The following is a 57671-nucleotide window of genomic DNA, read 5'->3' on the forward strand; positions in this document are numbered from 1 at the left end:
AAATAACAAAAGAGGTGTTATATCTTTAACATATATCTTTGGTATAGGAAAAAGTAGAGCTAAAGAAATTTTAGAAACAGCTCAAGTAGACGAAAGTAAAAAAGTATCAGATTGGAATGACGACGAAACAGGTCGTATCCGTGATGCTGTAGGTGCTTTCACAATCGAAGGTGAATTACGTTCAGAAGTTCAGTTAAACATTAAACGTTTAATGGATATCGGATGTCAAAGAGGTATTCGTCATAGAGCAGGCTTACCATTACGTGGTCAGCGTACTAAGAATAACTCAAGAACTAGAAAAGGTAAAAGAAAAACTGTTGCTAACAAGAAAAAAGCAACTAAATAATAAGTAGTTAACAATGGCAAAGTCGAATAAAACTGCAAAAACTTCTAAAAAGCGTAAAGTTATAGTAGAATCAGTTGGTGAGGCACACATTTCTGCTACTTTTAATAACATCATCATCTCTTTAACTAATAAAAAGGGTGATGTTATTTCTTGGTCATCAGCTGGTAAAATGGGCTTCAGAGGTTCTAAGAAGAACACTCCTTATGCTGCTCAGGTAGCTGCTGAAGATGCTGCTAAAGTTGCAAATGAAGCTGGTTTACGTAAAGTAAAAGTTTTTGTTAAGGGACCTGGAAATGGTAGAGAATCTGCAATCAGATCTTTACACAATACAGGAATTGAAGTAACAGAAATTATTGACGTTACTCCATTACCACACAACGGATGTCGTCCTCCTAAAAGACGTAGAGTTTAATAAATTATTGTAACCTTTAAGGGCGCTGATACGATTATCGAAGGATAGCCTTAATTCATAATCGCCCTTAATAAATTTTATAAAATGGCAAGATATACTGGTCCAAAAACTAAAATTGCTCGTAAGTTTGGTGAAGCAATTTTTGGAGAAGATAAATCTTTTGAAAAAAGAAATTATCCTCCAGGTCAACACGGTAACAACCGTAGAAGAGGTAAAAAATCTGAATACGCAATCCAGTTAATGGAGAAGCAGAAAGCTAAGTATACTTACGGTATCTTAGAGCGTCAGTTCAGAAACCTTTTCGAAAAAGCTAACCGTAGCAAAGGTGTTACTGGTGAAGTTTTACTTCAATTATGTGAATCTCGTTTAGATAATGTAGTTTACAGAATGGGTGTTGCTCCTTCAAGAAGAGGTGCACGTCAATTAGTTTCTCACCGTCACATTACTGTAAACGGAGAGATCGTAAACATTCCTTCATATTCTTTAAAAGCTGGAGATGTTGTTGGAGTAAGAGAAAAATCTAAATCTTTAGAGGTAATAGAGAATGCATTAGCTGCAAATAGTACTGTTTACGAATGGATTACATGGAATACGGAGAAGAAAGAAGGTACTTATGTAGCAGTTCCTGAAAGACTTCAGATTCCTGAAAACATTAAAGAACAGTTAATCGTCGAGTTATACTCTAAATAATAAATAAAAGACAGCAGTCAAACTATGGCATTATTTAATTTTCAAAAGCCCGATAAAGTTATAATGATCGATTCATCTGAGTTCGAAGGCAAATTTGAGTTTCGCCCTCTAGAACCAGGCTATGGATTGACCATTGGTAACGCTTTACGAAGAGTTCTATTATCTTCGCTTGAAGGGTTTGCTATCAGTTCGGTAAGAATTGATAAAGTAGAGCATGAGTTCTCTACCATTCCCGGAGTTGTAGAAGATGTTACAGAAATCATTCTTAACTTAAAACAAGTACGTTTTAAAAGACAGATTGAAGATATTGATAATGAAACAGTATCTATTTCTGTAGGAGGTACAGAACAATTAACTGCTGGCGATTTCCAAAAGTTTATTTCCGGATTCCAGGTGTTAAATCCTGATTTAGTTATTTGTAATATGGAATCTGATATTACAATAAACATGGAAATCACTATTGAGAAGGGTAGAGGGTATGTACCTGCAGATGAGAATAAGAAACCTAATTCTCCGCTAGGTGTTATTGCTACAGACTCTATCTATACTCCTGTGAAAAATGTTAAGTATAGTATAGAAAACTATCGTGTAGAGCAAAAAACTGACTATGAAAAGTTAGTTTTCGAAATTATTACAGATGGTTCTATTCATCCTAAAGATGCTTTAACTGAAGCTGCAAAAACATTGATTCATCACTTCATGTTATTCTCAGATGAGCGTATTACTTTAGAGGCTGATGAAATTGCACAAACAGAAACTTATGACGAAGAGTCATTACATATGCGCCAGTTACTTAAAACTAAGTTGGTAGATATGGATCTTTCTGTGAGAGCATTAAATTGTTTAAAAGCTGCTGAAGTAGATACCTTAGGGGATTTAGTATCTTTTAATAAGAATGACTTGATGAAATTCCGAAACTTTGGTAAAAAATCTTTAACAGAGTTAGAAGAGCTTGTACATAACAAGAACTTACACTTCGGAATGGATTTATCAAAATATAAATTAGATAAAGATTAGCTGTTGGCTAAAGTGTAATACATAGGAAAATGAGACACGGAAATAAAATTAATAATTTAGGAAGAAAAACTGCTCATAGAAAAGCTATGCTAGCTAATATGGCATGTTCTTTAATAGAGCATAAGCGTATTAATACTACAGTTGCCAAAGCTAAAGCGCTTAAGCAGTTTGTTGAGCCTCTAATTACTAAAGCAAAATCTGAAAATAATCAAGAGATTGCTGGTAGTACTCACAACAGAAGAGTTGTATTTAGTCAGTTAAGAAGCAAAGAAGCAGTTACTGAATTATTTAGTACTGTTGCTGATAAAGTAGGAGAAAGACCAGGTGGATATACAAGAATTATTAAGCTTGGAAATCGTTTAGGTGATAACGCTGAAATGGCTTTAATTGAATTAGTAGATTTTAACGAGCTATATAACGCTGGTAAACCTGCCAAGAAGAAAACTACTCGTAGAAGTAGATCTGCAAAGAAAGCTGAAGAAACTACTGTAGAAAATACTTCTGCAGACGTTACTAACGAAGAAGCTACTGACAAAACAAATGAATAAATTTGTTTTTACATATTATTAAATTTTAAAAGGATAAACTTTTTAGTTTATCCTTTTTTTTGTGTTATTTTGTATAATATTTCAAACATTACTTTTAGAACTATTTAGATGAAATATAAAGCGAGAAAAAAGGCAGTTCTTTTATTAGCAGATGGTACTGTTTTTTACGGAAAGGCTGTAGGTGGAGAAGGCACCGCATTTGGAGAGGTTTGTTTTAATACCGGTATGACTGGTTATCAAGAAATTTTTACTGATCCTTCTTATTTTGGGCAAATTATGGTTACTACAAATGCCCATATTGGAAATTACGGAACTAATAATGATGAAGTAGAGTCTGGCTCTGTTAAAATTGCTGGTTTAGTTTGTAAAAACTTTAGTTACGACTATTCACGTGTAGCAGCAGACCAATCATTGGAAGACTTTCTAAACAAAAACAATTTATTTGCGATATCAGATGTAGATACTCGTGCGTTAGTGGCATATATTAGAGATAATGGTGCCCAAAATGCACTTATCTCTACTAATGTTGATCAATTAGAAGCATTGAAAGAGCAACTTGCTCAGGTACCAGACATGAATGGTTTAGAGTTGGCTTCTAAAGTATCAACTAAAGAGCCTTATTTCTACGGCGATGAAAATGCAACTTATAAAGTAGCTGCTTTAGATTTAGGTATTAAAACCAATATCTTAAGAAATTTAGCAAAAAGAGATTGCTACATCAAAGTTTTCCCTTTTGATACTGCGTTTGAAGAAATGGCAGCTTGGGAACCTGATGGATATTTCTTATCTAACGGTCCTGGAGATCCTGAGCCATTAAAAGGTGCTATTAATGTAGCAAAAGAAATTTTGGCTAAAGAATTACCTTTATTTGGTATTTGTTTAGGGCACCAAGTTATTGCTTTGGCAAATGGTATTTCTACTTACAAAATGCACAACGGACACAGAGGTATTAACCACCCTGTGAAAAACCTAGTAACTGGTAAAGGTGAAATTACTTCTCAAAACCATGGTTTTGCTGTGAACAGAGAAGAAACCGAAAACAATCCTAATGTAGAGATTACTCATGTTCACTTGAACGATGATACCATTGCAGGATTAAAAGTGAAAGATAAAAATGCATTTTCTGTACAGTACCACCCAGAAGCAGGTCCTGGACCAAATGATGCTACTTATTTATTTGATCAATTTATAGAGAATATAAAACTAACTAAAATAACAACAATATGAGTATTATAGTAAATGTGCACGCTCGTCAAATTTTAGATTCAAGAGGTAACCCTACTGTAGAAGTAGATGTAGTTACTGAAAACGGAATTTTAGGAAGAGCTGCAGTTCCGTCGGGAGCTTCAACAGGAGAACATGAAGCTGTAGAATTACGTGACGGTGGTAGTAATTATATGGGTAAAGGTGTTTTAAATGCCGTTAAAAATGTAAATGAAATCATTGCAGAAGAGATTGTTGGAATGTCAGTATTTGAACAAAATCTTATTGACGAAACAATGTGTTCTGTAGATGGTACTCCAAACAAAGGTAAGTTAGGAGCTAATGCAATTTTAGGGGTTTCTTTAGCAGTAGCAAAAGCTGCAGCTAATGAGTTAGGTATGCCTTTATACCGTTATGTAGGTGGTGTTAGTGCTAATACACTTCCAGTACCTATGATGAATATTATCAATGGTGGTTCTCACTCAGATGCTCCTATCGCATTTCAAGAGTTTATGATTATGCCTGTAAAAGCTGAAACTTTTACACATGCAATGCAAATGGGTTCTGAAATTTTCCATAACCTTAAAAAAGTATTACACGACAGAGGTTTAAGTACTGCTGTAGGTGATGAAGGAGGATTTGCTCCTACTTTTGAAGGAACTGAAGATGCTATTGAGACAATAGCTAAAGCGGTTGCTAATGCAGGTTATAAGTTTGGAGACGATATTAAAATTGCTTTAGACTGTGCATCATCAGAATTCTATGTAGATGGTAAGTATGACTATACTAAATTTGAAGGAGAAACTGGAGTAGTAAGAACTTCTCAAGAGCAAGCTGATTACTTAGCTGAGCTTTGTGAAAAATACCCAATTATCTCTATCGAAGATGGTATGGATGAGAACGACTGGGAAGGTTGGAAATATTTAACTGAAAAAATTGGACACAATGTTCAATTAGTAGGAGACGATTTATTTGTAACTAACGTAGAAAGATTAGAAAGAGGTATTACTGAAGGTATTGGTAACTCTATTTTAATTAAAGTTAACCAAATTGGTTCTTTAACTGAAACTATTGCAGCTGTAAACATGGCTAAAAATGCTGGATTTACTTCTGTAATGTCTCACAGATCTGGTGAAACAGAAGATAACACTATTGCAGATTTAGCAGTAGCACTTAACTGTGGACAAATTAAAACTGGTTCAGCTTCAAGATCTGACCGTATGGCTAAGTATAACCAATTACTTAGAATTGAGGAAGAATTAGGTAAAGTAGCTTACTATCCTCAAGCAAAAGCGTTTAAAGTGCAACAATAATTTATTGTTCTTTTAGATATTTAAAAGCCCCTTTTTGGGGCTTTTTTTATTTGCAAACGTTAAAGTTTTGCATTTAATATTTTTTTAATACAAAATGGGTTTTTTATTTAATTTATAATCAATACTTTAACGTAGTAGTTAGTCATGATTCAAAAACCCGTTTTAGTTTGCAACGAAATTTTCTATTTGTTTCCGCCGAAAATGACGCCATACCTGCCTGTAAAGCAGGAGGAATGGGCGATGTAGTTAGAGATATACCCAGACATATTGCAGAGTCTGGAGATAGTGTGCATGTGCTTACACCTGCTTATGGAAGATTGCATAAGAAAGGTGCATTTTTACAAGAACTTCATTTTATTTACCGTGGGCAACCTACTACCGCTTTTTTATACGAGGTGCAAGGTAAAAGACCAGTGGCAAACATTAAGCATTATGTGATTGATCATCCTGATATAAAATCTGGAAACATAGCAGATATTTATATGAATGATTTTACACAACCCTTCTTTACAGATGCCTGTACATTCTCTTTGTTTTGTGTTGCAGCAGCAGAAGCAATTAAGGAAGATGCGTTTAAAAAACTTGATATAGTACACTTGCACGATTGGCATACAAGTTTAATGTTGTTTTTAAGAAGGTACCATTACGATTATAAGGATCCTTTAGAAAAAATTAGATTTGTTTATTCTATTCATAACTTAGCTATTCAAGGGATACGCCCTTTTGATGGTAATTACTCTTCTTTAAAAGCGTTCTTTCCTTATGTAGATTATAATGAGGAAGAATTGAAAGACCCAAGATACCCAGATTGTATTAATTTAATGGCATTGGGTATTCGTTTTGCCGATACTGTACATACCGTTTCAGACTCCTATAAAGAGAATATACAACAGCCTAGTAACTTTCCGCACTTTATTGGAGGCGAAGGATTAGAAGAAGACTTAAAGAATGCACAGGAAGAAGATAGATTGTTTGGAATTTTAAATGGTTGCAATTATAAAAACTACACTACGGTTAGAAGAGGTAAGTTGTATCCGCACGCGCTAAGAGCGCTGCTAGCAGGTATGGAAGATCAGGAAAAAGCTTATAAGCACGAGTTTTTAAGACATACTTCCGAAAAGGTTATAGCGTTGGTAGAAAAAAAGCCAGCATTTATCTGTAGTAGCGTAGCTAGACTTACTGAGCAGAAGTTTTACTTTTTTAAAGAAGATCCTGCCCTTTTAGAAAGTATGCTTAGAAGATTGAAAAAAGATAATGGAGTATATATATTATTAGGTACTGGCGCACCAGATTATGAAGAACTTTTTAGAAGTTTTAGTTATGCGCATGAAAATTTCATTTTTATCAATATTCAATCTGAAGAAGTTATTGACTCTCTATATCTAGAGTCTAATGTATACTTAATGCCAAGTTTGTTTGAGCCATGTGGTATTAGTCAAATGCTAGCCATGCGTAATGGGCAACCCTGTATGGTGCACAACACAGGTGGATTAAAGGATACTGTAATACATAACAAAACCGGCTTTGTATTTGGAGGCGAAACTTTTGAAGAGAAGAAGATTAATTTTATGCAGGTGTTTGATGCCTTATTGATACTTTTCTTTGAAAATAAAGACAAATGGAGAGCTATTTCTAGAGAAGCAAAGAAGCAAAAATTCACTTGGCAGAGTTCTGTTAAGTTATATTATTCGTTGTTGTATAAAATAACTTACAACGTTCCGCAAACAGAAAAGTCTAAAGCTAGAAGAACCAAAAAAAACACTGATGAGAATGTTATGAAATAATTAACATATTATATTGTAATTTAGCAAAGAACGATTCAAATACACAATTCAATTCAGTTTATTTTTGTAAATTCGCAATAATTAAAAATCTTTTATAAAATACTTCACTAAAACTATTAAATAATAAAATGTCAGATAAAGCAACGTTAGAATTCAATGGCGAGAAATATGAGTTTCCAGTTATCAAAGGAACCGAAAACGAATTAGCTATTGATATTAAAACACTACGTGCTGGTTCAGGTATAATTACAATTGACCCCGGATACAAAAACACAGGAGCTTGTGAGAGTGCAATTACGTATTTGGACGGTGAAAAAGGTATTTTGAGATATAGAGGTTACTCTATTGAAGACCTTGCTGAGAAAGCTACCTTTTTAGAAGTGATATACCTTCTTATTTTTGGAGAATTACCAACAGCGGACCAGCTGAAGAAATTTAAGTCAGATATAGATGATGAGGCTATTGTTGATCAAGATATGAAAAAGATCATTGATGGTTTCCCTAAGTATGCCCACCCAATGGGAGTACTTTCATCTTTAACTAGTGCATTAATTGCATTTAATCCTTCATCGGTTAATGTAGCTTCTGAGGAAGAAATGTATAAAGCTATTGTAAAGCTTTTAGCTAAATTCCCAATATTAGTTGCATGGACTTACCATAAAAGAACCGGATTACCTTTAGATTATGGTGATGCGCGCTTAGGATATGTAGAGAACTTCGCTAAAATGATGTTCCAGAAGCCTAACCGTGTGTACGAACAAGATCAGGTGGTAATTGATGCTTTACAAAAGCTTTTAATATTACACGCAGACCATGAGCAAAACTGTTCTACTTCTACCGTTAGAATCGTAGGATCTTCTCATGCAGGTCTATTCGCTTCTATCTCTGCTGGTATTTCTGCGCTTTGGGGACCATTACATGGTGGTGCTAACCAGGCGGTATTAGAAATGCTGGAAGCTATTAAAGCAGATGGTGGTGATACTAAAAAGTACATGGCGAAAGCTAAGGATAAAGATGATCCGTTCCGTTTAATGGGATTCGGACACAGAGTTTATAAAAACTTTGATCCTCGTGCTAGAATCATCAAAAAAGCAGCAGACGAAGTGTTAGAAAGCTTAGGAGTTAACGATCCTATTTTAGATATAGCTAAAGGTTTAGAAAAAGAAGCTTTAGAAGATCCGTACTTCGTAGATAGAAAATTATACCCGAATGTAGATTTCTATTCAGGTATTATTTACAGAGCTTTAGGTATACCTGTTGAAATGTTTACTGTTATGTTTGCATTAGGTAGACTACCTGGATGGATTTCTCAGTGGAGAGAGATGCGCTTAAGAGGGGAACCAATAGGACGCCCACGCCAAGTGTACATTGGAGAAAATGCCAGAGATTATAAAGATTTAGCTGATAGATAGTATTTGAAGCTAACGATATAAAAAAAGCCTTGCTAACATTAGCAAGGCTTTTTTTATATTTGCCCTATTGCAAAAGAAGATTATGCTAGATTTACATATACAAAACGAAACATCCCGATTAAAAGCTGTAGTTCTTGGTACAGCAGAGAGTATTGGTCCGGAACCTACACTAGAAGAAGCGTACGACCCAAAATCTAAAGAACATATACTTGCAGGTACGTATCCTGTAGAGGCGGATATGGTAAAAGAAATGGATGCTTTTAATAAAGTATTCGAAAAATATAACGTAGAAGTTTACAGACCTAAACTTATTACTGATTATAATCAGATTTTTGCACGTGATATCGCTTTTGTAATTGAAGACTTATTTATAAAAGCTAACATATTACCTGAAAGAGAACAAGAGTTAGATGCTTTACAGTATTTAATAGACCAGATAGACCCATCTAAAGTGATTACACCACCAGAGGAAGTACACATTGAAGGGGGAGATGTAATGCCTTGGAACGACCATATTTTTATTGGTACCTATAAAGGTAGTGATTACAAAAACTACATTACTGCCAGAACAAACCAATATGGAGTAGATTTTATTAAGGAACTTTTTCCAAATAAAATAGTAAAGGAGTTTGATTTAGTAAAGTCTAAAATTGAACCTAGAGATAATGCCTTGCATTTAGATTGTTGTTTTCAGCCTATTGGGAAAGATAAAGGAATCATACACAAAAGCGGATTTAGAGAAGAAGGAGATTATATGTACTTGGTTGATTTGTTTGGTAAAGAAAACCTATTTCATATAGATAGAGAAGAAATGTACCATATGTATAGCAATGTGTTTTCTATAGATACCGATGTGGTAGTTTCTGAACGTAATTTTACAAGATTGAATAATTGGTTGAGAGATCATGGAATGACCGTTGAGGAAATTCCGTATGCTGAAATTTCTAAGCAAGAAGGATTGTTAAGATGTTCTACCATGCCATTAATTAGAGAATAAAAATGTCACAAATAACAAATACAGTACTAATGGTTCGTCCTGCAAAGTTTAGGATGAATGAGCAAACCGCAGTAAACAACTATTTTCAGGAAAACCTGGAAGCAAAGCAAGAAGAGGTTGCAAAAAATGCTATAGAGGAGTTTGATACTTTTGTACAAAAGTTAAAAATGGTAGGGGTAGAAGTAATTGTTGTAGACGATACCGAAACACCAGATACACCTGATGCTGTTTTTCCAAATAACTGGATTTCTTTTCATGAGAATGGAGATATAGGGGTATACCCAATGTTTGCAGAAAACAGAAGGTTAGAGCGTAGAGAAGATGTGTTTAGTATGGTAGAAGCACGTGGTTACCATATCAACCAAATTATAGATTATACAGAGGCTGAAGAAGAAGAAATTTATTTAGAAGGAACAGGGAGCATTATTTTAGACCGTGTACATAAAATTGCTTATTGTGCTTTATCGGCTAGAGCAGATGAAGATTTGTTTATAGAGTTTTGTGAAGATTTTGAATATGCACCTGTGATTTTTAATGCTTACCAAACGGTAGATGGAAAGCGTATGCCAATTTATCATACCAATGTGATGATGGCTATAGCAGAAACTTTTGCGGTTATTTGTCTTGATACCATAGATGATAAAAAGGAAAAGAAAGCGGTAGTTAAGCAGCTTAAAGAAAGTGGTAAAGAGGTAATTGCAATTACCGAAGCTCAAATGCACCAATTTGCAGGTAATATGTTGCAGGTAATGGGAAACGATAACAGACCGTTTTTAGTAATGAGTAGTACTGCCTATAATAGTTTAACCAAAGCCCAAATTGGTGCTATTGAAAAGCATTGTGCTATTTTACATACCGATTTAAATACGATTGAAACCTGTGGAGGTGGAAGCGCACGCTGTATGTTGGCAGAGGTGTTTTTACCAAAGGAGGTATAATTAATTAGATAGGGGTAAAAAAATAAAATAGGTATCTTTACAGTATGCTTTCTAAAAAAACAAAATACGGCTTAAAGGCACTGGCAAATTTGGCTAAAAAAGGAAAAGGGACACCAGTTCTAATTTCTCAGATAGCACAAGAAGAAAATATTTCCAAAAAGTTTTTAGAATCTATTTTATTACAACTAAAAAACAATGGTTTTTTAGGCTCTAAGATGGGTAAAGGAGGAGGCTATTATTTACTAAAAGAGCCGGCAGAAATAAAGTTAGCCTCCATGTACCGTATTCTAGAAGGGCCTATTGCATTGCTTCCGTGTGTTAGTTTAAATTACTACGAAAAATGTGATGACTGCAAAAGTGAAGAAACCTGTATGCTTAATAAAGTTATGATAGAGGTTAGAGATAATACACTTTGCGTTCTAGAAAATAAAACCTTAGCCGATCTTATTTAGTGGTTATATTTTTTATCATACCACCAAAAATAAAATAATGAAAGGGTAGTAGGCTGTACCAATACAGTCTACCCCAAAGTCCTCGGGGTCTAAAGGTGGCTGTTTGAGATAGTACGTTGTTTTTGTCTATTTTAAATTCAAGCCAAGCTTCTCCGGGTAATCGCATTTCGGCAAGTAGTAACAATCTTTTTTCTTCTCTATCAGCTAATAGTACCCTCCAGAAATCTAAAGAGTCCCCAGCAAAAATTTTATCGGTATGGGTTCTTCCTCTTCTAAGGCCTACACCACCACTTAGTTTATCTAAAAATCCTCTTATTTGCCACATCCAATTGCCATAATACCAACCTGTTTGCCCGCCAATTTTCCAGATGTTATTTAGTACTTTCTCAGGGTTTTCTATTTTAAGTTCTTTTTTATCGGTTAATACACCATGCTTGGGTACTTGTATGTATTTGTTTAAACTCTTTTTAACCCTTCCGCTAGACATGGAGTCTTTCCAGCTACTAATTACTTCGTTTTGCTCTATTTTTGTAAAGGCAGCTTTAATAGCTTCATCATAGCCCAAAGGAGTATGGTTAAAATGTTCTTGTAAACTATTGTCTTTGGCTACAACTTCCATTTTCATGCTATCTACTAAATTAACAGCTAATTTATAAGAGGTAGAGGTAACAAAGTAAAGCCAATAACTAGATAATTTTGGGGTCATTACAGGAACGGTTATCATGCGTAAATTTAAACCTCTTATTTTGCTGTAATGTAATAACATATCTTTGTAGGTAAGTACATTGGCTCCGCCTACATCAAACCCTTTATTAAAACAAAATGGGTCATTTAATACATGAATTAGGTAGAATAAAATATCTCTTATGGCAATGGGGTGCGTTTTGGTAAGTACCCATTTAGGGGTAACCATAATGGGCAATTTTTCACACAAATCTCGTATAATCTCGAAAGAAGAACTTCCTGAACCTACTATAATGCCGGCTCTTATTACCGTTAAATTAAAGTCGCCTTTTTGTAAAATAGATTCCACATTTTTACGAGAGGAAAGATGCTTAGATAATTTTTTTTCGTTTACAATACCGCTTAAGTATACTACCTGTTTAATATTAGTTGTAGCAACCATGGTATTAAAGTTATCTGCTGCCGTGGCTTCTTTTTCACTAAAATCAGTGGTAGAGGAAGTCATACTATGTATCAGATAGTAAGCAGCATCAATATCCTTGGGAATGGCATCAGATGCTTCTGGTTGTAAAAAATCAATTTCAATAACCTCAATTTCTTCTCTAAGTTCAGGATCTACAGAGAGTCTGTTAGCATCTCTTACTGCACATACAACCGTATGTCCATTTTCTACAAGATGAGGTAATAACCGCATGCCAATATAGCCATTGGCTCCGGTAAGTAATATTTTCATGTAGCTTTTCTTTCTAAGATACTAATTATTTATCTAATAGAAGAAAGTAAGTTAATTACAGAACTGCTTATGTATTCAATACCTATAGCAATTACTATAAACCCAATAATGCGTGAGATAGCGTTGATACCAGAAGCACCCAAATATTTTACTATGGGGTGCGCAAATTTAAGCATCACATATACGGCTAGGCACACTACTAAAATAGCACAAACCGTAACCAGTATATCTACAATATTGGTATAAGTTTGGTTAAGTGATATTAGCAATGATATAGAACCTGGACCAGCAAGCATAGGTATGGCTAATGGGGTTAAGGCAATGTCATTTCGGTCTTTAATATCTTCTTTAACCCTTGGCTTTTCCATTCCCTTGTGTTTAGAGAATGTGCCGGTAAGTAAAGCAAACCCCGATGTAACAATAATTAGTCCTCCTGCAATTCTTAAAGAATCTATGGTAATACCAAAAAAGCTCAAGATGTATTTGCCAGAGAAAAAGGCAATCACCAAAATGATAAAAGTATTAATAGCCGTCCATAATGATATGCGAGCTTGTTCTTTACTGGAATCGTTTTGAGTAAGAGCCACAAATACGGGTATGGTACCTAACGGATTTATGACAGAGAATAGAGCAGCAAACGTGTATACAAATAGTTCCATTTTTTTGGCGCAAAAATGAACAGAATGCTTAGAATGTGCTTTATCCAAGCGTTAAGAAATGGTTGTTAAAACCAACTTATAAATCTTTCGGTTTTTCCGGAATGTTAGCAGCCCTGTGTGTTAATACTTTTTCCATAAAGTCATGCCCAATACCAGAAACCAATACTTTTATGTAGGTGCCACCCATGTGAATGCTATACTCGCCAGCAGCACTTTTAATAATAGATAACTGGTAATAAGGTATTACCATGGCATACAAATCTTTTTGGGCGTTGAAATTAACTATGAGTCCTTTGGGTCTAATTTCTAGGGTGCACGTACAAATGTCCTTATTAAAAATCAGTAGGTTATGAATATTAACACTACACTTAGAAATTAATAGCGGAGGTGAGGTTGCCCCTCCAATAAGCTTTCTTTTAGCTAGCGTTAAAGGTTGTCCTACAGTCTTATTAATAGTTTTAATAAGCTTAGAGGTTTTGTATGAGGTATTAAAAAGCATTTTTATTTTAAAGATACTACATATCTCGCTTTCTTTATATTCTATTAACGAACCATTTAGATTTACTAAAGTAAAATGTATCTTTGCAGCTTGTAAAAAGAAATAAAAACATGAATATTCAGGAATTGTTAACCCAAAAGGTACAAGAAGCCGTTAAGGTAGTTTTTGATGTAGCACTTGAGACAGTAGAATTTCAGGCAACACGTAAAGAGTTTGCAGGAGATATTACTGTAGTAGTTTTTCCTATGTTACGCTTTGTAAAAGGAAATCCGCAAGTAATTGGGGAGCAAATAGGAACGTATCTTAAAGAACATGTTACCGAGGTAAACGATTTTAACGTAGTAAAAGGATTTTTGAATCTTGTGATAGATGATTCTTTTTACATCAATTTCTTTAATGATATTAAAGATAGTACTCAGTTTGGTTTAGTAACTGCCGATGCAGATGCTAAGGCGGTAATGGTAGAATATTCTTCACCAAATACGAATAAGCCGTTGCACTTAGGGCATATACGTAATAATTTATTAGGTTATTCTGTGGCAGAAATATTAGGTGCTGCTGGGAACAAAGTCTATAAAACCCAAATTATTAACGACCGTGGTATTCATATTTGTAAAAGTATGTTGGCATGGCAAAAATTTGGTGCAGGTGAAACACCAGCGTCTACTGGGTTAAAAGGTGATAAGTTAGTAGGTAACTACTATGTGAAGTTTGATGTTGAGTACAAAAAAGAAATTGCAGCTTTAGTAGCAGAAGGAAAAAGTAAGGAAGAAGCAGAAAAGCAAGCTCCGCTTTTATTAGAAGCACAAGAAATGTTACGTAAATGGGAAGCCGGTGATGCAGAAGTTGTAGCTCTTTGGAAAACCATGAACGAATGGGTGTATGACGGATTTGCTGTAACTTACAAGAACTTAGGAGTTGATTTTGACTCTTACTATTACGAAAGTAACACCTATTTGTTAGGGAAAGAGTTTGTAGCAGAAGGTTTAGAAAAAGGCGTTTTTTATAAAAAGGAAGATGGTTCTGTTTGGTGCGATTTAACTGATGAAGGTTTAGACGAGAAGATTGTATTACGTGCAGATGGTACTGCTGTGTATATGACGCAAGATATTGGTACAGCTATTCAACGTGTAAAAGATCATCCCGATGTTGGTGGTATGGTTTATACCGTAGGTAATGAGCAAGATTACCACTTTAAAGTATTGTTTTTAATACTTAAAAAACTTGGATTTGACTGGGCAGAAAAACTATATCATTTAAGTTATGGTATGGTAGATTTACCTAGTGGTAAAATGAAAAGTAGAGAAGGTACTGTTGTAGATGCCGATGATTTGGTAGAAGAAATGGCTACGACAGCAGAAGAGATATCTAAAGACTTAGGAAAACTAGACGGATTTAGCGAGGAAGAGAAGAAAGAGCTTTACAAAACCATTGGTTTAGGAGCGCTAAAATATTACATATTAAAAGTAGACCCTAAGAAGCGTATTTTATTTGATCCTAAAGAGTCTATAGACTTTCAGGGTAACACAGGACCTTTTATTCAGTACACACATGCAAGAATTCAGTCTATTTTAAGAAAGGCCGATTTTAATTTGGATGCTGATATAACGGGGGTTGCATTGCATGAGAAAGAAAAAGAATTATTAAAGCAGTTACAGTTATTCCCAGAGGTAATACAAAATGCTGCTGATAATTATAGCCCTGCACTTATTGCTAATTATATTTATGATTTAGTAAAAGAGTTTAACTCTTTTTACCAGAATGTATCTATTTTAGGCGAGGAAGATGAACAATTAAAAGTGTTTAGAGTGTTGCTTGCTAAATTGGTAGGGTTAACTATTAAAAATGGTTTTGCCTTATTAGGTATACAAGTGCCAGATAGAATGTAACCATATATATTTAGAACATATATATATAGAAAGGGAAATATCAATAGGTATTTCCCTTTTTTGTTTCTTTAAGTAGTTTTAATTTTACTGGATAATTGAGATAAAATGCTTCAGGGAATTGCCTTGAAGTAATTTGTATACAAGTACTGTAAAATATGTATATAGAAGACCAAACCTTTAAAGGTATAGATGTTGAAACATTACGTAAGGCAGAGTATGAATACTGCACGTTCATAAATTGCGATTTTGGAAATTATAATTTATCTGGTTTTAAGTTTATAGAATGTGATTTTGATGGGTGTAATTTTAGCAATGCTAACTTGGTAGATACCGCCTTTAAGCAAGTTACGTTTACCGAGTGTAAAATGTTAGGATTACTGTTTGATAAATGTGATTTGTTTAACCTGGAAATGAAGTTTGAAAACACAATGCTGTCGCATAGTAGCTTTTATAAACTGAACTTAAAAAGAACCGTATTTAATACCTGTAACCTAACAGCGGTAGATTTTTCTGAGGCAAATTTATCAGATGCTTATTTTGATGGTAGTGATTTGTCTGGTGCTGTTTTTCAAAATAGTAATTTACAAGGCGCTGACTTTAGAGGAGCAGAAAATTTTACCATACACCCAGAGGAGAATACTATTAAGGGGGCTAAGTTTTTAAAAAGTAACTTAGAAGGTTTGCTAAGGCATTATAAAATAAAATTGAGCTAAAATAAAAAAGCCATTACTAGAGTAATGGCTTTTAAATACTTCAAACAAAAATTAAACGTAGACAAACTTTTACTCGATTACCGAGTTAAGTATCTTTAGGGATATTACTTTACAAAACTATCTATAATAGCGTCGGTTTCTTTTTTAGAAGCATCTTCAGGTAAGCTGAATAAATGCTTGTAAAGAGGTTTTCCATCAACTGTTTTTTCTAATACAAGGTCTTTGTCTTTACTAAATACTTTTTCCCATTTAGTTCTTACATTAGCCCAAAGCTTTTCGTTTTTAGCCCACCAATCTTGCGCAGCTTTGCATTTAGAGTCGTCTACTTTAGTGTACACGTCGTAACCTTTTTCTTCTGCCAACAAAAAATCAGGAGCTCCATCTGCTCTAACAATTTTGTCGTTATCTTGTTCATGAATCCATCCAAAGTCTGTGATAGCATGAATGTTTCTTCTGTTTAAAACATTATAATCATGTCGCTTGGTATATTCTCTACGTGGTAGTGGAGCATCTGTTGTATTTACCCAGTAGTGTTTACCATCTACATGAACCCAAGTAGCAGTACCTTCATAACGAGGGCTGTCATCTACTTGATATACTTTTTGTGTCCACTGTCCTTTAACATCACCTTTGGCTAAAGTTTCATACTTCCAGGTAGTTTCTTTATCAAACTGATAGAACTCTGTGTTTTCAAAAAGCCAATCTTGTCTCCAGTGCTTAATAATCATATTTTCACCAACAATTAAAAGGTGTTGCATAGATACTTTGTTGTCTTTATCTTCTACTAATTGTACCCATTCTAAACCTTTATCGTGTTTAGTTTTAGATGGTAAATACAAAGAGTCTTGAGAATAATTAAAAGTCTCAGTAAAATTAAATTCTACTTCATAACACCCACACATGCTTTTAATGGCGTTTACATCTTCCTGTTTTTTGTCTTGTGCAAATAAGGCAACAGAAGCAGTGAATAATGCAGCAATAGTGCTTAAAAAAGTTGGTTTCATAGTTTATAAATTAAATTCTTTAGTCAAACATTCGGGACAAAAATAGTAATTTTATTTAGATTGGATAAAAATAATAAATATATTTGCGCTGTTATTAAAAATGAATCTAAATAAAAATAACATAAATGAGCAGTCGAATACTACAGTCTATAATCATATTAATGTGTTTTTCATTTGTAGAAAATACTATAGCACAGGTGAATGATACATTACAAAAGAAAGAAAAGGTAAACGATTTAGAGGAGGTTGTAGTTAGTGGCCAATATAATCAGCAATCGGTAGATCAATCGGTGTTTGAGGTGAAAGTAATTACACAAGAACAGATAGCCAGGCAAGGAGGTAATAACCTTGCAGATATATTAAACCAAACACTAAACATAACTATTATTCCAAATGCATCTACCGGTAAGTCGGGAGTACAATTATTTGGGTTAGACGCACAATACTTTAAAATATTAGTAGACAATATTCCTTTAATCAATGATGAGGGTATGGGGAATAATACCGATTTAACCCAGATTAATCTAGACGATATTGAACGTATAGAAATAGTAGAAGGCGCAATGGGGGTGCAATATGGTGCCAATGCCGTTTCTGGTGTTATTAATATTATTACTAAAAAGTCAACTTCAAAAAAATGGGAAGTAGTGCCTTATATACAAGAGGAAACTGTAGGTAGTGAATACAACTGGGTAGATAAAGGTAGGCATATACAATCTGTTAAGATGGGGCATAATTTTAATGATAAACTATATGCTAATGGAATTTTTACCAGAAATAATTTTAATGGTTTTTGGGGAGATAAAGAAGGAGAGCATCACCTATACGACGATGGGAAAAGAGGGTATGAATGGTTGCCAAAGGATCAGTATACAGTAAAGTCACTGTGGAACTATAAAACAGATAACTTTAGAGCGTTTTACAAGTTTGAATACTTTGATGAAACCACAAATAGGTATGCAGAGGAGGTGCGAGAAAATCATGATCCTGCTACAGATTTAACCTATCCGGTAGCATCTGATGAAGAATTCTCTTCTGAGCGAATATTTAACCACTTAAACATTAACGGGAAGTTTTTTAAACATGTGTTGTATGATGTGTCTTTGTCTTACCAGCAACAAAAGCGTAATGTAGAAACCTATAACTACCGTATACGAACAGGAGAAAAATTTGATGTAGCATCTTTTGTTTATGAAAGTAGAAAAGCATGGTATTCTAAGGGTAACTTCAGTAATTTTTTACCCAACAAGAAATCTGATTTTCAGTTAGGGTATGAAGTCACTAGCATTAATGGTTTTGCTTCAGCAATTTCAGGTATGTATTCCTCTGAGAATATAGCGCGCACCTTAGACTCTTATGATGTGTTTGCATCGTCTGAATTGGTATTTTCAGACAAGTTTTCCTTACGTCCGGGAGCTAGAGCACTGTTTTCTTCCAATTTTAATACACAGGTAGCCCTGTCGGTAAGTGCAAAGTATATTTTAGATAATGGCGTTGAAGTACGTGGTATTTTGGGTACTTCGCCAAGGTTGCCAAGTTATGAAGAATTATATACCTATTTGGTAGATGTAAACCATGATGTAAGAGGTAACGTAACTCTTAACCCTGAACAAGGTACTTCTGCATTTCTTCATTTAAAGAAAAAATATAAGGTACAAGATTGGTATATGAGTAGCAAGCTATCTGGCTGGTATATGAACGTAAAAGACAGAATTGAACTTGCTATTATAAATCAGTCGCCACTACAATACCAATATACCAATATAGATAAGTATAATGCTTGGGGGCTTACATTCACGCATGCTGCCATGCTTCATAATTTTAGAGTAAATGCAGGGGCAACTTTTTCTGGAGTTTCTCAAGTAATGGAAACGGAAGAAGATTATAATGATGATTATTTATATGCACTGCAATTAAATACCAATGTGTCTTATACGGTACCTAAATGGAATACTACGTTTTCGGCATATTTAAAATACACCGGACCTCAATATCAATATGTTCAACAAACAAATGATGCAGGAGAAACCGTTTTGTTTAGAGGTAAACAACTAGACTTTTCATGGTTAGATGCTACTGTTAAGAAATCATTTTTTGATAACAAATTACAAGCAACCCTTGGTGCAAGAAATATATTAGACATTACATCTGTTAATACCACAGCGGTATCAGGTGGAGCACATACAGATGCAGCCTCTTCTTTAATGTTAGGCTACGGGAGGTCGTATTTTATAAAACTACTTTACAATTTTAATTTCTAAAACACATGAAAAAGTATTACCTACTACTTTTAGTAACTATTATAAGCTTGGTATCGTGCAATGAAAATGATGATATACCTGCACAACCTTTTGTAGCTGCCTTTGATAAATTATCGGTTAACTTTTCTACCATTACTTCTACAGAATCGGTTACTATCATATTTTCTGAAGCTGCGGCCTATAGTGGAGAAGTGGTGTTGCAAATGACAGCAGAAAATACAGTATATGGTCAAGATTTTACAACCAACCCAATAGCAACTGATAACCAAATTACTGTACCGTTTTCGGAAGGAGATGTAGCGGTGTCTTTTGTTTTTGAATCATTAATCTATCCGTATGAAGCAGAAGAGGATAATGATAAATCGGTGACTTTTGATATTGTAGCTATTAATTATAATGGATATTCTAACATACAAGGCTACACCAGTACAGTGGTATCCTTTGAAACCTCTTTAGGGGCAACAGTTACTGCAGAGATGGGAGGCCCTAATGAGGGGAATCAGGTGTTTGTAGATTTAAGTACAGAGGTAGTTACTTGGGCACAAAGAGATTCTTGGGATTTAGGTTTTTATGGAGGAGACGATTTTAGAGTAGCTATAAACGGATCTATTTACATGGCTGCTGCTGCCTTAGAGAGTACCGATATAGATGCTATTACAGCCTCAGATGTTACTGCATTACAAAGTCAGGTTGCTGTGGGTACTTTTGACCCTACCAATGAAGATTATATAGACGAACCCTCTGGTGTTATTACAGGTACTGCAATAGATGAAATTACGGTTAGTGAGGCTAGCAATAAAGTGTATTTAGTAAATATGGGGTATTACATAGGTACTACACAACCATTAACAGGTAGTGTGGCTATTGCGGGAGACCATAGAGGATGGAAAAAAATTCGTGTGCTAAGAGATGGGGCAGATTATATACTTCAGTATGCCGATTTAGATGCTACTACGCACCAAGAGATAACCATTACTAAAGATGCTGCTTACAACTTTACTTTTTTCAGTTTAGAAGATGAAACTACCGTAATGTTAGAACCAGAAAAGGAATTATGGGACATTAGTTTTACGGTATTTACCAATATTATTAGTGGCGCAGGATCTTATGGATACTCAGATTTTGTAATTAATAATTTAAAGGCAGGTGTAAAAGCCTACGAGGTTTCTACAACAGAAGTTACTTACCAAGCATTTAGTCTTACTGATATTGATGAGAGTGCTTTTCTAGATGATCAACGAGTGATTGGTGCAGACTGGAGAGATGTATTCTCAGGCGGTGTTTACACCGATAGGTTCTATGTGTTAAAAGACCTAGAAGGCAATTACTATAAAATTAGAATGCTTGATTTGCTTAATGAAAGTGGAGAAAGAGGGTATCCAAGATTTACGTATGATTTAATCAATTAACTATATATAATCCAAATAAATTAAAATTATGAAAAGAATATTACAATTCGTATTGGTATTAGTTGCCGGATTGTCTGCTAATGCGCAACAGGTTCAAGGATCTGTAAGTATGGGCGCTGGGTATGCAAATATGGCCTATTATAAGTTAGCTACAAGTACTGAAGTAAATGCAGTAGCTAGCTCTTGGGATATCGCTTTTTTAAGAACTAGTAGTTTTAGTTTTGGGGCTAGAATTAACGACCAAAAAGGAATTAGTGTTTTTGAAGCTTCTATAAATCCAGCTGATTGGAGTACCATAGATTTAAATAATATAGCTAACTGGCCACAGTTGTATAATAGTGAAACTGCATGGGAAACAGGTGCTTTTGATAATGCTTCGTATAATGCTGATAATGGATATCCGTTAGGGTATGGCTGGGGTGAGTATAATATGAGTACGCACCACATTACAGGTAAAGTAATTTTTGTATTAGAATATACAGATGGTACCTACCGTAAATTTATGATTGAAGACTTTTACGGAGGATATGCTATTAAGTATGCAACTTGGGATGGTACAACTTGGGGAGCAGACCAAACGTATACTGTTAGTAATAGTACTAACCCTAATAATATTTTTAATTATTTTGACTTAGCTACAGGTGCTGAGGTTGTTGTTGAACCAGCAAGTACTGATTGGGATTTGTTGTTTACCCAGTATAATACAGATTATTTTGGAGATGGTACTATGATGTACCCTGTAACAGGAGTATTGCATCACCCAGATCTTGAAGTGGCTAAGAATGATGAAAGTGTTTCATCGGACACTTCTAACTTAACTTTTGAAACGGACATTAATACTATTGGGTACGATTGGAAAACATATAGCGGAGGTAGTTATACAGTGAATACTACTATGGCGTATTACATTAAGTATACCGATGATACTATTTACCGTTTAACTTTTGCAACTTTTGAAGGGAGTGCAACAGGTGTTGTAACGTTTAACTTTGAAGACGTAACTAATGCTATGGCTACCGAAACATTTGGTAATGATGTTTCTTTTGGGGTATACCCAAACCCATCATACGATAAAAAAGTAACTGTGGTGTATGATATTCCTGGAGGAGTTTCTGTAGATAATACAATTTCTGTATACACTATAAATGGTGAAAAAGTTTTTGATAAAACCATTAATGCTAACGAAGGTTTTTATAACACTACTTTAGACCTTTCATCTTTATCAGGAGGGGTGTATTTATTAAAAATGCAATCTGGAGATTTTTCAGGAACTAAAAAACTGATTTTAAATTAATCATTCAAGATGAACCTATTGTAAGTTTGATTGCTTATTATTTATTGTTGTGTTCTAAATACCACCTCCCCAAAAAGAGGTGGTATTTACGTTATGTAGGTGTATGAAGTTATATGTATTAGATAAGTTAATAGCTACTTATTAAACTTCTGTTTTAGTTTTTTGATAAAATTAATAGGGAACATTTGCTTTTTTTATGATAAAACATCAATTTTAATAAAAATATATCGCTATTATGTTAAAAAGAAGTTTAATGTTACTATGTTTTATAGTAATTGGCGCCTGCGAGTCTGACGACGGTGGGCAGAGTTTAGAAAATGTTATTGTAGAACTGAATAGTACTGTAGTATCTGGTAATTGGCAGGTGTCTTCATTTATTGATAGTGGTACCGATGAGACCTATCATTTTGATGGGTATACTTTTTATTTTAGTCAGAATGGTAATTTATCGGCTATCAATGGAGACTCTTCTATTAGTGGAACTTGGGCTATAACTAGTGACGATGATAGCGCTGACGATAACCCGGGTACCACGTACGATGATATTGATTTTGTAATATACTTTGCGTCGCCAGAAGCATTTGAAGATTTATCAGATGATTGGGATGTATTAACCTACTCTTCAAATACTATTGAATTAATAGATATTTCAGGGGGTAACGGAGGAACGGATTATCTTACCTTGACAAAAATATAAGGTAATCATTAATAAATTAATTTGGCTTTAAAAGATCGGAGGTAATCTTCGGTCTTTTTTTTCTTTTATTAAAATCTGTGGCAAGCGTTTCTTACTTAAAAACCAAATGCTTAAATTTGCCACTCTCTAAAAAAAGAGCTGTTTTATGTTTGATAATTTAAGTGATAAGTTAGATAAAGCCCTTCATGTATTAAAAGGACATGGGCAAATTACCGAAATAAACGTAGCTGAAACCATTAAAGAAGTTCGTAGAGCTCTTTTAGATGCGGATGTTAACTTTAAGATTGCAAAGCAATTTACCAATAGAGTTAAAGAAAAAGCATTAGGGCAAAACGTACTTACATCGTTACAACCTGGCCAGTTAATGGTGAAGATTGTAAAAGATGAATTAACAGAATTAATGGGTGGAGATGCCGAAGGTGTAAACCTTTCCGGTAACCCATCGGTAATTTTAATGTCTGGTTTACAGGGGTCTGGTAAAACAACTTTTTCTGGTAAGTTAGCTAACTTCCTTAAAAACAAAAGAACTAAAAAACCTTTATTAGTAGCTTGTGATGTGTATCGTCCGGCGGCGGTAGATCAGTTACATGTTGTGGGAGATCAAATTCAGGTTGATGTATATTCTGACAAAGGAAACACAAACCCTGTAGCTATTGCACAAGCAGGTATAGCACATGCGAAGGCAAACGGACATAATGTAGTAATTATAGATACCGCAGGGCGTTTAGCAGTAGATGAGCAAATGATGAAGGAAATTGCTGAAATTCACAAAGCAATTCAACCACAAGAAACATTGTTTGTAGTAGACGCTATGACAGGGCAAGATGCGGTGAATACAGCAAAAGCTTTTAACGATGTATTAAACTTTGACGGGGTAATACTTACCAAGTTAGATGGTGATACACGTGGGGGTGCTGCTATTTCTATTAAATCGGTAGTAGATAAGCCAATTAAGTTTATTGGTACCGGTGAGAAAATGGATGCTATTGATGTTTTCTATCCTGCACGTATGGCCGACCGTATCTTAGGTATGGGGGATGTTGTATCGTTAGTGGAAAGAGCACAAGAGCAATATGATGAAGAAGAAGCAAGAAAACTTCAAAAGAAAATTGCTAAAAACCAGTTTGGGTTTGATGATTTCTTATCTCAAATTCAACAGATAAAGAAAATGGGTAGTATGAAAGACCTTTTAGGAATGATACCTGGTGCAGGTAAAGCCTTAAAAGGAATTGATATTGAGGATGATGCCTTTAAACATGTAGAGGCTATTATACACTCTATGACTCCTGACGAACGTACTACACCTTCTGTTTTAAATGCGAGCAGAAAGAAACGAATTGCAAAGGGTAGTGGTAGAACAGTGCAAGAGGTAAACCAATTGCTAAAGCAGTTTGACCAAATGAGTAAAATGATGAAGATGATGCAAGGCGGCGGTGGACGCCAGATGATGCAAATGATGGGAAAAATGAAACGATAAATATTAAAACGCCTGCTATAAACTCAGGCGTTCTTTTATTCAGATAGCTATAACAACACAACACAACGAATATGGAGATTTTAGACGGGAAGAAAATTTCTGAACAAATTAAGGAAGAGATAGCGCAAGAAGTTAGTGCTATGAAGGAAAGAGGTGAAAAGGTACCTCATTTAGCGGCTGTTTTAGTAGGTAATGACGGTGCTAGTTTAACCTATGTAGGTAGTAAAGTAAGATCTTGTGAAAAGATAGGGTTTGAGTCTACCTTGGTATCATTACCTGATACCACCACTGAAGAAGAGCTTTTGGTTAAAATAAAAGAGTTGAATGAAGATGCATCTATTGATGGGTTTATTGTTCAGTTGCCGTTACCAAAGCATATAGATGAACAAAAAGTATTAATGGCTATAGACCCAGATAAAGATGTAGATGGTTTTCATCCTACTAACTTTGGTAAAATGGCATTAGAGTTAGAAACGTTTATTCCTGCAACACCTTTTGGTATTTTAGAGTTGTTGAAACGCTATAATGTAGAAACTAGTGGAAAGAATACGGTAGTTATTGGTAGGTCTCACATTGTGGGAAGACCAATGAGTATTTTAATGAGTAGAAAAGGTTTCCCTGGAGATTCAACAGTTACCTTAACACATAGTAGAACTAAAGATTTAAAAGCTTTTACAAAAGATGCTGATATTGTAATTACGGCTTTAGGAAGCCCTGATTTCTTAAAAGCGGATATGGTAAAAGATGGAGTTGTAATTATTGATGTGGGAATTACACGTGTACCAGATGAAACTAAACCTAAAGGGTATAGAATTACAGGAGACGTAGATTTTGAAGAAGTAGCTCCTAAGGCAAGTTATATTACTCCTGTACCAGGTGGTGTAGGACCAATGACTATTGCTATGTTATTAAAAAATACATTGTTGGCTAGAGAACGTCACAATGCAAAATAATACATGCTTCTAATAATATTAAAAGGCACCTTATAGGTGCCTTTTTTATTTTATAAGTTCTTGACTTTTTCAGGATTGTCTGAAGAGGGACCGATGAAAGAATCTGCTTCAATGCGTTCTTTATTAAGCTCTCTTGCCTCTTTACCATATTCGTTTTTATATATTTTTAGAAGAAGTAAAAATACACTTACCATAAGTGGCCCAAAAACCAAACCTATAAAACCGAATAACGGAACCCCAATAACTACTCCTATTAATGTAATAAGAGGGTGAAGGTTGGCAAGCTTGTTTTGTACTAAAATTCTAAATAGATTATCGGCAGAACCCACTATAACTACTCCGTAAATAAGTATGCCGTAAGCACCAAAGGTGTCTCCTTGACTAAGCATTATAAGTGTTACCGGTATAATACCTAATGCCGTACCAACAAATGGTATCATAGAGCCTACAAAGGTAACTACAAACCATAAAATAGGATTTGGTATTCCAAATATAAAATACCCTGCTAATGCAATTACACCTTGAATTAATGCTACTAAAGGAATTCCTATAGCATTAGATTTTACAATCTCTCTACTTTCATTAGCTAATGTTTTAATGTTTTTGTCACTCAACGGAATATACATTGTAATATATTCTCTTATGTAGTTTCTATTGATAAGCATGAAATAGAGTATAAAGAACATTAGCGTAATAGATATGAACGTATTAAAAGTGGTATCTGCTACGTTGGTAAAGTAATCTGAAACCCATGAGGTAATTTTAGATGTGTTAATACCGGTACTAATGTCAAATGGAAAAATATCTTCTATTTTTTGAATATTCTCATTTATAATGTTTGTAATGTCATCTTTGTTCTTAAATAAATCATTGATTTTGGTAACAAACAGTATGGTAATGGCACCAAGAGGTATTACAATTATAGAGAGTGATGTAAGTAAAATAATGGTAGCTGCAACCCATGGTTTAAAACCTTTATCCAGCATTTTTTGCATCCACACATTAAATAAGACGTACAATGTAACGGCACCCAAAACTCCAGAGAGATAGGGCATCATTTCTTGTGTAATTAGAATACCTAAAAAGATAATTACACAAAGTATAAATAGTTGTCTTACTAGGTCAGGGTGTAATGCATGTTTCTTTTCCATTGTTTGTTGTGTAGTTAGGTGGTATAATTAATTGTTTCTTAATGCTTCAATAAGTTCACTCTTATTCATTTTAGAACGTCCTTCAATACCTACTTCTTTGGCTTTGTTATACAATTCTTCCTTAGTTCGGTCTTCATAAGTACTTGCCTTTCCGCCCTTTTCACCACTATTTGGTGTATTCGCAATTCTGGCGGCTTTTTGCTTACTCATACCTTCATCTCGTAGGGCCTCGTATTGAGGTATGTTTTTAATACGGTTTGCTGTTTTGTCTGGCATCTTATTAAGATTTTATATTCGCTTTAATATAGGCTATGGCCTCTTCTTCATTTCCCCAACCAACAATATCTTCGTTGGTTAATTTGTCATGGTTTTTAAACCACATCTCAACCATGGTTTCAATTTCTGGGTGTTGTGTTTGTAGGTCTTTAAAACAGGTTACTTTAGAAAAGTTTCTGGAAGGTTTAGATGGTAAAGAAATCACCTTATAATCTAACTTACCATTTCTTACTAGTTTTAAAAGGGCTATAGGTTTGGTAGTTACAATTTTACCTAATTTTTGTCTTTTAGATAGTACCAAAACATCTACAGGTAAGCCATCTCCTTGCTCAGAAATGTTCGTTGCAGTTCCTGTTATAAATCCATAATTACCAACATAGGAAAGATATTTGTTGGCCTTTTTTACGTTAGCGCCATCAAACGTATTAGAAATTTCATCGTAATTTAAATTACTTTTATCACCAGAAGGTACCTCTATAATGGCATTTACATAATTGTCTTCAGTAAAAACAGTTGGTTCACTCTCTGTTTTGGGTCCACAGGACACTAAAAAAAGAATGAAAGTAATGATGTATAAATATTTAGTTTTCATTTTCTCAATAGCTTTTTCTTAAAATTAAGAATGAAAACCGAACATTGTCAGGTGCTTAACAAAATATAAACACAACTTTTAACTAGGAAAGGTGTAAATGTTAAAGTGTAAAATTATTTTTCGTAGAATTCTATGGGTAAGTTGTCAGGGTCTGATAAAAAGAAGAATTGTTTTCCTGTGTGCTCATCAATTCTAATAGGTTCTACTGTAATATTTTGTGATTTCAAATAGTCATGAGCTTCAGTAATATTATCGGTTTCAAAGGCTAAATGTCTTAATCCTTGGGCTTCTGGCCGTGAAGGACGCTGAGGTGGATTTGGAAATGAGAATAGCTCAATAATATATTCACCATTTAGTGCTAAGTCTAGTTTGAAAGAATTTCTTTCAGTTCGGTAAATTTCTTGAAGTATTTCAAGTCCTAAGATTTTAGTATAAAACTCTTTTGAAATATCGTAGTTGCTACATATGATGGCAATGTGATGTACACGGTTTAATTGCATGCTACGCTTCTTCTCTGTTTACAAGGTCTATAGAAAATGCAGGGGTACAAATAGCCAAGTATTCACAAGCTTCTTCAAACGGATTTGAATATTGAACTCTTGCATTCTTCTCAATTTTAATTGATTCACCTGCGTGTAAAACTACCACTTCATCATTGATAATAAATTGTTTTTTACCTTTTATTATATAGGTGTATTCATCAAACTCTGGTGTTTGAAAGGGTTCACTCCAACCTGGTGGCGCAACCATATGGGCTATGCTTATATTTTTGTTTCCATCAGTAGCATTCCCAAAATGTTCTTCAATTAATTTGCCATCGGTAGTAGGGACAATAAATGGAGTTTTTTGAATGGTATATTTTTTCATGCTCATACAAGTTTTAACTTCGGGTTAAATGCTGTTAATTATGTTGCCAATAGAACCTTCTGAGGTTTTTGTGAGTGTAAAGGTATGGTCTGGTGTTAAACCTTTTTCGGCTCTGTGGGATACATATAAAATGGTGGTATTACTTTCAGCTGCTATCTTATTGATAAAGGTAACCAAAAGATTTGCATTATGATCATCTAAACCCGTAGTAGGTTCATCTAATATTAGTAATAACGGATGCTTTACCATTGCTCTGGCAATCATAATCATGCGTTGAGCTCCTAAAGGTAAATTTCTGAATAGCGTATTTTTTTGATTTTCCATACCTAAAACGTTCAGCCATTGAGCAGCTTTTTGTTTTTGTACATCGGTGGGTTTATTATATAAACCAATAGCATCAAAAAAACCTCCAATAATCATTTGCTCAGCTGTATATCTGCCTTTAAATTGTTGGGTTAGGTTGGTTGTAAAATAACCAATGCTTTTTTTAACATCCCATACGCTTTCACCGGTTCCTTTTCTTTTACCAAATATATATAGTTCTTGGCCGTACCCCTTAACGTTGTCTCCGGTAATCATACTTAGAAGGGTAGTTTTACCAGATCCGTTGGGGCCTGTTAGTTGCCAAAATTCACCTGGTTTAATATTCCAAGTAATATTATTTAAAATGGGTTTATCTTGGTAGGTAACATTGATGTTTTTGCATTGTATAAGGTAGTTGTACCCGTACTCTTGTGGTTCTATGGGAGTAGGTATTGCAATGTCTTTAACAATGGTGTTAGCTGTATTGTTGTTAGTATAGGCTACAAGCGTGTTGTTGGTAGCTGAATATTTTTGTTTTATAAACTTTGGTATGTCCGTTGTTCTACTAAGAATAAGTATTAATTGAATAGTAGTAGCAATAGTTTCTAATCTGTTTGATAATTCTTTTTGAGCTTGAATATCTAAATGGTCAAAAGGATTATCTAAAATTAATACGGCTGGTTGTGCTGCAATAAGATAGTTGAGTAATGCTTTCTTTTGCTCACCACCCGATAAGGTTTTTATGGGTTGGTTACTTGTGCCAAAAACATTGCGCTCATGTATTTCTTCTTCTTGTATAAATGCCTCTAAAACTTTAGGAGAAAAAATACGGATTTGCTGACTGGTGTCTAATGATAACTGAGGAAATTCGTTTGACTGAATTTTTTCTATTAATACGTTTGTATTACAGCTATTGTCGTGTATAATTAGAATACCCTGTTTCATACATTAGTTCCAACTTATCATAAAATATTTAATAGGAGTATCACTCGGTATATCTTCTGCAGTAATGTCAACTGAGGAATTATTTTTGAATTTAGAATCCAACATTTTTTTGTCAATGGTAAAGTATACATCTAATTCATTAATGGAAATAATGACACTGTTCCAAGTGTTTTGTATACTGCTAATGGTGTAGTTTTTGGTAATATCGCCAAAAGTACTTTTAGTAGAAATACCAGCTTTGGTGTGGTATAAATCACTAATTATTCTAATATTACTTATGGTTTTAATGCTATCTTGAGAAGGGGTGATTTCCATAAGCGGGTTACCTTCTTTAGTAAAAATATGATAACGCTCTGTGCTAGCATAACGTAATTCCCCCTCATAAGCACTCTCAGAAATTGAGTCTTTTTGAAAAATAGTATCTAATTGAGAAATTCTTGTAGAAGGCGTAAGTAAGCCTATACCTTCTTTTGTAATTAGAAAAGGTTTTTCTTTATCACTAGTACAGCTCAGAACTACTGTTATAGACAAAGTTAGTATAAGCGCAATTTTATATAAGGATGATTTCATTGATAGTATATATTTCTATAAAAGCTATTAAGAAGTGCAAACTATTGTATATACACATTCTAATAGAGTTATTGGGTAAAATTATGGTATATTTTATGAAAAGAAAATCATTACCCTATAAATTAATAAAGTTTTATAAGTTGTAAAAGTTTCTTGAGCTTTATCTTATATTTAATAGTTTTATAGTTAGTATCTTTGCCAGATGAAAATGAGTAAAGAAGAATTAATGGGTTTGGTAAATCAGGGGTTATGGTTGCCGCTGATGGAAGAGTTTTACACCATTCAAGGAGAAGGATATTATAAAGGAACTGCTGCTTATTTTATTAGAGTTGGTGGTTGTGATGTTGGTTGTCACTGGTGTGATGTTAAAGAAAGTTGGAATGCAGAATTACACCCGCCTACAGAAATAACTCAAATTGTAGATAACGCAGTTAAATATTCAGATACTATTGTTATTACTGGTGGTGAGCCTTTAACCTGGGACATGGGGCCATTAACTAAACAGTTAAAAGAAAAAGGAGTCAAAACCCATATAGAAACTTCTGGAGCTTATGAGTTATCTGGTGAATGGGATTGGGTGTGCTTGTCTCCAAAAAAAATAAAATTACCTACAGATAGTGTTTATCAAGTTGCAGATGAGTTAAAAGTAATTATTTACAATCATCACGATTTTAAGTTTGCAGAAGAGCAAGCTGCTAAAGTAGGTGAAAATTGTATTTTATATATGCAACCAGAATGGAGTAAAAGAGAGGAAATGATTCCGCACATTGTACAGTATGTTATGGACAATCCGAAGTGGAAGGTTTCTTTACAAACTCACAAATATTTAAACATTCCGTAACAAATTAAAAAAAAATGTTATTAGTTACTTAATATTGGTAGAAAGTTTTATTTTTACCTAAACTACTAATCCATACTACTTATGAAAAAAATTATTTTTGTTCTTATAGCGTTCGTTAGTTTACAACTTAGTGCTCAATCATCTGCTAAATCAAAAGCTATTGAGTTATTTAAAGCTAACGGAAAAGCTAGTCATTACACCGATTTATTCTTAGAGAACGGTGGAGCTTCTGAAACAGATGCTAAAATTGCTGCAGTGTTAGAAGATATAGCTGGGGTATATGCTATGTATTTAAACGAACAAGATTTACAAACCATGATTGATTTTTATAAAACAGAGGTTGGTCAAAGAGTTGCAAATGGTCTTTCTAGAACTGATGAAGAAGCTGTTGCGGCTTACGGGGAGTTTTCTAGAACAGAGGCTATGAGTAAGTTTTTAAAAAATGCTAAAAACATTGGCGTTAAAGAAGCAGAAATTAGAGATGCTTGGATAGCGTCATTAAAATAAATAAAATTATAAGGTGAGTTTGGCTAAATAGTCATAATGCTCTCCTTCCATAATACAAGTACACGAAAGGCCGCAATAGTTTGCGGCTTTTTTTAATGTAGTAAAGTCTACATACATCCAATCAAAAGCTGGTTCTGTTTCTCCTTTGTATTTTACAATATAGTCTACTTCTCCGTAGTATGATTTATCTGCGGGTATCCAAACGCCACCATCTTCATCATCGTCAAACATATATATAATATCAGAAGAGTCTAATAGTATTTGACCTCCCGGAGCTAAAATAGATTTTAGCTTTTCTAAAAATGCACCTAATTTTTCTAGCTTCCCACACATACCAGCACCATTCATTAAAAGTAAAATGGTGTCGTACTTTTCAGTACTGTCTAGTGTCATTACATCTAAATTTCTAGCGTCTTTAACACCTCTTAATTCACAGGCTCTAATGGCATTCGGAGAAATATCTACAGCAGTAACCTCTAATTCTTTAGTGTCTTGCAAATACAAAGCATGGCTACCAGCACCACAACCTATGTCTAATACTTTTCCTTTTGCAAGGGTTAGTGCTTTTCTTTCTAGCTTAGGCATATCTTTAAACGACCTGAATAAATAAGGTAGCGGTAAATCGTCTTCTTCAGAAATAGAAGTTTCCGTTTTAATGTCTTCTGTATAGTTACCTAGTTGATAATCTAAAATTGCTTTGCCAAAAAGATCTTTCATATTTAGAAATATAAATTATAATTAAGACTTTTGCTATGTAGAATATATATTATGGTAAAGCCTACATTAGAACAGTTGCCTCAATTGGCCAAAGATAAACATAACGAGAATAAGAAGTACTTTGCAAAGCTTAAAAAAAAGCCGCCAAAGAATTTAGATTATGTAATGCAAGAGTTACATGATGAAGAGTTTGAGCGAACCGACTGTTTGTCTTGTGCTAACTGTTGTAAAACTACAGGCCCTTTATTTACCAATGCTGATATTGAACGTATAGCTAAACATTTAAAGTTAAAACCCCAACAGTTTATAGAGCAGTATTTAAGGGTAGATGAAGATAATGACCATGTACTACAGTCTGTGCCTTGTACTTTTTTAGCAGCCGATAATTATTGTATGATTTATGAAGTACGACCAAAGGCCTGCAGAGAGTATCCGCATACCGATAGAAAGAAGTTTCAGCAAATAACCAATCTTACCCTAAAAAATACACATATTTGTCCGGCTGCATTTAATATAGTGGAGGCAATGAAACAGAAAATTAAACTTTAGCTTTAACGTTTGTATAACATATTGATGTTTAATTATTTAAACTTTTTATAATAGATTGGAAACTAGCATAATATGTTTTTATTTTTAAATAAAAACTATGATCTCAAAATCCAATCTTTGTACTATTGCCAAGGCGGGTATGGCGTCTAAAGGGGTAGTCTATTTTATCACAGGAGCGTTAACTTGTCTGGCGGCTTTTAATTTAGGAGGCAAAAAAGCTGGCAAATCAGACGCCTTATCATTTATAGATAACCAAGCTTTTGGTAATGTTTTACTACTCATTTTAGCGGTAGGATTATTTTGTTATGTATTCTGGCGAGGTATTCAGGCTATTCAAGACCCAGAAAATATAGGAAGTGATAAAAAAGGAAAAGTAAAAAGAGCAGCCTTTTTTGTAAGTGCTGTTATCTATGGTGCTTTAGCAGTTTCAGCCGTTATGAGAGTGGTAAGCAATAGTAGCGGAGGCTCAGGCTCTAAACCTGGAAGCTCTTTGCTAACGGGCGATGTTGGAGTGGTATTGTTTTTTATAATTGGACTTTCTATTATAGGTGCAGCGGTGAATCAGTTTCATAAAGTATATACCAAGAAATTTTTAGAAAAATTCAACTATAAATCAATTACAGATAGCTCTAAAAGAAAAGTTATAAAAAATACCGGTATGGCCGGATTATCCTCTAGAGGGATATTGTTTCTAATTTTAGGATATTTCTTTATTAGAGCTGCTATAGAATCTAATACCAACAATATAAAAAATACCAAGGATGCCTTTTCATTTTTAGAAAACTCATCTTATGGTTCAATTCTATTAGGGGTCGTAGCTGCGGGGTTAGTCTGCTACAGTATTTATATGTTTATGATGTCTAGATACCGAAAGTTTGATTTCTAGTCTTCATATATTACATACTGCTTACGTATGGTTTTAAAAGTATCAAGGTCTTTTTGCCAGCTTTCTCTAATGGATGTTTCAGAAAGTCCTTGTGCTATTTGCTGCTGTAGTTTTTTGGTACCCGCTAATTTGGTAAAGAAAGAGATAAAAAAATCAGATTTATTATCAGCTATCTTATAGGCGTTCAAAAGCCATTTCAATTCTAGTTTGTTTAGGCGTTTTGTAGCACTTAGGTTGTACCCATGGCAAAGCGTACCATTATATTTTGGGTTTTTAGCTCCTTCATTAGGGGCGGGAGTAAAACTAAAATCGGTTTCAGGGAAAAATGGTGCTCCATATAATTGGAACTGTAAATTAGTTCCCCTACCCACACTAACATTAGTGCCTTCAAAAAAGCAAAGGCTAGGGTATAATGCTATGGCATTATCATTAGGTAAATTAGGTGATGGTTTTACAGGTAAACTATAAAAAGATTGGTGTGTATAATTTTTGCATGGTATTACCGTAAGCTGGCATTGTATATCATTGTTTAACCATTTTTCACCGTTAATCATTTTGCCATATTCACCTATCGTCATTCCGTATAATACAGGTACAGGGTGCATACCTACAAAGCTTTTGTTTTCTTTTTCTAACAAAGGGCCGTCAATAATGTGTGCATTCGGGTTAGGTCTGTCTAAAACAATTAACGGTATATTATTTTCTGCACAGGCTTCCATTACATAATGTAGGGTAGAGATATAGGTGTAAAATCTGGCACCTACATCTTGTAAGTCAAAAACAAGTACATCTAAACCCTTTAGTTGCTCACTTTTAGGTTTTTTATTATTTCCATATAGCGATATAATTGGGAGCCCGGTTTTCACATCTTTACCATCTTTTAAATGCTCACCTGCATCGGCAGTACCTCTAAAGCCATGTTCTGGAGCAAATATTTTAGTAATGTTTATGTTTTTCTGAATAAGAAAATCAACTAAATGAATGGTTTCGGTAGTAGTTAAGGTTGCACCACCAATATTTTGTTCTTTGGTGGTTTGCAATATACCTGTTTGGTTGGTAACAATGCCTACTTTTTTATTACTCAATTGTGCTAGATAAGCTTCTGTGTTTTCTGCTCCGGTTATAATTGGGGGAGTAGCTATTGGTTTATTATGGGTTGGCGCTTTTTCGTTGGCTGCGTTATTGTTTCCGCACGAAAAAAGTAGTATGACCAATAATAAAAATGTATTTTTGAAACTTAATTGAGAAATCATATAGCTTGAATTTTGAATATTTTATAGCAAAGCGTATTGCTACTGCTAAAGAAGATAAAAATAGTATATCGGCATCAATAATAAAAATAGCTATTGTAGCTATTGCTATTAGTTTGGTGATGATGTTGGTTGCTATAGCTACTGGTTTTGGACTTCAGCAAAAAATTAGAGAAAAAGTAGCTGCCTTTAATGGTCATATTCAGATATATAACTACGATTCTAACCAATCGGATGTATCTGTAACTCCCATTTCTATCAATCAAAAGTTTTATCCAGATTTTAAAGAGGTACCTAATGTAAAGCACATTCAGGCGGTAGCTGGTAAGGGTGGTATTATTAGAACAGCTAAAACTTTTGAAGGTGTTATTGCTAAAGGTGTAGGGAAAGACTATGATTGGGAATATATGGACGACTTCCTAGTAGAAGGTGTGCTACCTGATTACTCTGGTGATAGAAATGAAGATATTTTAATGTCGTCTTACATGGCTAATAGGCTAGAGGTAAAAGTAGGCGATGAGGTAAGAGCTTTCTTTTTAAAGAATGATGGAGGCGATATACCAAACCAAATGAAATTGCATATTGTAGGTTTGTACGATAGCAGTTTTCAGGAGTTTGATGCTTCTTATATCATTATGGACTTACGCCATATTCAACGTATGAATAAATGGAGTGAAGACCAAATAGGTGGCTTTGAGGTGTTTGTAGATGATTTTGATCAAATTCAAGAAACAGGTGATGTTATTTATAATTCTATTTCGTCTGATTTAAACTCGCAAACCATTTTAGAGAAATACATTTTTATTTTTGATTGGATCTCTTATTTCGATTTTAATATTGTGCTTATTATTGGGATCATGATACTTGTTGGTGGTATTAATATGATAACCGCTTTGCTAGTTTTAGTGCTAGACAGAACTCCTATGATTGGTATATTAAAAGCAGTTGGTAATAGTAACTGGAGTATTCGGAAAATATTCTTATACAATGCTGCTTATTTAATTGGTAAAGGACTCTTATGGGGTAACCTTATTGGTATTGGTTTGTTATTATTACAACAACAATTTGGGTTGGTAAAATTAGACGCTACTACATATTACGTAACTGAGGCACCGGTATATTTAAATCCGGTACATATTTTATTGTTGAATGCCGGGGTATTATTGGTTTGTTTGTTAATGCTTGTAATACCTTCTTATATTATTACAAGAATAGCCCCAGTGAAAGCTATTAAGTTTGAGTAAAGAGAGTTTTTTTGAGTTTGTATGAATAAACTTATCTTTACTGCAATAACTATATTTACATATAGGGCTACTGAAAGCCTATTTACACTTGAACATTGATAACGCTATGAAATACGCTAAAAATATATTAGAAACTATTGGAAATACTCCATTAGTAAAAATTAATAAACTTACAGAAGATTGTAATGCTACAATACTTGCTAAGGTAGAAACATTTAACCCGGGGAACTCTGTAAAAGACAGAATGGCGGTAAAAATGATAGAAGATGCCGAGGCAGATGGTAGGCTACAACCAGGAGGTACTATTATAGAGGGTACCAGTGGTAACACCGGTATGGGGTTAGCATTAGGTGCTATTATTAAAGGGTATAAACTAGTTTGTGTAATTAGTGATAAGCAATCTAAAGAGAAAATAGATATTTTAAGAGCTGTTGGGGCAGAGGTAATTGTTTGTCCTACAAACGTAGAGCCATCAGACCCGCGTTCTTATTATTCGGTTTCTAAAAGATTGGCAGAAGAAACGCCTAACGCTTGGTATGTAAACCAATATGATAATCCTTCAAACTCTCTTGCGCATTATGAGCAAACCGGACCCGAAATTTGGGAACAAACGGAAGGTAAAATAACGCATTTTGTGGTAGGTGTAGGTACAGGTGGTACCATCTCGGGAGTTGGTAAATACTTGAAAGAGAAAAATCCGAATATTAAAATTTGGGGTATTGATACTTACGGTTCAGTATTTAAGAAATATCATGAAACTGGTGAGTTTGATGAAAATGAAATTTATCCTTACATAACAGAAGGTATTGGGGAAGATATTTTGCCTAAAAATGTAGACTTTAGCATTATTGATGGTTTTACTAAAGTAACTGATAAAGATGCTGCCGTATATACCAGAAAGCTGGCAAAAGAAGAAGGTATTTTTGTAGGGAACTCAGCAGGCGCTGCTATTAAAGGTTTGTTGCAATTAAAAGAACATTTTACCAAAGATGATGTAGTGGTTGTACTGTTTCATGACTCTGGTAGCCGTTATGTAGCTAAAATGTTTAATGATGATTGGATGCGTGAAAGAGGCTTTTTAGATGTAGAAGTAACCAAAGCAGAAGACCTGATAGAAAATCATATTAGTCAGCCTTTAGTTACCTTGAAAACAGAAGAATTAGTTTCGCATGCTATTGAACGCATGAAGAAATATAAAATATCTCAGATACCGGTAGAAGATGTAAATGGTTTTGTAGGTTCAGTAAACGAATCTGATTTGCTAATGGCATATATTTCTGATAGAAAAATGTCTGATTTACCAGTGAAAGAGGTTATGGGAGCTCCGTTCCCAATTGTTGCTAAAGATACTCCGGTAGCAAAGTTATCAAAGTTAATTACTAGAGAAAACGATGCGGTGCTGGTAGATTTAGGAAACGATACTTACCATATTATTACCAAGCACGATATTATAAGCGCTATTTAAAATAATTAATAAAATAAGAACACTAACATTAATTATTGTGCTACTTTTTAGTGCAGTAGGCACTATAAGTGCACAAAGTAACGTTAACCATAGACAGGAGATAACGGAAATTACAACCCAAATAAAAGGTACGTGGGTAAGTGAGGAATATAGCTAGGTGAAAATTGTGATAGGAGATACCAACTATGATGATTACTATAGTAAAGTGCTTTCTGAAAGTAGTAATTATACCATAACAAGTACTTGTGGAGAGGAAACAGCTATTACAAATAAGTATTTTTTGAAGGTTGTAGATGAAAGTGGAGCTATCTTATGTTATGATATTATGGGGCTCAATGATGAGGTACTATCTGTAAGATCAATGATTAGCGGTAAAATTTTTGTTTTTAACAGACAATAGCTTTAGTAGTACTAGGATTGAAAGATATGGGACAGAGAATTGATATCATAAATAAGACTTTTGTTTTAGTACCCTTCATGAAATCCCTTATGATGATTCTGATTATTTAATTCCAGAGAATTTGGTGTTGAATAAGTTATAAAGGTATTGGGCGCACTTTTAAAATCAATCATAATGAGAATAATAGTATTGATAATTGTATTTTTTAGTGTACTAGGTAATAGTTACTCGCAGGTTCTAGGTGAACCGGAGATAATTGTACCAATAGAAAATCAGGTAGACTTTTACCATAATCCGATTGAAGATCTTTTATATTATAAGGATGTAAATAATCTTTTAGATAAGTTTATTGGTACCTGGGAGGTTAATGATGGGGTAAATTATTTAAAAATAAGTATTGCCAAGCATGAGCATTTAGCCATGGGGAATAAATGGTTTAAAAACAATGATTTTGAAGATAAATTGATTTTAACAATCGTATCTTTTAAATTAAATGGGGTAGTTAAGTATACTAACGAGGCAGGTATAGGAGGTAACTTTGTGAGCACGGAAAATTTAAATGCAGTAAAACTTCTCTATCGTGAACCATCATTAACAAGTTGTTTTCGTAAGAAGTCAGGAAATTTAACATTGGAAGTTATACAGAATGGTTCTACGGTACAACTTGCGTGGACACGTGTAAATTTTGTTGTAGAAGGCGGGGGAGAATGCTCTGATAGCACACCTTATGATGATTCCGATTTTTTAATTCCGGATCATTTGGTGTTGAATAAGTTATAAAGGTATTGGGCGCACTTTTAAAATCAATCAAAATGAGAATAATAATATTGATAATTGTATTTTTTAGTGTACTAGGTAATAGTTACTCGCAGGTTCTAGGTGAACCGGAGATAATTGTACCAATAGAAAATCAGGTAGACTTTTACCATAATCCGATTGAAGATCTTTTATATTATAAGGATGTAAATAATCTTTTAGATAAGTTTGTTGGTACCTGGGAGGTTAATGATGGGGTAAATTATTTAAAAATAAGTATTGCCAAGCATGAGCATTTAGCCATGGGGAATAAATGGTTTAAAAACAATGATTTTGAAGATAAATTGATTTTAACAATCGTATCTTTTAAATTAAATGGGGTAGTTAAGTATACTAACGAAGCAGGTATAGGAGGTAACTTTGTGAGCACTGAAAATTTAAATGCAGTTGAACTTAATTATAAAGAACCATCGTTAACGAGTTGTTTTCGTAGGAAGTCAGGAAATTTAACATTGGAAGTTATACAGAATGGTTCTACGGTACAACTTACTTGGACACGTGTAAATATGGTTTATGAGACGATAACTACGTGTGCTGACGGAACACCTAATGATGATTCTGATTATTTAATTCCGGAGAATTTGGTATTGAATAAGCTATAAAGGTATTGGGCGCACTTTTAAAATCAATCAAAATGAGAATAATAATATTGATAATCGTATTTTTTAGTGTATTAGGTAATAGTTACTCGCAGGTTACAGGTGAACGTGAGGTTCTAGGTGAACCGGAGATAATTGTACCAATAGAAAATCAGGTAGACTTTTACGATAGTCCGATTGAAGATCTTTTATACTATAAGGATGTAAATAATCTTTTAGATAAGTTTGTTGGTGTCTGGGAGGTTAATGATGGGGTAAATTATTTAAAAATAAGTATTGCCAAGCATGAGCATTTAGCCATGGGGAATAAATGGTTTAAAAACAATGATTTTGAAGATAAATTGATTTTAACAATCGTTTCTTTTAAGTTAAATGGGGTAGTTAAGTATACTAACGAAGCAGGTATAGGAGGTAACTTTGTGACCACTGAAAATTTAAATGCAGTTGAACTTCACTATAGTGAACCATCATTAACAAGTTGTTCTCGTAAGAAGTCAGGAAATTTAACATTGGAAGTTATACAGAATGGTTCTACGGTACAACTTACGTGGACACGTGTAAATATGGTTTATGAGAAAATAAATACATGTGCTGACGGAACACTTAAGGATGATTCCGATTTTTTAATTCCAGAGAATTTGGTATTGAATAAGCTATAAAGGTATTGGGCGCACTTTTAAGGTGCGCCATTTTTTTTATTAAAAAAAACTAAACATCTAATACTTTAAAAACGGCCTGTAAATCTTTTTCAGAAGGAGCCATAATCATTAGCTTATCTTCTTTTTCTATAACGGTGGTACCATTAGGGGTAAAGTATTTACCGTTTCTTTGAATCATTACAATTAAAGATGTTTTAGGTAATTGTATATTGGTAACAGCCTTGCCTATTACCGGGTTGTTTTCGTCTATACTTATTTCTACCAATTCGGTATCTACATTTTCAGATAGTTCTATATCTACCGGTGTACGTACTTTTTGGTTTTGTGGTAAAGCAACTTTAAGCCATTTAGAAACAGCAGATAATGAAGTACCTTGTATAAGTACCGAGGTAAGCGAAATAAAAAATACAATATTAAATATAATATCAGAACGGTCTACTTTAGCCACTAAGGCGTATGTTGCAAATACAATGGGAGAGGCACCACGCAAACCTACCCACGATATGAATAGCATATTTTTAAATTTCACCTTAAAAAATGCTAAGCTAATAAATACACTTAAGGGGCGTGCAATAAAAATTAAAAAGGCAGAAATAAACAATCCAACATGAATTACAGGGGGTATTCTACTGGGGAAAACCAATAAACCTAATGTAAGGAACAAGATAATTTGCATTAACCAAGCATACCCATCAAAAGCCTTAATAATTGTTTTTTTTCTAACAATGGTTTTGTTTCCTATAAACACTGCGGAAAGGTACACCGCTAAAAAGCCATTTCCTCCAACAGCATCGGTAACGGAATACGTAATAAACATTAAAGCCATGATTAAAATAGGGTATAGCCCTTCAAAATCGGGCTTAATTTTATTAATAGCTTTTACGTTTAGGTATCCAAAACCAAAGCCAGCTAAAGCACCAATAATTAACTGCCCAAAAAAGAAAGGTAATATCTCAGCAAAGCTTTTATCGGGTGTGGTAATAAGGTTTATAAGTACTATAGTAAGTACGTTTGCCATGGGGTCGTTACTACCACTTTCTAGCTCTAGCGTTGGTCTTAAATTATCTTTTAACGCTATGTTTTTAGAGCGTAATATAGAAAACACTGCCGCTGCATCTGTAGAAGATATAATGGCACCTACCAGTAAGCTTTCGTAAATAGCTAAGGGTGTAATATAATGCACAAAAACACCTACAGTCCCTGCGGTTATTAATACACCAAGCGTAGAAAGGGTTACTCCTTGCCACATTACAGGCTTAATAGACGTCCACCGGGTTTCTAACCCACCAGAAAACAAAATAAAATTAAAAGCAACTACCCCCACAAAACGGGCAAGTACCGGGTTGTCAAAATGAATACCTCCAATACCCTCAGAGCCAGCAACCATACCTATTAAAAGGAAGAATACCAATACGGGTACACCAAACCTATAACTGGTTTTACCAGCAATAATACTAACCAGTAGTAGCACAGATCCTACAAGTAATATGTTCTCAATACTAAGTGTCATGGGTTTTTTAATACATCTATGTAAAGATAAATAAAGGCAAATTGGTGCACTGTTAAAAACCTGATAATTGTCATGTTTTTTCAGTAATGCCTTAAATACCTTTGTTTTAAACAAAAGGATATGAGCAATTCTTTAATTCAGAAATATAACGTGGCTGGTCCACGCTACACTAGCTACCCTACAGTTCCGTATTGGAACCCTGACTCTTACAGTTATACAGGGTGGATAGAGAGTGTTAAAAAAGCCTTCGATGAAAGTAATACTTCCGAAGGTATTAGTTTGTATATACACCTGCCTTTTTGCGAAAGTATGTGTACGTTTTGTGGCTGTCATAAGCGTATTACAAAACGTCATGATGTAGAGCATCCGTACATAGAGGCTTTGTTGAAAGAGTGGAAGTTGTATGCACAATTACTAGGTGCTAAACCGCGTATTAAGGAAATTCACTTAGGGGGTGGAACTCCTACATTTTTCTCGCCAGAAAATTTAACCCGATTAATTAATGGGTTGTTTGAAGATGCAGAATTATGTGAGACGTATGAGTTTAGTTTTGAAGGGCATCCAAACAATACTACAAGAGAACATTTGCAGGCCCTGTATAATGTTGGTTTTAGAAGAGTAAGTTATGGGGTGCAAGATTATTCTAAAAAAGTACAAATAGCAATTAACAGAATTCAACCGTATGAACATGTTCAGCAAGCAACCGAAATGGCACGAGAAATTGGCTATACTTCTGTGGGGCACGATTTGGTTTTTGGACTGCCTTTTCAAACATTGGAAGATGTTATGGAAACAATTGGCAGTACCCAAAAATTAATGCCAGACCGCATTGCATTTTATAGCTACGCCCATGTACCATGGATAAAAGGTAATGGACAAAGAGGTTTTAAGGAGTCCGATTTACCCTCAGGAGAAGCAAAACGAGCTCTTTATGAACAAGGTAAGAAAAAGTTAGCCGAGATGGGATACATAGAAATAGGTATGGACCATTTTGCACTACCTTCGGATAATTTATACGAAGCCATGAAGCAAGAACGTATGCACCGTAACTTTATGGGGTACACTGCTTCAAAAACACAATTAATGATTGGTTTGGGCGTTTCTAGTATTAGCGATAGCTGGTATGGATTTGCTCAGAACGAGAAAAGCATTGAAAATTATTATCAATTATTAGAAAATGATACCATACCGGTATACCGTGGTCATTTATTATCGAAAGAAGATTTGGTAGTTCGTAAACATATTTTAAATTTGATGTGCAATTTTAAAACTTCCTGGGACGAATCTAAAATGTATTTTGACGATATTCCTGAAGTCCTGATAAAATTGACAGAGATGGAGCAGGACGGATTGTTACAAATCTCCTCAAATGGTATGGTGGTTACGGAAGAAGGGAAACCTTTTGTACGCAATGTGTGTATGGCGTTTGATTTGCATTTGCAACGTAAAATGCCAGAAACCAAATTATTTTCAATGACTATTTAAACTTTTTATACTTAAAACTTAAGCTATTAGCACTATGAACAAAATTATTATACCTGTAGATTTTTCTGAGCATTCTGAACATGCTTTATTTGCAGCGTCAGTTTTGGCAAAGAAAACCAATACCGAAATAGAGGTAGTACACATGCTTGAACTTTCTGAGGCGTTATTAAACAAATCAGAATCTCAACAACAAATGGAGGCTATCTACTATATGAGATTAGCGGAAAAGAAATTTGATGAATTTTTAGATAAAGATTACTTAAAAGGATTTAAAATTACTCCGGTAATTAAGCACTTTAAAGTATTTTCTGAATTAGCTGAAATGGCTAGTGATGCAGATCTTATTATTATGGGGTCTCACGGAACTTCTGGTGTAGAAGAATTCTTTATGGGGTCTAACACAGAGAAAGTTGTAAGAACTTCTGATGTACCTGTATTAGTGGTTAAAGATAGAGTAAACCTTGATATTGAAACTGTTGTTTTTGCTTGTGATCTTAAAGAAGAAAACATTGCTGCTTATAACAAAGCTCAAAAAATGTTTAATGCTATTGGGGCAAAAGTTCAGTTATTATACGTGAACTTACCTAACGATTATTTCTTAAGTACACATGAAATTAAAGAGTTAACAGATAAGTTTTTAGCTAAAACTGCTAAAGAACCAGATTTCCCTGTAGCTTATTATTCAGACTATACCGTAGAAGATGGTGTACTTAACTTTAGCAACACTATTAGTGCAGATGTTATTGCTATCCCTACTCACGGTAGAACTGGTATGGCGCACTTCTTTAATGGAAGTATAGGAGAAGATATTGCAAACCATGCATTATTACCTGTAGTAACTTTTAAAATCTAGTAGATTCTAGATTTACCACAATAAAGTAAAAAAGGATGTTCATTATAAACGAACATCCTTTTTTGTATATAAAAAACTGGTTAGCTAATTAAAATAATTTTAATGACAAGTAGGAGCTTCTTTTACCATAAGGTTCATGTTAGAGGGAGAAACGTAGGGAATACCTAGTCCTAAACCTCTTAAAATAAAGAATACTCCAATAATGGCTATAAATACAGGAACTAGTTTCTGTATTCTTTTGCGGGTGGTAACATTTAAAAAGTTACCCAAATAAGCAGCTACACTCATAAGGGGTAAAGTACCCATCCCAAACAATACCATATACAAACCGCTTTCTATAGGGTTTCCTAATGCCAAAGCACCAAAAACCGCCATATATACCAACCCACATGGTAGTAAACCATTTAATAAACCAATAGTAAATAAGGAAGAAAAGCTTCTTTTTTTAAACTGCTTTCCAAGAGCCGATTTAAGTTTGCTAATAAGTTTATAAATAGGTTGTGTAATACGTACCTTTTGTAATAGATGTTGCGGTGTTATAACTGTTAAAATCATAAGCACACCAACAAAAATAGATAGTTGTTGTTGGTAACCACTGAGGTAAAACCCTGTACCTAACATGCCAAAAATGGCACCAATGGTAGCATAGCTAATAAACCTACCTGTGTGATAACTTAAGATTTGTAAAAATTTTTTAACTTGGTTGTTACGGTCTAGCGGTAACATAAAGGCAATGGGTCCACACATACCTACGCAGTGAAAACTACCTAAGAAACCAAGTATGAACGCAGAGGCTAACATATTATAAAGAAATTTCTTTTTTAGATAAAAATGTTTCGCCGTTATAGGTCCATTCAACATTAATGTCCCATCGGCCGTCTTTTAAGCGATTGTTAGGTATGAGCAAATGTGAATCAGATAGTGAAATAGGGATTTCAAAATCCAAATGCTTATCAGACGGCCTATATAGGAACATTGTGCCTTTAACTTTAGTAAAGTCTATTTTTTCAGGAAAGGTTAATACTACCCCCTCTGTTGTTTCTTCAAATTGTACTTGCATGCCCAATACCTTAGCACGGGTTAATGCATTAATTTCTTTTTGGTATCCTAATTCTTTTTTATAGTAATCATCGGTTACCAAGTCATAGTTCAAATCGCTATCAGTAAGTGTACTAATAACAAAGTATAGAATAAAGCTCATAAAAGCTACGAAGGCTAAAAAAACGCCTGTACCCCAATTAAATTTCATACCTAACAATTTTAAAATTCACAATATATTTAGTTAATGAAGAAGCAATGTTGCTCTCATAGCTTCTTCAATTTTTTATTTAAAGCTCCTTGGCCCTAAGAAGGTAGTAGTAGTGGTTTCTATTAACTTACCTTTACTATAAACCGCAATTTTAAGCTTTGTTTTATCACCATCTAGTGTGTTTTGTTTTAGGTAAATTAATAAGGTACCTTTTACTAAACCACCTTTTGGTAACTCTAATGTATCTTTAGGAATAAGTTTTAATTCTCCTGCCTTGTTCATTAATTTCATAGTAACCTCATTAATATCTTCAGTGGTTTTATTAATTACTGAAAAATTAAATACGTTACTCAGTGTAGACTCATCTACGTGTTGGTATAACTGACCAGGCAATCTTAATACTTTAGCCTCTACATCATTTCTTAAGAATAATAGGCCTATAAGTACTGCTGTTAATATACCAAGTACAGCAGTGTACCCTTTCATTCTTGGAGTGAATTTGAATTTCTCTTTTTTAGAAATTTCATTTTCACTGGCGTATCTAATCAATCCTTTTGGTTTGTTAATACGTTCCATAATGGTATCGCACTCATCTATACAAGCGGTACAATTAATACACTCTAATTGCGTACCATTTCTAATATCTATCCCCGTTGGGCATACGTGTACACATTGCAAACAATCTATACAATCTCCATGTCCTAAGGCTTTTCTGTCTTCGTTCTTTCTAAACTTTTTACGTCCATTTTCTCCCTCACCTCTTTTATGATCGTATGCAACAATTATAGATTTATTATCTAATAATACACCTTGTAACCTACCATAAGGGCATGCTATAATACATACTTGCTCTCTAAACCAAGCAAAAATAAAGTAGAATACAGCGGTAAATATTAGCAGAGATATCAGGGTGCCAGTGTGGCTAAATGGTCCGTCTGTTATGTATTGTAAAAGAACGTCGCTACCTATTATATAGGCTAAAAATATATTAGCAATAAGAAAAGAGATGATAAAAAAGAGGATCCATTTTAATACACGTTTTCTAATTTTTTCAGCGTTCCATGGCTGATTATCTAATTTTCGTTGTGCATTTCTATCGCCATCAATCCAATACTCAATTCTTCTAAAAACCATTTCCATGAAAATGGTTTGTGGGCAAATCCAACCGCAAAATATTCTACCAAAAGCAACGGTAAACAGGGTGATAAAAACCACCCCGATTATCATTGATATAACGAACAGATAAAAATCTTGTGGCCAAAATGGAAAACCGAAAATATTAAACCTTCGTTCCAGTACATTGAATAGTAGAAATTGATTTCCGTTAATTTTTACAAATGGTGCGGCAAATAAGATAATAAGCAGTGCATAACTTACTAATTTTCTTTTGTCATAAAACGGACCACTTGGTTTTTTAGGATAAATCCATGAACGTTTCCCATCGTCGTTAATGGTACCTATCGAATCTCTGAACTTTTCATTATCTGGTGTTTCCACTTTATTCGGATTTTTTTGTTTACTTCCGTTTTTACTCAGCAGGAGTAACCTCTTCAGCTGGCGCTTCAGCAGCTTCTGTAGCAGGTACATCAGCTTCAGCTCCGTCTGCAGTGGCAGCATCGTCTGCTCCTGTCCAAATAATTTCTCCCATAGGTTCTTTTGGACTAGCAGGGGTACTACCTTGTAGGCTTAATACATAGCTGGCAACTTGTTGTACTTCAGATGGTTTTAAGGCATTTTTCCAAGCAGCCATTGTTTGGTTTCTTGGGCTACCCTCTGAAATGGTATGGAAAACGTTTTTAATACCTCCACCAAAAATCCAATATTTATCGGTAAGGTTTGGTCCAATTCCACCACCACCATCTGCAGCGTGGCAAGCAACACAGTTTTCGGCAAAAATTCTTTGTCCGGCAGATAAGTCAGCAGCTTCTGTTAGGTAGGTAGCAGATTCTGCATCTACCAAGTCTTTAGCTGTTTTCATATACTCTGCAATATCTAGTTCTGCTTGCGCCATTTCTTTTTCGTAAGCAGCAGCTTGTAAATCTGCTCCTAATACATGAAATCTTACTAAGTATACTACCCCAATAATAATGGTTAGGTAAAAACCATATAACCACCATGGCGGAAGGTTGTTGTCTAACTCTTTAATACCATCATAGTCATGCTCTAAGATGATTTCTCCTTCTTCCTCTATTGGTTTTTGATCTAATAACTTTTTGTATAATTTGTTATACCACGCATTTTCTTTAGCAATAGCTTTTTGCTCTGCCATTGCCGCTTTGCGTTCGTCGGTCATTATAGCATCTGTAAGGGCGTGCATAGTGCCTATCATTACCTCAATACCAATTAAAGCAATAGTAAATAAAGCTAAGAAAATTGGCACCTCAGGATAGGTTAAAAATGCAGGTTTATCTCCAGAGTCTATAAAGTATTCTGCGGCTCCTGCAACGAGCCCTACAATGATTACAACTCTTAAATATGATGTGAAACTTCTCATGATAGATTATTGTTGGTTGTTGTCAGTTCATCTTCTAATGGTAAAGCACTTATTTCTTTAATGTAATCTTTCTTTTTAGTAAATGCTCTAACAATAATCATAGTAAAGAACAGAAAGAATATTAACAGTGAAATAATTGGATATATTTCTATATCTGCTATTGTATCTAAATGATGTTTGATGAATTTTAACATGATTTAATTTATTTAGCAGTTACTTCTTCTTTTACAGTAATATCAGTACCTAGTCTTTGCAAGTATGCAATTAAGGCAACAATTTCTCTATCTTTTAAAGCAGCATCACCTGGAGCTAAATCTTTAAAGTCTCTAGCAATATCTTCATTAGTTAAAAGAGATGCTTCTATTGCTTTTGCCTGTGCTTCTAAAGCTGCTGGTGCATTTGCAATATCTTCATCAGAGTATGGTACTCCTAAGCTAGCAAGTGCTTCCATTTTAGATTGCGTGCTACTAGTATCTAATGTATTTTTAATAAGCCACTGATATCTAGGCATAATAGAACCTGAAGAGGTAGAGGTTGGGTCCCACATATGGTTAAAGTGCCAGTCATCAGATCTACCACCGTTAAATGGTTTCCCTTTAACACCTTCTCTGGCAAGGTCTGGCCCGGTACGTTTACTACCCCATAAGAATGGATGGTCGTACACAAACTCACCTGCTTTAGAATACTCACCATAACGCTCGGTTTCACTTCTAAACGGTCTAATCATTTGCGAGTGGCAACTAACACAACCCTCACGTATATAAAGGTCTCTACCTTCCATTTCAAGCGGAGTGTATGGTTTTACACTAGCAATGGTTGGTATGTTAGAGTCTACCATTAACGTAGGTACAATTTGAATTACACCACCAATAGCAACAGCTACTAAAGAAAGCACTGTAAATAAGATTGGTTTACGCTCTAACCAAGGGTGTAATTTTTCATTAGCAAGTCTACCTTTACTAATTTTCTTAAGTGCTGGTGCTTCTGCTAAATCATCTGTAACCGTAGACCCTTTTCTTACGGTTTGTATTAAGTTATATACCCCAACAATAGTACCGGTAAGGTATAAAGTACCACCAATAGCACGCATCCAGTACATTGGCATAATTTCGGTAACAGTTTCTAAGAAGTTACCATATACAAGCTTACCGTCTGGTGTAAATTGTTTCCACATAGAAGCCTGAGTAAACCCGGCAACGTACATTGGTAAGGCGTATAAGATAATACCTAAAGTACCAATCCAGAAGTGGAAGTTAGCTAATGAAAGCGAGTTTAATTTAGTTTTGTAAAGTTTTGGTACTAAATAATACATCATACCAAATGCCATAAATCCGTTCCAAGCTAATGCACCAACGTGTACGTGGGCAATAATCCAGTCTGTAAAGTGACCAATAGCATTAAATGTTTTTAATGATAACATAGGTCCTTCAAAAGTTGCCATACCATAACCGGTAATAGCTACCACCATAAATTTAAGAACAGGATCTGTACGTACTTTGTCCCAAGCACCACGAAGGGTAAGTAAACCGTTAATCATACCACCCCAAGATGGAGCAATTAACATTACAGAGAATACAGTACCTAAACTTTGTGCCCAATCTGGTAAAGAAGAGTACAATAAGTGGTGAGGCCCTGCCCAGATATAAATAAATATTAACGACCAGAAGTGTACAATAGATAATCTGTACGAGTATACAGGTCTGTTAGCTGCTTTAGGTACAAAGTAATACATTAACCCTAAGAAAGGTGTAGTAAGGAAAAATGCTACTGCATTGTGCCCGTACCACCATTGTACTAAAGCATCTTGAACTCCGGCATAGATAGAGTAACTTTTTAATCCGCTTACAGGAAGTTCAAGGTTGTTAAATACGTGAAGCATAGCAACCGTTACAAACGTAGCAATGTAAAACCATATTGCTACATAAATGTGGCGCTCTCTACGTTTTATTAACGTACCAATAAGGTTAATACCAAAAGCTACCCATACTAACGTAATGGCTAAGTCAATAGGCCATTCTAATTCTGCGTATTCTTTTGATGAGGTGTACCCTAAAGGTAAGGTGAGGGCTGCGCCTACAATGATAAGCTGCCATCCCCAGAAATTAAAATTACTTAAAAAGTCACTAAACATTCTTGCTTTAAGCAAGCGTTGTGTAGAGTAATAGGTACCTGCAAATATTGCGTTACCTACAAAGGCAAAGATAACAGCATTGGTGTGTAAAGGTCTTAACCTACCAAAGCTTAACCAAGAAATACCTTCGGTTAAAGTTGGGAATATAAACATGAACGCTAGTAGCAAACCTACCAACATCCCTACAATACCCCAAAGCATGGTAGCGTAGAGGAACTTTTTTACAATTTTGTTATCGTAATAAAATTGCTGCATTTCCATAATTATGATTGTTTATTCTTAGTTTGTTTTTCTTGTTTTACTAATTCGTCCTCAAAAAGCATGCGGACAGATGGCGTGTAACTGTCGTCATATTGCCCTGACTTTACTGCACGAATAAACAGGGTGAAAAAGACGATAGCTACAATAATGCTAACCGTTATTAAAATATAAATTACACTCATACCTATTTTAAGAATGTTTAACAAAAGTAGTTTGACAGACAGCTGTAAAGAATGATATTTATCATATTCCAGAATTATTTTAATTGTTTTCCGGCTATGTTAGTAAGTATGGTAACAAAGGTTACAATACTAATAGAGCTTAAAGGCATTAAGATGGCTGCTATTACTGGAGATAGATTACCACTAATAGCAAAACTTAACCCTATGATGTTATAGATAAAAGAAAGTATAAAGCTTGCTTTTATAATATTAATAGCTGATTTGGCTATATGTAAATACACAGATAATTTACTTACGTTTAAGGCGTCTAAAATGGCATCGCACGCAGGTGAAAACACGTTCACGTTTTCGGCTATAGCAATACCAACATCACTTTGTTTTAAAGCTCCTGCATCATTTAAGCCGTCACCCACCATTAATACATTATGTTTTTGCTGTTGTAACTGGCTTACAAAATTTAGCTTACTGTCGGGCTTTTGGTTAAAATGTAATTCGGTGCCCTTTGGTAGCATTTCTGTTAAGGCTTCTTTTTCACTATCGTTATCTCCTGAAAGAATGACCAGTTTGTAATTTTTAGACAGGTTATTGAATAGTTCTTCAATACCTTGTCGGTAAGCATTTTTAAACAGGTATTTACCTTTATATTGGTTGTTGATACTAATATAAACTGCAGTTTTAGTAGATTTTTCAATATTGTTTGAAGTAACAAAAGATGGTGCTCCCACTTTAATTTCGGTACCGTCATAAGTAGCTATCATCCCTTTTCCGGCAATTTCTTCAAAAGCATCGGGCGTTAGCACTGTGGTACTTTTAATAGAGTCATACAACTGTCTACTAAGTGGGTGATTAGAATTTCTAAGGGTATTTTTTAAAATAATTTTTTCTTCTGCCGATAGTGGTATGCCTTCATAGGTTAAGGCTCCTTTGTTTCCGTGTGTAATGGTTCCGGTTTTATCAAAAATAACCGTATCTATCTTGGCTAGTTTTTCTAATACATCGGCATTTTTTAAATAGCATTTTTTCTTCCCTAAAATACGTAGTAAGTTCCCCATGGTAAAAGGGGCTGATAATGCTAAAGCACAAGGGCAGGCAATAATTAGTATGGCAGTTACTACATTCCAGGCTTTTGCCGGTTCTATAAAATACCAGGTAAGTCCAGAGGCTAATGCTACAAGTAGTATGGCAATTGTGAAGTACTTGCTAATGGTATCTGTAATAGACTTAAAGCCTTCTTCTTTGTTTGTGTTAAAAACATCATTACTCCATAATTGAGTTAAGTAACTTTGCGATACACTTTTGAGTACTTCCATTTCAATAGCTCCGCTAGTTTGTTTACCACCAGCAAAAAGTTTATCTCCACTTTGTTTTACTACTGTTTCAGACTCACCAGTAACAAAGCTATAGTCTATTTGAGCATCGCCATTTATTAAAATTCCATCTACGGGTATTAACTCTTGGTTTCTAATAAGTATTCTATCTCCTTTCTGAATATCGTATACCTGAATAGTTTCTTCGGTATGGTCGGCATTTACTTTGGTAATACCAATAGGGAAGTAGCTTTTGTAGTCTCTTTCAAAGGATAAGAAGTTATAAGTTTTTTGCTGAAAAAATTTACCTAGCAATAAGAAGAATACCAATCCGGTAAGGCTATCAAAAAAACCTTGACCATGATCCATTATAATTTCAAAAACACTTCTGAAAAACAGTACTAAAATTCCTAACGCAATAGGAACATCAATATTTAAGAATTTAGATCGAAGTCCTTTGTACGCTGATACAAAATAGTCGCTAGCAGCGTAGAAAACTACTGGTAGGCTCATGGCAAACATAATCCATCTGAATAAGGTTTTATATTGATTTAACCAATATTCGTCTACTTCAAAATATTCGGGAAACGATAGTAACATTACATTTCCAAAAGCAAAACCTGCAACACCTAGTTTGTAGAGTATGTCTCTATTAATTCCTTTCTTGGTGTTGGTATAATCTTCTAAGCTAATGTAAGGTTCATACCCAATGCTACTCAATAAAAGCACAATATCTTTTAAGCTTCCTTCATTAGCATTATAAGTAACTCTAACCGTTTTTTTAGGAAAGTTTACAATAGCACTTGAAATACTTTTATTTAATTTTTGCAGATTTTCTAATAACCATATACAAGAACTACAATGAATGGAAGGAATGTATAAAGTGGCAATCTGTACAGAACCATCATTAAAATCTAAAAGCTTTTCATAGATTTCTGGTTTTGTAAGAAAATCAAATTTTCCTTCTATTTCTTTGGGGGTTGTACCAGGGGTTTGCTCCAAATCGTAGTAACAGCTTAGTTCATTTTCAGCGAAAATTTCATAAACTGTCTTACAACCGTTACAACAGAAAATCTTATCGTCGTGTACAATAGACGTGTCTTCACAGTGATTTCCACAGTGATAGCAGTGTGACTCCATAATTTGCTCATTTACCTAAAACAAAATTGATAATCAATAGGTAAAAAATATATGATATTTGTCATGTATTTCTTAAATTTGAAGTAATCTAAAATTTAACTAAAATCTTCCTGCGCTATGGGTAAATGTGAACAGTGTATTATACGTAAGTTTAGTTCTTTAAGAGCTTTGAATAAGGAAGAGCTAATAAAGATTTCTTCATGTAAAACTTCACGAATAGTGAAGAAGGGTGAGCCTCTTTTTGAAGAAGGAGACCATTTAAAAGGCGTATTTTGTATTAGAGAAGGAGCATGTAAGCTTACCAAGCTTAGTTCTAATGGAAAAAATCACATCGTAAAGTTCATTACCAAGGGAGATTTATTAGGTCAACGAAGTGTTATTAGTGACGAATCTGTGAATTTAAGTGCCGTTGCAGTAAATGATATGGAAGTGTGTTTTATACCTCGTGATGAGATTATGGATTCTTTTAGAGGGAACCCTGATTTTTCTGTGGAGGTAGTAAGAGATATTTGTTACGACCTTAAGAACTCAGATGATGTTTCTGTAAACATGGCACAGAAAAATGTAAAACAACGTTTGGCAGACTCTTTACTTTACATGCACGATACTTTTGGAGAAGATATAGATGGGTTTATTAAAGTACAGCTATCTCGAGAGGAAATTGCCGGAATGGTTGGTACCGCTACAGAATCGTTAATTAGAATGCTTTCTGAATTTTCTAAAAAAGGATTGATAGAGGTGAAAGGGAAGCGTATTAAAATTTCAAGTATCTTAAAGATACAAAACGTATCTGATGGAATTATGTAGTAAGGTGGCTTTTTTGTAAGTTAATTGCTGTTTAATGTGTTGGTTTTGTTTGTTTTATCTTATTTTAATTTAGTTTTTTGTATAAGATGATTTCAAATAGAAAGTGTTTTCGTATTTCTCTATTATTTCTGCACCTTTTCCCTAAAAAAGTGGTACATTAATTTAAAATTGTTTTACAAACAAGAATTGAGTGTAATTTATTGATAATCAGTGAATTTTTTCTCATTAAAAATGAAGAACTATGATAAGGGTAAGTGTGGTAGATGATCATAAGCTGTTTAGAGAAAGCTTGGCTATTTTATTAGAAACCTTTGAGAATGTAGATGTAGTTTCAAAATTTGGAAACGGAAAAGAATTGATTGATGCATTAACTGCTTCTGAAGTTATACCAGATATTATTCTATTAGATATTCAAATGCCGGTGATGGATGGTTTTGCAACCAGTGAGTATTTAAGAGAACATTACCCTGATATTAAAATAATAATAGTATCTCAGCTTACAACCAGAGAGAGTATTCATAAAGTGATGGAATTTGGGGTGCATGGTTTTTTTACAAAAAACTCGGCTCCTGATGATTTAGAAGAAACCATTCGAATTTTAAAAGAACGAGATTTTTATTTAGGTAAAGATTTGTCGTGGGCGTTAAGCGAATTGATTGAGTTTGGCGATAAGGCTGAGAATCCTCTAGGGGTAGTGATAACAGAACGAGAACTAGATGTTATTAGACTTGCCGCTAAGGAATATAATAGCGTTCAAATTGCTGATGAATTAAACATAAATGTGCGTACTGTGGAAACCCATAGAAAGCGAATTATGGAGAAGACAAAATGTAAAAACTTCATTGGAGTAATAGTTTATGCATTAAAAAATAACTATCTGAACCTAGAGCGTATGTAAATTACGTAAAAATACGTATTGTTTAAATCTAGGATATATTGGATATTTGTAACAAGCAAAAGGGAAATATTCTCTTTTTAGAATTAAGATTATAATTTGTTTATCTAAATAAATTGAAAAGTCAATAGTTGTTAGTTTTAATAATTATTGTGTTTAAACAATTAAACATTTATATGTTTAAGGGTTTGGTTTGGGGGGAAAAGCTGTCTGGAAAGACAGCTTTTTTATTTTTACAATCTTCTGTATCTTCTTATCTTGTAGTACACTATTTCTTGGTACTACCTTGATGTAGTTTGTAAAAATTATATGTTAAGATTACAATTCTATAAACCTTATAAAAAATATGTTAGTTACACATAACCCCAAAAAAGAAAGCACTGATAAGAGTATTTTTATTAATAGAAATATCCCTAATGAAGCTATAGATTTACTTACCACAGCAGGGTTTAGACTGTTAGTTTGGGAAGGAGACCAAGTGTTGCCTAATGATGAAATAAATGAATTATTAAAAGATTGTGATGCTTTTTTAAGTACCGGAGCCATTACTATAACTCCACAACTTTTACAAGATAAGCCAAAGTTAAAAATTGTATCTCAAGCCTCGGCTGGTTATAATAATATAGCTATAGAGGAAGCCAGTAGTTTAAATATTTGTGTTGCTAATGCACCTGGTACTATGAATAAAGCAACAGCAGATATAGCTTTTACCTTAATGCTTAATGCCTCTAGAAAAATGTTTTATATGAACCAACTTATTAAAGAAGGTAAGTGGGAAGCATTTAAGTTTACCGATTTTCTAGGGCAAGAATTACATGGAAAAACTTTAGGTGTCTTTGGCCTAGGTAATATTGGTTATGAAATGGCAAAGCTTTGTAAAGCGGCTTATAATATGGATATCATTTATCATAATAGAAGTAAAAATGAACAGGCAGAAACCACACTAGATGCCAATTATGTTTCTTTTGATGAGTTGGTTGAAAAGAGTGATGTTATAAGTGTACATTGTAACCTAACAACCGAAACCAAAGGTGTTTTTAACAAAGAGATTTTTTCTAAAATGAAACCAACATCTATATTTATTAATGTAGCTAGGGGCGGTGTGCATGTAGAAGAAGATTTAATTGAAGCGCTACAGACAAATAGTATTTGGGGCGCAGGGTTAGATGTTACCAATCCAGAGCCAATGGAAAAAGATAATCCGTTATTGTTTATGGAAAATGTTGCAGTAACGCCGCATATAGGTTCTGCCACTACCACTGCTAGAACGGCAATGGCTATGTTAGCTGCGCAAAATATTATTGACTTTTTTGAAGGGAAAAGCCTGTCAACAAAAGTGAATTAACCAAAAGAATAGCTGTTTATGTAAGCTAGCTTACATATTTATAAGCTAGGCTGAAGTAGTTTTACCAGCAAAAAAAGAAAGATGAAAAAGCTGGTTGTAATTGCACTAAAATGGGTGCCTGCATTAATAATGTTACAGACGTTGTTTTATAAATTCTCAGGAGCAGAGGAGAGCATATTTATTTTTTCAGCATTGGGAGTGGAACCTTATGGTAGGTATGTAGTTGGAGTTTTAGAATTGATAGCTTCCATTCTTTTGGTACTGAAAAAGTACGATGTGTATGGAGGACTTTTAGGAGTGCTTTTAATGTCTGGCGCCTTAGCATCTCATGTTTTGGTACTGGGTATAGAAGTGAATAATGATGGGGGACTGTTGTTTGCATTAGCACTTATTACATTAATAAGTTGCTCATTTTTAATATTGATTAGAAGAACTGATAAATAAAGAAATAGAAGAATGATTACAGGTGTAGTTGCGGTTTTACAAAACCTAAAAGAGGTGCTTGAACAATTGGAGCAAGCGGCATATATTAAACCATGTGAAAATTTAGACAATGCTACTATAGGCGGACATACCAGACATATTATAGAGTTGTTCCAAGGGTTAATAAATGGCTATGCTAATGGAGTAGTTAACTATGATGCTCGTAAGCGCGATATGTTGTTAGAAACTGATGTAATGGTAGCGGTTAACGCTATTGATGCTATTATTAAAAATTTGAAAATAGAGGATAAACCATTGATGTTGGTGCAGCAAATAGGAGAGAAAACTATTGATTTTTCTACCAATTACTACCGTGAACTGCTGTATAATGTAGAGCATTGTATTCATCATCAGGCATTGATAAGAGTGGCACTTAAAAGTGTTGATGCTATAAAAGTGAATGAACAGTTTGGAGTAGCCTTTGCTACCTTAAATTACAGACAACAATGTGCACAGTAAGTTATATACATACGGGTACCGAAGTGGTAATTACGTCTAATAGAGACGAACATACAAATAGACCAGCAGCTGTTGCACCGCAAACTTATTTATCAAATGGGAAACAAGTTATTTTTCCGAAGGATGTAGTTGGGGGCGGTACTTGGTTTGCCATAGATGACAAAGGGAATGCAGTGGTGTTATTAAATGGAGCTAAAGAAAAGCATATTCCTAAGCCTCCTTATAGGGTTAGTAGAGGGATTATTGTGACCAGTCTTATTAGTAGTGAGTGTATTGTAGATGGCTGGAAGTCTGTTGATTTGAATCATGTAGAGCCCTTTACCTTAGTAATTTATGAAGATGGAAATTTGTTTGAAACCTACTGGGATGGCATATCAAAACACATAACTAAACTAAATGCACAACAACCGCATGTGTGGTCTTCATCTACCTTGTATGAGCCATCTATAAGAACTATAAGGGCAAAATGGTTTTATGATTTTACTTCACAACCAGATAAGTTAGATGCTTTCAAAATTTTAGATTTTCATAAACATTCGCATTCCGGTAATAAAGAATATGGGTTGCAAATAAATAGGCAAGGTATTTTTAAAACTGTTAGCATCACACAACTGGTTCTTAAGAATAATATTCCTAAGGTTACCTATATAGATACTGCAAAGTCTACAGAAGTAATTGCACTATTTCCTAAAGCAGCTGTATGAGACTGCTCTTCCATAAAATAAAGCATTGGGAGTATTGGCCATTTCAGGTGGTGTATATGCCCATTTTTTTTGCTTGGCCTTACTTTGCCTTAAAAGCTGGCAATTGGTTCTTTTTTAATTGTGTAAATCCGGGTATTAAAAACGGAGGATTTATAATGAACAGCAAAAAGGAAATTTATGATGCTATACCTGCGCAGTATTATCCTAAGACTGTACTTGTTCGACCAACCGATACCATACGTGCTGTTAGTGATAAACTAAATAAAAATACACTACAATATCCTGTTTTTGTAAAACCTGATATTGGGTTGCGTGGTACAGGTGTTGAAAGAATTAATGATGTAT

60 protein-coding genes (2 of these 60 running past the window's edge) are annotated in these 57671 nt (G+C 34.3%); 39 read left to right on the forward strand and 21 right to left on the reverse strand.

Annotated features, from left to right (window positions below):
• The 12 genes from rpsM to Y10_RS06180 all read left to right on the forward strand — a co-directional run.
• Window positions 1-346 carry the 3' portion of a 30S ribosomal protein S13 gene (rpsM, locus tag Y10_RS06125; protein WP_281764477.1) on the forward strand. 29 nt of this gene lie to the left of the window's left edge, so 346 of the gene's 375 nt are visible here — the last part of the coding sequence; its start codon lies beyond the left edge, outside the window; it ends in the stop codon at window positions 344-346.
• A gap of 13 nt (window positions 347-359) precedes the next feature.
• Complete coding sequence (gene rpsK / locus Y10_RS06130; protein WP_281764478.1) at window positions 360-758, forward strand: 30S ribosomal protein S11; 399 nt, start codon at window positions 360-362, stop codon at window positions 756-758.
• 84 nt (window positions 759-842) lie between these two features.
• On the forward strand, window positions 843-1448 hold the full coding sequence (gene rpsD / locus Y10_RS06135) for a 30S ribosomal protein S4 (protein ID WP_281764479.1): 606 nt from the start codon (window positions 843-845) through the stop codon (window positions 1446-1448).
• 24 nt (window positions 1449-1472) lie between these two features.
• The gene (locus Y10_RS06140) at window positions 1473-2465 is read left to right on the forward strand and encodes a DNA-directed RNA polymerase subunit alpha (RefSeq protein ID WP_281764480.1); all 993 of its coding nucleotides are present in this window, start codon (window positions 1473-1475) and stop codon (window positions 2463-2465) included.
• A 29-nt stretch (window positions 2466-2494) separates the two neighbouring features.
• On the forward strand, window positions 2495-3013 hold the full coding sequence (rplQ, locus tag Y10_RS06145) for a 50S ribosomal protein L17 (RefSeq protein ID WP_281764481.1): 519 nt from the start codon (window positions 2495-2497) through the stop codon (window positions 3011-3013).
• Between the two features lie 108 nt (window positions 3014-3121).
• Window positions 3122-4240: a glutamine-hydrolyzing carbamoyl-phosphate synthase small subunit gene (gene carA, locus Y10_RS06150; protein WP_281764482.1), complete on the forward strand. Its 1119-nt coding sequence runs from the start codon at window positions 3122-3124 to the stop codon at window positions 4238-4240.
• Window positions 4237-5529, forward strand: a complete 1293-nt coding sequence (eno, locus tag Y10_RS06155) for a phosphopyruvate hydratase (protein WP_281764483.1) — start codon at window positions 4237-4239, stop codon at window positions 5527-5529. Before carA ends, eno begins: the two co-directional genes overlap by 4 nt.
• Window positions 5530-5696: 167 nt before the next feature.
• Window positions 5697-7313, forward strand: a complete 1617-nt coding sequence (locus Y10_RS06160) for a glycogen synthase (RefSeq protein WP_281764484.1) — start codon at window positions 5697-5699, stop codon at window positions 7311-7313.
• A 128-nt stretch (window positions 7314-7441) separates the two neighbouring features.
• Complete coding sequence (locus Y10_RS06165; protein ID WP_281764485.1) at window positions 7442-8725, forward strand: citrate synthase; 1284 nt, start codon at window positions 7442-7444, stop codon at window positions 8723-8725.
• 82 nt (window positions 8726-8807) lie between these two features.
• Window positions 8808-9722: a dimethylarginine dimethylaminohydrolase family protein gene (locus Y10_RS06170; protein WP_281764486.1), complete on the forward strand. Its 915-nt coding sequence runs from the start codon at window positions 8808-8810 to the stop codon at window positions 9720-9722.
• 2 nt (window positions 9723-9724) lie between these two features.
• Entirely contained in the window at window positions 9725-10660 is a 936-nt protein-coding gene (ctlX, locus tag Y10_RS06175; RefSeq protein ID WP_281764487.1) for a citrulline utilization hydrolase CtlX, read from the forward strand.
• 44 nt (window positions 10661-10704) lie between these two features.
• Complete coding sequence (locus Y10_RS06180) at window positions 10705-11112, forward strand: RrF2 family transcriptional regulator (RefSeq protein WP_281764488.1); 408 nt, start codon at window positions 10705-10707, stop codon at window positions 11110-11112.
• On the opposite strand, the gene Y10_RS06185 is transcribed toward Y10_RS06180, so the two are convergent.
• The 3 genes from Y10_RS06185 to Y10_RS06195 form a co-directional block, all read right to left on the reverse strand.
• Window positions 11105-12529, reverse strand: coding sequence for an SDR family oxidoreductase (locus Y10_RS06185; protein ID WP_281764489.1), 1425 nt, complete (start codon window positions 12527-12529; stop codon window positions 11105-11107). The two genes, Y10_RS06180 and Y10_RS06185, sit on opposite strands and share 8 nt — an antisense overlap.
• A 29-nt stretch (window positions 12530-12558) precedes the next feature.
• A complete protein-coding gene (locus Y10_RS06190) occupies window positions 12559-13188 on the reverse strand; it encodes a MarC family NAAT transporter (RefSeq protein WP_281764490.1) in 630 nt (209 codons plus the stop codon).
• A gap of 76 nt (window positions 13189-13264) precedes the next feature.
• The gene (locus tag Y10_RS06195; RefSeq protein ID WP_281764491.1) at window positions 13265-13687 is read right to left on the reverse strand and encodes a hypothetical protein; all 423 of its coding nucleotides are present in this window, start codon (window positions 13685-13687) and stop codon (window positions 13265-13267) included.
• Between the two features lie 110 nt (window positions 13688-13797).
• Between Y10_RS06195 and argS the strand changes: the two genes are divergently transcribed.
• Entirely contained in the window at window positions 13798-15576 is a 1779-nt protein-coding gene (gene argS, locus Y10_RS06200) for an arginine--tRNA ligase (protein WP_281764492.1), read from the forward strand.
• 155 nt (window positions 15577-15731) lie between these two features.
• The gene (locus Y10_RS06205; RefSeq protein WP_281764493.1) at window positions 15732-16289 is read left to right on the forward strand and encodes a pentapeptide repeat-containing protein; all 558 of its coding nucleotides are present in this window, start codon (window positions 15732-15734) and stop codon (window positions 16287-16289) included.
• 104 nt (window positions 16290-16393) lie between these two features.
• On the opposite strand, the gene Y10_RS06210 is transcribed toward Y10_RS06205, so the two are convergent.
• Window positions 16394-17293 carry a DUF6607 family protein gene (locus tag Y10_RS06210; protein WP_281764494.1) on the reverse strand — a complete coding sequence of 300 codons (900 nt, stop codon included), beginning with the start codon at window positions 17291-17293 and terminating at the stop codon, window positions 16394-16396.
• A 125-nt stretch (window positions 17294-17418) separates the two neighbouring features.
• Here Y10_RS06210 and Y10_RS06215 point away from each other — a divergent pair, with 125 nt between their 5' ends.
• From Y10_RS06215 to folD, 6 genes are all read left to right on the forward strand, one after another.
• Entirely contained in the window at window positions 17419-19554 is a 2136-nt protein-coding gene (locus Y10_RS06215) for a TonB-dependent receptor plug domain-containing protein (protein ID WP_281764495.1), read from the forward strand.
• A 5-nt stretch (window positions 19555-19559) separates the two neighbouring features.
• The gene (locus Y10_RS06220) at window positions 19560-20963 is read left to right on the forward strand and encodes an HmuY family protein (RefSeq protein ID WP_281764496.1); all 1404 of its coding nucleotides are present in this window, start codon (window positions 19560-19562) and stop codon (window positions 20961-20963) included.
• Between the two features lie 28 nt (window positions 20964-20991).
• The gene (locus Y10_RS06225) at window positions 20992-22257 is read left to right on the forward strand and encodes a T9SS type A sorting domain-containing protein (protein WP_281764497.1); all 1266 of its coding nucleotides are present in this window, start codon (window positions 20992-20994) and stop codon (window positions 22255-22257) included.
• 235 nt (window positions 22258-22492) lie between these two features.
• The gene (locus Y10_RS06230) at window positions 22493-22954 is read left to right on the forward strand and encodes a hypothetical protein (protein ID WP_281764498.1); all 462 of its coding nucleotides are present in this window, start codon (window positions 22493-22495) and stop codon (window positions 22952-22954) included.
• 145 nt (window positions 22955-23099) lie between these two features.
• Complete coding sequence (gene ffh / locus Y10_RS06235) at window positions 23100-24431, forward strand: signal recognition particle protein (RefSeq protein ID WP_281764499.1); 1332 nt, start codon at window positions 23100-23102, stop codon at window positions 24429-24431.
• A 71-nt stretch (window positions 24432-24502) separates the two neighbouring features.
• Window positions 24503-25384 (forward strand): bifunctional methylenetetrahydrofolate dehydrogenase/methenyltetrahydrofolate cyclohydrolase FolD, encoded by an 882-nt coding sequence (folD, locus tag Y10_RS06240; RefSeq protein ID WP_281764500.1) that lies wholly within the window; start codon window positions 24503-24505, stop codon window positions 25382-25384.
• Between the two features lie 50 nt (window positions 25385-25434).
• Here the strand turns inward: folD and Y10_RS06245 are convergent, their stop codons facing one another.
• From Y10_RS06245 to Y10_RS06275, 7 genes are all read right to left on the reverse strand, one after another.
• Window positions 25435-26535, reverse strand: coding sequence for an AI-2E family transporter (locus tag Y10_RS06245; RefSeq protein WP_281764501.1), 1101 nt, complete (start codon window positions 26533-26535; stop codon window positions 25435-25437).
• A 27-nt stretch (window positions 26536-26562) separates the two neighbouring features.
• Entirely contained in the window at window positions 26563-26811 is a 249-nt protein-coding gene (locus tag Y10_RS06250) for a Rho termination factor N-terminal domain-containing protein (protein WP_281764502.1), read from the reverse strand.
• Window positions 26812-26815: 4 nt separating this feature from the next.
• Complete coding sequence (locus tag Y10_RS06255; protein ID WP_281764503.1) at window positions 26816-27403, reverse strand: inorganic diphosphatase; 588 nt, start codon at window positions 27401-27403, stop codon at window positions 26816-26818.
• 113 nt (window positions 27404-27516) lie between these two features.
• Entirely contained in the window at window positions 27517-27903 is a 387-nt protein-coding gene (gene gloA2 / locus Y10_RS06260) for an SMU1112c/YaeR family gloxylase I-like metalloprotein (protein WP_281764504.1), read from the reverse strand.
• A gap of 1 nt (window position 27904) precedes the next feature.
• Entirely contained in the window at window positions 27905-28270 is a 366-nt protein-coding gene (locus Y10_RS06265; protein ID WP_281764505.1) for a cupin domain-containing protein, read from the reverse strand.
• Window positions 28271-28294: 24 nt separating this feature from the next.
• A complete protein-coding gene (locus Y10_RS06270) occupies window positions 28295-29518 on the reverse strand; it encodes an ATP-binding cassette domain-containing protein (protein ID WP_281764506.1) in 1224 nt (407 codons plus the stop codon).
• 3 nt (window positions 29519-29521) lie between these two features.
• Window positions 29522-30088, reverse strand: a complete 567-nt coding sequence (locus tag Y10_RS06275; RefSeq protein WP_281764507.1) for a hypothetical protein — start codon at window positions 30086-30088, stop codon at window positions 29522-29524.
• Window positions 30089-30296: 208 nt separating this feature from the next.
• Here Y10_RS06275 and Y10_RS06280 point away from each other — a divergent pair, with 208 nt between their 5' ends.
• Entirely contained in the window at window positions 30297-30929 is a 633-nt protein-coding gene (locus Y10_RS06280; RefSeq protein ID WP_281764508.1) for a 7-carboxy-7-deazaguanine synthase QueE, read from the forward strand.
• Window positions 30930-31010: 81 nt separating this feature from the next.
• Window positions 31011-31436 carry a DUF2059 domain-containing protein gene (locus tag Y10_RS06285; protein WP_281764509.1) on the forward strand — a complete coding sequence of 142 codons (426 nt, stop codon included), beginning with the start codon at window positions 31011-31013 and terminating at the stop codon, window positions 31434-31436.
• A gap of 6 nt (window positions 31437-31442) precedes the next feature.
• On the opposite strand, the gene Y10_RS06290 is transcribed toward Y10_RS06285, so the two are convergent.
• Entirely contained in the window at window positions 31443-32153 is a 711-nt protein-coding gene (locus Y10_RS06290; protein ID WP_281764510.1) for a class I SAM-dependent methyltransferase, read from the reverse strand.
• 51 nt (window positions 32154-32204) lie between these two features.
• On the opposite strand from Y10_RS06290, the gene Y10_RS06295 reads away from it, so the two are divergent.
• Window positions 32205-32702, forward strand: coding sequence for a YkgJ family cysteine cluster protein (locus Y10_RS06295; protein WP_281764511.1), 498 nt, complete (start codon window positions 32205-32207; stop codon window positions 32700-32702).
• A 97-nt stretch (window positions 32703-32799) separates the two neighbouring features.
• Complete coding sequence (locus tag Y10_RS06300; RefSeq protein WP_281764512.1) at window positions 32800-33588, forward strand: DUF1206 domain-containing protein; 789 nt, start codon at window positions 32800-32802, stop codon at window positions 33586-33588.
• Here the strand turns inward: Y10_RS06300 and Y10_RS06305 are convergent.
• Window positions 33585-34841, reverse strand: a complete 1257-nt coding sequence (locus tag Y10_RS06305) for an exo-beta-N-acetylmuramidase NamZ family protein (protein WP_281764513.1) — start codon at window positions 34839-34841, stop codon at window positions 33585-33587. The two genes, Y10_RS06300 and Y10_RS06305, sit on opposite strands and share 4 nt — an antisense overlap.
• Before the next feature lie 5 nt (window positions 34842-34846).
• Between Y10_RS06305 and Y10_RS06310 the strand changes: the two genes are divergently transcribed.
• The 6 genes from Y10_RS06310 to Y10_RS06335 all read left to right on the forward strand — a co-directional run bounded on the left by Y10_RS06310 (window position 34847) and on the right by Y10_RS06335 (window position 40021).
• Window positions 34847-36082 (forward strand): ABC transporter permease, encoded by a 1236-nt coding sequence (locus tag Y10_RS06310; RefSeq protein ID WP_281764514.1) that lies wholly within the window; start codon window positions 34847-34849, stop codon window positions 36080-36082.
• A 106-nt stretch (window positions 36083-36188) separates the two neighbouring features.
• Window positions 36189-37547, forward strand: a complete 1359-nt coding sequence (locus Y10_RS06315; RefSeq protein ID WP_281764515.1) for a pyridoxal-phosphate dependent enzyme — start codon at window positions 36189-36191, stop codon at window positions 37545-37547.
• A 157-nt stretch (window positions 37548-37704) separates the two neighbouring features.
• Window positions 37705-37947 (forward strand): hypothetical protein, encoded by a 243-nt coding sequence (locus Y10_RS06320; protein WP_281764516.1) that lies wholly within the window; start codon window positions 37705-37707, stop codon window positions 37945-37947.
• Window positions 37948-38121: 174 nt separating this feature from the next.
• Complete coding sequence (locus tag Y10_RS06325) at window positions 38122-38727, forward strand: DUF6705 family protein (RefSeq protein WP_281764517.1); 606 nt, start codon at window positions 38122-38124, stop codon at window positions 38725-38727.
• Between the two features lie 32 nt (window positions 38728-38759).
• Window positions 38760-39365: a DUF6705 family protein gene (locus tag Y10_RS06330; RefSeq protein ID WP_281764518.1), complete on the forward strand. Its 606-nt coding sequence runs from the start codon at window positions 38760-38762 to the stop codon at window positions 39363-39365.
• A 32-nt stretch (window positions 39366-39397) separates the two neighbouring features.
• Window positions 39398-40021: a DUF6705 family protein gene (locus Y10_RS06335; protein ID WP_281764519.1), complete on the forward strand. Its 624-nt coding sequence runs from the start codon at window positions 39398-39400 to the stop codon at window positions 40019-40021.
• A 49-nt stretch (window positions 40022-40070) separates the two neighbouring features.
• Here Y10_RS06335 and Y10_RS06340 read toward each other — a convergent pair whose 3' ends face one another.
• Window positions 40071-41531: a potassium/proton antiporter gene (locus Y10_RS06340; protein ID WP_281764520.1), complete on the reverse strand. Its 1461-nt coding sequence runs from the start codon at window positions 41529-41531 to the stop codon at window positions 40071-40073.
• Between the two features lie 120 nt (window positions 41532-41651).
• Between Y10_RS06340 and hemN the strand changes: the two genes are divergently transcribed.
• The gene (gene hemN, locus Y10_RS06345; protein WP_281764521.1) at window positions 41652-43016 is read left to right on the forward strand and encodes an oxygen-independent coproporphyrinogen III oxidase; all 1365 of its coding nucleotides are present in this window, start codon (window positions 41652-41654) and stop codon (window positions 43014-43016) included.
• A 34-nt stretch (window positions 43017-43050) separates the two neighbouring features.
• A complete protein-coding gene (locus tag Y10_RS06350) occupies window positions 43051-43869 on the forward strand; it encodes a universal stress protein (protein ID WP_281764522.1) in 819 nt (272 codons plus the stop codon).
• 99 nt (window positions 43870-43968) lie between these two features.
• Here Y10_RS06350 and Y10_RS06355 read toward each other — a convergent pair whose 3' ends face one another.
• The 7 genes from Y10_RS06355 to Y10_RS06390 all read right to left on the reverse strand — a co-directional run bounded on the left by Y10_RS06355 (window position 43969) and on the right by Y10_RS06390 (window position 52633).
• Entirely contained in the window at window positions 43969-44670 is a 702-nt protein-coding gene (locus Y10_RS06355) for a sulfite exporter TauE/SafE family protein (RefSeq protein ID WP_281764523.1), read from the reverse strand.
• A gap of 1 nt (window position 44671) precedes the next feature.
• Window positions 44672-45118 (reverse strand): FixH family protein, encoded by a 447-nt coding sequence (locus Y10_RS06360; RefSeq protein ID WP_281764524.1) that lies wholly within the window; start codon window positions 45116-45118, stop codon window positions 44672-44674.
• Between the two features lie 75 nt (window positions 45119-45193).
• Window positions 45194-46615, reverse strand: a complete 1422-nt coding sequence (gene ccoG / locus Y10_RS06365; protein ID WP_281764525.1) for a cytochrome c oxidase accessory protein CcoG — start codon at window positions 46613-46615, stop codon at window positions 45194-45196.
• Between the two features lie 31 nt (window positions 46616-46646).
• Window positions 46647-47612, reverse strand: coding sequence for a cbb3-type cytochrome c oxidase N-terminal domain-containing protein (locus Y10_RS06370; protein ID WP_281764526.1), 966 nt, complete (start codon window positions 47610-47612; stop codon window positions 46647-46649).
• A gap of 202 nt (window positions 47613-47814) precedes the next feature.
• Window positions 47815-50004: a cytochrome-c oxidase, cbb3-type subunit I gene (gene ccoN, locus Y10_RS06380; RefSeq protein WP_281764528.1), complete on the reverse strand. Its 2190-nt coding sequence runs from the start codon at window positions 50002-50004 to the stop codon at window positions 47815-47817.
• Window positions 50005-50006: 2 nt separating this feature from the next.
• On the reverse strand, window positions 50007-50186 hold the full coding sequence (gene ccoS, locus Y10_RS06385) for a cbb3-type cytochrome oxidase assembly protein CcoS (protein ID WP_281764529.1): 180 nt from the start codon (window positions 50184-50186) through the stop codon (window positions 50007-50009).
• Between the two features lie 74 nt (window positions 50187-50260).
• A complete protein-coding gene (locus Y10_RS06390) occupies window positions 50261-52633 on the reverse strand; it encodes a heavy metal translocating P-type ATPase (RefSeq protein ID WP_281764530.1) in 2373 nt (790 codons plus the stop codon).
• 219 nt (window positions 52634-52852) lie between these two features.
• On the opposite strand from Y10_RS06390, the gene Y10_RS06395 reads away from it, so the two are divergent.
• The 7 genes from Y10_RS06395 to Y10_RS06425 all read left to right on the forward strand — a co-directional run.
• Window positions 52853-53440, forward strand: coding sequence for a Crp/Fnr family transcriptional regulator (locus tag Y10_RS06395; protein WP_309297821.1), 588 nt, complete (start codon window positions 52853-52855; stop codon window positions 53438-53440).
• Between the two features lie 241 nt (window positions 53441-53681).
• Entirely contained in the window at window positions 53682-54338 is a 657-nt protein-coding gene (locus tag Y10_RS06400; RefSeq protein ID WP_281764532.1) for a response regulator transcription factor, read from the forward strand.
• A gap of 343 nt (window positions 54339-54681) precedes the next feature.
• On the forward strand, window positions 54682-55680 hold the full coding sequence (locus tag Y10_RS06405) for a 2-hydroxyacid dehydrogenase (protein ID WP_281764533.1): 999 nt from the start codon (window positions 54682-54684) through the stop codon (window positions 55678-55680).
• An 81-nt stretch (window positions 55681-55761) separates the two neighbouring features.
• A complete protein-coding gene (locus Y10_RS06410; RefSeq protein WP_281764534.1) occupies window positions 55762-56124 on the forward strand; it encodes a DoxX family protein in 363 nt (120 codons plus the stop codon).
• A 12-nt stretch (window positions 56125-56136) separates the two neighbouring features.
• Window positions 56137-56622, forward strand: a complete 486-nt coding sequence (locus Y10_RS06415) for a DinB family protein (RefSeq protein ID WP_281764535.1) — start codon at window positions 56137-56139, stop codon at window positions 56620-56622.
• The gene (locus Y10_RS06420; RefSeq protein WP_281764536.1) at window positions 56610-57326 is read left to right on the forward strand and encodes an NRDE family protein; all 717 of its coding nucleotides are present in this window, start codon (window positions 56610-56612) and stop codon (window positions 57324-57326) included. The genes Y10_RS06415 and Y10_RS06420 overlap by 13 nt, the downstream gene beginning before the upstream one ends.
• A protein-coding gene (locus tag Y10_RS06425) for an ATP-grasp domain-containing protein (protein ID WP_281764537.1) crosses the window boundary here: on the forward strand, window positions 57323-57671 show its beginning. It continues 680 nt past the right edge of the window; only the first 349 of its 1029 coding nucleotides appear in the window; the start codon lies at window positions 57323-57325; its stop codon lies off the right edge, out of view. Before Y10_RS06420 ends, Y10_RS06425 begins: the two co-directional genes overlap by 4 nt.

Origin of the sequence: Neptunitalea lumnitzerae (genome assembly GCF_027924185.1) — a bacterium.
Classification (GTDB): domain Bacteria; phylum Bacteroidota; class Bacteroidia; order Flavobacteriales; family Flavobacteriaceae; genus Neptunitalea; species Neptunitalea lumnitzerae.

What these genes read in the sequence shown, in the direction of transcription:
- rpsK (WP_281764478.1), top strand. Translation starts at nt 360, where the DNA reads ATGGCAAAGTCGAATAAAACTGCAAAAACTTCTAAAAAGCGTAAAGTT.
- rpsD (WP_281764479.1), top strand. Translation starts at nt 843, where the DNA reads ATGGCAAGATATACTGGTCCAAAAACTAAAATTGCTCGTAAGTTTGGT.
- Y10_RS06140 (WP_281764480.1), top strand. Translation starts at nt 1,473, where the DNA reads ATGGCATTATTTAATTTTCAAAAGCCCGATAAAGTTATAATGATCGAT.
- rplQ (WP_281764481.1), top strand. Translation starts at nt 2,495, where the DNA reads ATGAGACACGGAAATAAAATTAATAATTTAGGAAGAAAAACTGCTCAT.
- carA (WP_281764482.1), top strand. Translation starts at nt 3,122, where the DNA reads ATGAAATATAAAGCGAGAAAAAAGGCAGTTCTTTTATTAGCAGATGGT.
- eno (WP_281764483.1), top strand. Translation starts at nt 4,237, where the DNA reads ATGAGTATTATAGTAAATGTGCACGCTCGTCAAATTTTAGATTCAAGA.
- Y10_RS06165 (WP_281764485.1), top strand. Translation starts at nt 7,442, where the DNA reads ATGTCAGATAAAGCAACGTTAGAATTCAATGGCGAGAAATATGAGTTT.
- Y10_RS06170 (WP_281764486.1), top strand. Translation starts at nt 8,808, where the DNA reads ATGCTAGATTTACATATACAAAACGAAACATCCCGATTAAAAGCTGTA.
- ctlX (WP_281764487.1), top strand. Translation starts at nt 9,725, where the DNA reads ATGTCACAAATAACAAATACAGTACTAATGGTTCGTCCTGCAAAGTTT.
- Y10_RS06180 (WP_281764488.1), top strand. Translation starts at nt 10,705, where the DNA reads ATGCTTTCTAAAAAAACAAAATACGGCTTAAAGGCACTGGCAAATTTG.
- Y10_RS06185 (WP_281764489.1), bottom strand. Translation starts at nt 12,529, where the DNA reads ATGAAAATATTACTTACCGGAGCCAATGGCTATATTGGCATGCGGTTA.
- Y10_RS06190 (WP_281764490.1), bottom strand. Translation starts at nt 13,188, where the DNA reads ATGGAACTATTTGTATACACGTTTGCTGCTCTATTCTCTGTCATAAAT.
- Y10_RS06195 (WP_281764491.1), bottom strand. Translation starts at nt 13,687, where the DNA reads ATGCTTTTTAATACCTCATACAAAACCTCTAAGCTTATTAAAACTATT.
- argS (WP_281764492.1), top strand. Translation starts at nt 13,798, where the DNA reads ATGAATATTCAGGAATTGTTAACCCAAAAGGTACAAGAAGCCGTTAAG.
- Y10_RS06205 (WP_281764493.1), top strand. Translation starts at nt 15,732, where the DNA reads ATGTATATAGAAGACCAAACCTTTAAAGGTATAGATGTTGAAACATTA.
- Y10_RS06210 (WP_281764494.1), bottom strand. Translation starts at nt 17,293, where the DNA reads ATGAAACCAACTTTTTTAAGCACTATTGCTGCATTATTCACTGCTTCT.
- Y10_RS06215 (WP_281764495.1), top strand. Translation starts at nt 17,419, where the DNA reads ATGAGCAGTCGAATACTACAGTCTATAATCATATTAATGTGTTTTTCA.
- Y10_RS06220 (WP_281764496.1), top strand. Translation starts at nt 19,560, where the DNA reads ATGAAAAAGTATTACCTACTACTTTTAGTAACTATTATAAGCTTGGTA.
- Y10_RS06225 (WP_281764497.1), top strand. Translation starts at nt 20,992, where the DNA reads ATGAAAAGAATATTACAATTCGTATTGGTATTAGTTGCCGGATTGTCT.
- Y10_RS06230 (WP_281764498.1), top strand. Translation starts at nt 22,493, where the DNA reads ATGTTAAAAAGAAGTTTAATGTTACTATGTTTTATAGTAATTGGCGCC.
- ffh (WP_281764499.1), top strand. Translation starts at nt 23,100, where the DNA reads ATGTTTGATAATTTAAGTGATAAGTTAGATAAAGCCCTTCATGTATTA.
- folD (WP_281764500.1), top strand. Translation starts at nt 24,503, where the DNA reads ATGGAGATTTTAGACGGGAAGAAAATTTCTGAACAAATTAAGGAAGAG.
- Y10_RS06245 (WP_281764501.1), bottom strand. Translation starts at nt 26,535, where the DNA reads ATGGAAAAGAAACATGCATTACACCCTGACCTAGTAAGACAACTATTT.
- Y10_RS06250 (WP_281764502.1), bottom strand. Translation starts at nt 26,811, where the DNA reads ATGCCAGACAAAACAGCAAACCGTATTAAAAACATACCTCAATACGAG.
- Y10_RS06255 (WP_281764503.1), bottom strand. Translation starts at nt 27,403, where the DNA reads ATGAAAACTAAATATTTATACATCATTACTTTCATTCTTTTTTTAGTG.
- gloA2 (WP_281764504.1), bottom strand. Translation starts at nt 27,903, where the DNA reads ATGCAATTAAACCGTGTACATCACATTGCCATCATATGTAGCAACTAC.
- Y10_RS06265 (WP_281764505.1), bottom strand. Translation starts at nt 28,270, where the DNA reads ATGAAAAAATATACCATTCAAAAAACTCCATTTATTGTCCCTACTACC.
- Y10_RS06270 (WP_281764506.1), bottom strand. Translation starts at nt 29,518, where the DNA reads ATGAAACAGGGTATTCTAATTATACACGACAATAGCTGTAATACAAAC.
- Y10_RS06275 (WP_281764507.1), bottom strand. Translation starts at nt 30,088, where the DNA reads ATGAAATCATCCTTATATAAAATTGCGCTTATACTAACTTTGTCTATA.
- Y10_RS06280 (WP_281764508.1), top strand. Translation starts at nt 30,297, where the DNA reads ATGAGTAAAGAAGAATTAATGGGTTTGGTAAATCAGGGGTTATGGTTG.
- Y10_RS06285 (WP_281764509.1), top strand. Translation starts at nt 31,011, where the DNA reads ATGAAAAAAATTATTTTTGTTCTTATAGCGTTCGTTAGTTTACAACTT.
- Y10_RS06290 (WP_281764510.1), bottom strand. Translation starts at nt 32,153, where the DNA reads ATGAAAGATCTTTTTGGCAAAGCAATTTTAGATTATCAACTAGGTAAC.
- Y10_RS06295 (WP_281764511.1), top strand. Translation starts at nt 32,205, where the DNA reads ATGGTAAAGCCTACATTAGAACAGTTGCCTCAATTGGCCAAAGATAAA.
- Y10_RS06300 (WP_281764512.1), top strand. Translation starts at nt 32,800, where the DNA reads ATGATCTCAAAATCCAATCTTTGTACTATTGCCAAGGCGGGTATGGCG.
- Y10_RS06305 (WP_281764513.1), bottom strand. Translation starts at nt 34,841, where the DNA reads ATGATTTCTCAATTAAGTTTCAAAAATACATTTTTATTATTGGTCATA.
- Y10_RS06315 (WP_281764515.1), top strand. Translation starts at nt 36,189, where the DNA reads ATGAAATACGCTAAAAATATATTAGAAACTATTGGAAATACTCCATTA.
- Y10_RS06325 (WP_281764517.1), top strand. Translation starts at nt 38,122, where the DNA reads ATGAGAATAATAGTATTGATAATTGTATTTTTTAGTGTACTAGGTAAT.
- Y10_RS06330 (WP_281764518.1), top strand. Translation starts at nt 38,760, where the DNA reads ATGAGAATAATAATATTGATAATTGTATTTTTTAGTGTACTAGGTAAT.
- Y10_RS06335 (WP_281764519.1), top strand. Translation starts at nt 39,398, where the DNA reads ATGAGAATAATAATATTGATAATCGTATTTTTTAGTGTATTAGGTAAT.
- Y10_RS06340 (WP_281764520.1), bottom strand. Translation starts at nt 41,531, where the DNA reads ATGACACTTAGTATTGAGAACATATTACTTGTAGGATCTGTGCTACTA.
- hemN (WP_281764521.1), top strand. Translation starts at nt 41,652, where the DNA reads ATGAGCAATTCTTTAATTCAGAAATATAACGTGGCTGGTCCACGCTAC.
- Y10_RS06350 (WP_281764522.1), top strand. Translation starts at nt 43,051, where the DNA reads ATGAACAAAATTATTATACCTGTAGATTTTTCTGAGCATTCTGAACAT.
- Y10_RS06355 (WP_281764523.1), bottom strand. Translation starts at nt 44,670, where the DNA reads ATGTTAGCCTCTGCGTTCATACTTGGTTTCTTAGGTAGTTTTCACTGC.
- Y10_RS06360 (WP_281764524.1), bottom strand. Translation starts at nt 45,118, where the DNA reads ATGAAATTTAATTGGGGTACAGGCGTTTTTTTAGCCTTCGTAGCTTTT.
- Y10_RS06370 (WP_281764526.1), bottom strand. Translation starts at nt 47,612, where the DNA reads ATGAGAAGTTTCACATCATATTTAAGAGTTGTAATCATTGTAGGGCTC.
- ccoN (WP_281764528.1), bottom strand. Translation starts at nt 50,004, where the DNA reads ATGGAAATGCAGCAATTTTATTACGATAACAAAATTGTAAAAAAGTTC.
- ccoS (WP_281764529.1), bottom strand. Translation starts at nt 50,186, where the DNA reads ATGAGTGTAATTTATATTTTAATAACGGTTAGCATTATTGTAGCTATC.
- Y10_RS06390 (WP_281764530.1), bottom strand. Translation starts at nt 52,633, where the DNA reads ATGGAGTCACACTGCTATCACTGTGGAAATCACTGTGAAGACACGTCT.
- Y10_RS06400 (WP_281764532.1), top strand. Translation starts at nt 53,682, where the DNA reads ATGATAAGGGTAAGTGTGGTAGATGATCATAAGCTGTTTAGAGAAAGC.
- Y10_RS06405 (WP_281764533.1), top strand. Translation starts at nt 54,682, where the DNA reads ATGTTAGTTACACATAACCCCAAAAAAGAAAGCACTGATAAGAGTATT.
- Y10_RS06410 (WP_281764534.1), top strand. Translation starts at nt 55,762, where the DNA reads ATGAAAAAGCTGGTTGTAATTGCACTAAAATGGGTGCCTGCATTAATA.
- Y10_RS06415 (WP_281764535.1), top strand. Translation starts at nt 56,137, where the DNA reads ATGATTACAGGTGTAGTTGCGGTTTTACAAAACCTAAAAGAGGTGCTT.
- Y10_RS06420 (WP_281764536.1), top strand. Translation starts at nt 56,610, where the DNA reads ATGTGCACAGTAAGTTATATACATACGGGTACCGAAGTGGTAATTACG.